51 protein-coding genes and 1 other RNA gene (2 of these 52 cut by a window edge) are annotated in these 57,671 nt (G+C 64.8%); 20 read left to right on the top strand and 32 right to left on the bottom strand.

What is annotated here, in order from left to right:
* Both XALGPE39_RS01015 and XALGPE39_RS01010 read right to left on the bottom strand, forming a co-directional pair.
* Positions 1-3, bottom strand: the 5' end (the start) of a protein-coding gene (locus tag XALGPE39_RS01015; RefSeq protein WP_045726620.1) for an organic hydroperoxide resistance protein. Its footprint begins 429 nt before the window's first position; 3 of the gene's 432 nt are visible here — the first part of the coding sequence; the start codon lies at positions 1-3; its stop codon lies beyond the left edge, outside the window.
* A 100-nt stretch (positions 4-103) separates the two neighbouring features.
* Positions 104-556 carry a MarR family transcriptional regulator gene (locus tag XALGPE39_RS01010; protein ID WP_045726619.1) on the bottom strand — a complete coding sequence of 151 codons (453 nt, stop codon included), beginning with the start codon at positions 554-556 and terminating at the stop codon, positions 104-106.
* Positions 557-705: 149 nt separating this feature from the next.
* Here XALGPE39_RS01010 and XALGPE39_RS01005 point away from each other — a divergent pair, with 149 nt between their 5' ends.
* Positions 706-1,101 carry a hypothetical protein gene (locus tag XALGPE39_RS01005; RefSeq protein WP_045726618.1) on the top strand — a complete coding sequence of 132 codons (396 nt, stop codon included), beginning with the start codon at positions 706-708 and terminating at the stop codon, positions 1,099-1,101.
* Positions 1,102-1,160: 59 nt separating this feature from the next.
* Here XALGPE39_RS01005 and zapE read toward each other — a convergent pair whose 3' ends face one another.
* The 3 genes from zapE to XALGPE39_RS00990 form a co-directional block, all read right to left on the bottom strand.
* Positions 1,161-2,258 carry a cell division protein ZapE gene (gene zapE, locus XALGPE39_RS01000; RefSeq protein ID WP_045726617.1) on the bottom strand — a complete coding sequence of 366 codons (1,098 nt, stop codon included), beginning with the start codon at positions 2,256-2,258 and terminating at the stop codon, positions 1,161-1,163.
* Complete coding sequence (locus tag XALGPE39_RS00995) at positions 2,255-2,920, bottom strand: CocE/NonD family hydrolase (RefSeq protein ID WP_045726616.1); 666 nt, start codon at positions 2,918-2,920, stop codon at positions 2,255-2,257. The genes zapE and XALGPE39_RS00995 overlap by 4 nt, the downstream gene beginning before the upstream one ends.
* A gap of 135 nt (positions 2,921-3,055) precedes the next feature.
* The gene (locus XALGPE39_RS00990; protein WP_045728859.1) at positions 3,056-4,381 is read right to left on the bottom strand and encodes a GTP-binding protein; all 1,326 of its coding nucleotides are present in this window, start codon (positions 4,379-4,381) and stop codon (positions 3,056-3,058) included.
* 80 nt (positions 4,382-4,461) lie between these two features.
* On the opposite strand from XALGPE39_RS00990, the gene XALGPE39_RS00985 reads away from it, so the two are divergent.
* The gene (locus tag XALGPE39_RS00985; RefSeq protein ID WP_045728858.1) at positions 4,462-4,845 is read left to right on the top strand and encodes a MerC domain-containing protein; all 384 of its coding nucleotides are present in this window, start codon (positions 4,462-4,464) and stop codon (positions 4,843-4,845) included.
* A gap of 42 nt (positions 4,846-4,887) precedes the next feature.
* Here XALGPE39_RS00985 and XALGPE39_RS00980 read toward each other — a convergent pair whose 3' ends face one another.
* The 3 genes from XALGPE39_RS00980 to XALGPE39_RS00970 all read right to left on the bottom strand — a co-directional run bounded on the left by XALGPE39_RS00980 (position 4,888) and on the right by XALGPE39_RS00970 (position 6,502).
* A complete protein-coding gene (locus XALGPE39_RS00980) occupies positions 4,888-5,190 on the bottom strand; it encodes a DUF6624 domain-containing protein (RefSeq protein WP_045726615.1) in 303 nt (100 codons plus the stop codon).
* A 37-nt stretch (positions 5,191-5,227) separates the two neighbouring features.
* A complete protein-coding gene (locus XALGPE39_RS00975; RefSeq protein ID WP_045726614.1) occupies positions 5,228-5,746 on the bottom strand; it encodes a c-type cytochrome in 519 nt (172 codons plus the stop codon).
* A 147-nt stretch (positions 5,747-5,893) separates the two neighbouring features.
* A complete protein-coding gene (locus tag XALGPE39_RS00970; protein WP_045726613.1) occupies positions 5,894-6,502 on the bottom strand; it encodes a TetR/AcrR family transcriptional regulator in 609 nt (202 codons plus the stop codon).
* Between the two features lie 138 nt (positions 6,503-6,640).
* On the opposite strand from XALGPE39_RS00970, the gene XALGPE39_RS00965 reads away from it, so the two are divergent.
* From XALGPE39_RS00965 to XALGPE39_RS00950, 5 genes are all read left to right on the top strand, one after another.
* Entirely contained in the window at positions 6,641-7,804 is a 1,164-nt protein-coding gene (locus tag XALGPE39_RS00965; RefSeq protein WP_045726612.1) for an isovaleryl-CoA dehydrogenase, read from the top strand.
* A gap of 56 nt (positions 7,805-7,860) precedes the next feature.
* Positions 7,861-9,471 (top strand): carboxyl transferase domain-containing protein, encoded by a 1,611-nt coding sequence (locus tag XALGPE39_RS00960; RefSeq protein WP_045726611.1) that lies wholly within the window; start codon positions 7,861-7,863, stop codon positions 9,469-9,471.
* A gap of 570 nt (positions 9,472-10,041) precedes the next feature.
* Positions 10,042-10,164, top strand: coding sequence for a hypothetical protein (locus XALGPE39_RS16550; protein WP_255352701.1), 123 nt, complete (start codon positions 10,042-10,044; stop codon positions 10,162-10,164).
* Positions 10,165-10,315: 151 nt separating this feature from the next.
* Complete coding sequence (locus XALGPE39_RS00955; protein ID WP_045726610.1) at positions 10,316-12,325, top strand: acetyl/propionyl/methylcrotonyl-CoA carboxylase subunit alpha; 2,010 nt, start codon at positions 10,316-10,318, stop codon at positions 12,323-12,325.
* An 81-nt stretch (positions 12,326-12,406) separates the two neighbouring features.
* A complete protein-coding gene (locus XALGPE39_RS00950) occupies positions 12,407-13,153 on the top strand; it encodes a DUF6065 family protein (RefSeq protein ID WP_045726609.1) in 747 nt (248 codons plus the stop codon).
* Positions 13,154-13,317: 164 nt separating this feature from the next.
* Here XALGPE39_RS00950 and XALGPE39_RS00945 read toward each other — a convergent pair whose 3' ends face one another.
* Both XALGPE39_RS00945 and XALGPE39_RS15005 read right to left on the bottom strand, forming a co-directional pair.
* The gene (locus XALGPE39_RS00945) at positions 13,318-16,002 is read right to left on the bottom strand and encodes a bifunctional acetate--CoA ligase family protein/GNAT family N-acetyltransferase (RefSeq protein ID WP_045726608.1); all 2,685 of its coding nucleotides are present in this window, start codon (positions 16,000-16,002) and stop codon (positions 13,318-13,320) included.
* A gap of 133 nt (positions 16,003-16,135) precedes the next feature.
* Positions 16,136-16,210: non-coding RNA, sX9 sRNA (locus XALGPE39_RS15005), on the bottom strand.
* Between the two features lie 128 nt (positions 16,211-16,338).
* Here XALGPE39_RS15005 and XALGPE39_RS00940 point away from each other — a divergent pair.
* Positions 16,339-18,177 (top strand): monovalent cation:proton antiporter-2 (CPA2) family protein, encoded by a 1,839-nt coding sequence (locus XALGPE39_RS00940; protein WP_045726607.1) that lies wholly within the window; start codon positions 16,339-16,341, stop codon positions 18,175-18,177.
* Positions 18,178-18,509: 332 nt separating this feature from the next.
* Here the strand turns inward: XALGPE39_RS00940 and XALGPE39_RS00935 are convergent, their stop codons facing one another.
* The gene (locus XALGPE39_RS00935) at positions 18,510-21,827 is read right to left on the bottom strand and encodes an ankyrin repeat domain-containing protein (RefSeq protein ID WP_045726606.1); all 3,318 of its coding nucleotides are present in this window, start codon (positions 21,825-21,827) and stop codon (positions 18,510-18,512) included.
* A complete protein-coding gene (locus XALGPE39_RS00930) occupies positions 21,820-22,080 on the bottom strand; it encodes a YcgL domain-containing protein (RefSeq protein WP_045726605.1) in 261 nt (86 codons plus the stop codon). Before XALGPE39_RS00930 ends, XALGPE39_RS00935 begins: the two co-directional genes overlap by 8 nt.
* A 231-nt stretch (positions 22,081-22,311) precedes the next feature.
* Between XALGPE39_RS00930 and XALGPE39_RS00925 the strand changes: the two genes are divergently transcribed.
* The 5 genes from XALGPE39_RS00925 (at position 22,312) to XALGPE39_RS00905 (ending at position 28,611) form a co-directional block, all read left to right on the top strand.
* On the top strand, positions 22,312-23,511 hold the full coding sequence (locus XALGPE39_RS00925; protein WP_045726604.1) for a beta-ketoacyl-[acyl-carrier-protein] synthase family protein: 1,200 nt from the start codon (positions 22,312-22,314) through the stop codon (positions 23,509-23,511).
* A gap of 8 nt (positions 23,512-23,519) precedes the next feature.
* Entirely contained in the window at positions 23,520-24,296 is a 777-nt protein-coding gene (locus tag XALGPE39_RS00920; protein ID WP_045728857.1) for a beta-ketoacyl synthase chain length factor, read from the top strand.
* Entirely contained in the window at positions 24,293-25,114 is an 822-nt protein-coding gene (locus tag XALGPE39_RS00915; protein WP_045726603.1) for a glycosyltransferase family 2 protein, read from the top strand. Before XALGPE39_RS00920 ends, XALGPE39_RS00915 begins: the two co-directional genes overlap by 4 nt.
* Positions 25,111-26,733, top strand: a complete 1,623-nt coding sequence (locus XALGPE39_RS00910; RefSeq protein ID WP_045726602.1) for an NAD(P)/FAD-dependent oxidoreductase — start codon at positions 25,111-25,113, stop codon at positions 26,731-26,733. The genes XALGPE39_RS00915 and XALGPE39_RS00910 overlap by 4 nt, the downstream gene beginning before the upstream one ends.
* 192 nt (positions 26,734-26,925) lie before the next feature.
* Complete coding sequence (locus XALGPE39_RS00905; protein ID WP_045726601.1) at positions 26,926-28,611, top strand: tannase/feruloyl esterase family alpha/beta hydrolase; 1,686 nt, start codon at positions 26,926-26,928, stop codon at positions 28,609-28,611.
* A gap of 142 nt (positions 28,612-28,753) precedes the next feature.
* Here XALGPE39_RS00905 and fabG read toward each other — a convergent pair whose 3' ends face one another.
* The 10 genes from fabG to XALGPE39_RS00860 form a co-directional block, all read right to left on the bottom strand.
* The gene (gene fabG, locus XALGPE39_RS00900) at positions 28,754-29,491 is read right to left on the bottom strand and encodes a 3-oxoacyl-ACP reductase FabG (RefSeq protein WP_045726600.1); all 738 of its coding nucleotides are present in this window, start codon (positions 29,489-29,491) and stop codon (positions 28,754-28,756) included.
* A gap of 140 nt (positions 29,492-29,631) precedes the next feature.
* A complete protein-coding gene (locus tag XALGPE39_RS00895) occupies positions 29,632-30,084 on the bottom strand; it encodes a phosphotransferase (RefSeq protein ID WP_045728856.1) in 453 nt (150 codons plus the stop codon).
* A gap of 4 nt (positions 30,085-30,088) precedes the next feature.
* The gene (locus XALGPE39_RS00890) at positions 30,089-32,455 is read right to left on the bottom strand and encodes an MMPL family transporter (protein ID WP_045726599.1); all 2,367 of its coding nucleotides are present in this window, start codon (positions 32,453-32,455) and stop codon (positions 30,089-30,091) included.
* A gap of 37 nt (positions 32,456-32,492) precedes the next feature.
* Positions 32,493-33,140 carry a LolA-related protein gene (locus tag XALGPE39_RS00885; protein WP_304413335.1) on the bottom strand — a complete coding sequence of 216 codons (648 nt, stop codon included), beginning with the start codon at positions 33,138-33,140 and terminating at the stop codon, positions 32,493-32,495.
* Complete coding sequence (locus tag XALGPE39_RS00880) at positions 33,064-34,038, bottom strand: acyltransferase (RefSeq protein WP_045726598.1); 975 nt, start codon at positions 34,036-34,038, stop codon at positions 33,064-33,066. Before XALGPE39_RS00880 ends, XALGPE39_RS00885 begins: the two co-directional genes overlap by 77 nt.
* Positions 34,035-34,322 (bottom strand): dehydratase, encoded by a 288-nt coding sequence (locus XALGPE39_RS00875; RefSeq protein ID WP_045726597.1) that lies wholly within the window; start codon positions 34,320-34,322, stop codon positions 34,035-34,037. Before XALGPE39_RS00875 ends, XALGPE39_RS00880 begins: the two co-directional genes overlap by 4 nt.
* Before the next feature lie 10 nt (positions 34,323-34,332).
* Entirely contained in the window at positions 34,333-35,082 is a 750-nt protein-coding gene (locus XALGPE39_RS00870; RefSeq protein ID WP_045726596.1) for a lysophospholipid acyltransferase family protein, read from the bottom strand.
* A gap of 89 nt (positions 35,083-35,171) precedes the next feature.
* Entirely contained in the window at positions 35,172-35,309 is a 138-nt protein-coding gene (locus XALGPE39_RS16310) for a hypothetical protein (protein WP_235429723.1), read from the bottom strand.
* 10 nt (positions 35,310-35,319) lie between these two features.
* On the bottom strand, positions 35,320-35,637 hold the full coding sequence (locus XALGPE39_RS16305; protein WP_052689948.1) for a hypothetical protein: 318 nt from the start codon (positions 35,635-35,637) through the stop codon (positions 35,320-35,322).
* Positions 35,638-35,653: 16 nt separating this feature from the next.
* A complete protein-coding gene (locus tag XALGPE39_RS00860; protein ID WP_045726595.1) occupies positions 35,654-35,923 on the bottom strand; it encodes a phosphopantetheine-binding protein in 270 nt (89 codons plus the stop codon).
* Positions 35,924-36,051: 128 nt separating this feature from the next.
* Here XALGPE39_RS00860 and XALGPE39_RS00855 point away from each other — a divergent pair, with 128 nt between their 5' ends.
* Together XALGPE39_RS00855 and XALGPE39_RS00850 are read left to right on the top strand one after the other, a co-directional pair.
* Positions 36,052-37,410 (top strand): NAD(P)/FAD-dependent oxidoreductase, encoded by a 1,359-nt coding sequence (locus XALGPE39_RS00855; protein ID WP_152624789.1) that lies wholly within the window; start codon positions 36,052-36,054, stop codon positions 37,408-37,410.
* The gene (locus XALGPE39_RS00850; protein ID WP_045726593.1) at positions 37,407-38,423 is read left to right on the top strand and encodes a pteridine-dependent deoxygenase; all 1,017 of its coding nucleotides are present in this window, start codon (positions 37,407-37,409) and stop codon (positions 38,421-38,423) included. Before XALGPE39_RS00855 ends, XALGPE39_RS00850 begins: the two co-directional genes overlap by 4 nt.
* Positions 38,424-38,528: 105 nt before the next feature.
* Here the strand turns inward: XALGPE39_RS00850 and XALGPE39_RS00845 are convergent, their stop codons facing one another.
* Positions 38,529-39,893, bottom strand: a complete 1,365-nt coding sequence (locus tag XALGPE39_RS00845) for an AMP-binding protein (protein ID WP_045726592.1) — start codon at positions 39,891-39,893, stop codon at positions 38,529-38,531.
* A gap of 168 nt (positions 39,894-40,061) precedes the next feature.
* On the opposite strand from XALGPE39_RS00845, the gene XALGPE39_RS00840 reads away from it, so the two are divergent.
* The 3 genes from XALGPE39_RS00840 to hemF all read left to right on the top strand — a co-directional run bounded on the left by XALGPE39_RS00840 (position 40,062) and on the right by hemF (position 44,233).
* A complete protein-coding gene (locus XALGPE39_RS00840) occupies positions 40,062-42,443 on the top strand; it encodes a S9 family peptidase (RefSeq protein WP_045726591.1) in 2,382 nt (793 codons plus the stop codon).
* A 203-nt stretch (positions 42,444-42,646) separates the two neighbouring features.
* Positions 42,647-43,198, top strand: coding sequence for a hypothetical protein (locus XALGPE39_RS00835; RefSeq protein WP_045728854.1), 552 nt, complete (start codon positions 42,647-42,649; stop codon positions 43,196-43,198).
* Positions 43,199-43,333: 135 nt separating this feature from the next.
* Positions 43,334-44,233 (top strand): oxygen-dependent coproporphyrinogen oxidase, encoded by a 900-nt coding sequence (gene hemF, locus XALGPE39_RS00830; protein WP_045726590.1) that lies wholly within the window; start codon positions 43,334-43,336, stop codon positions 44,231-44,233.
* A 629-nt stretch (positions 44,234-44,862) separates the two neighbouring features.
* Here hemF and polA read toward each other — a convergent pair.
* Complete coding sequence (gene polA / locus XALGPE39_RS00825; RefSeq protein WP_045726589.1) at positions 44,863-47,631, bottom strand: DNA polymerase I; 2,769 nt, start codon at positions 47,629-47,631, stop codon at positions 44,863-44,865.
* 93 nt (positions 47,632-47,724) lie between these two features.
* Between polA and XALGPE39_RS00820 the strand changes: the two genes are divergently transcribed.
* On the top strand, positions 47,725-48,012 hold the full coding sequence (locus XALGPE39_RS00820) for a DUF2782 domain-containing protein (RefSeq protein WP_045726588.1): 288 nt from the start codon (positions 47,725-47,727) through the stop codon (positions 48,010-48,012).
* Between the two features lie 44 nt (positions 48,013-48,056).
* Here the strand turns inward: XALGPE39_RS00820 and XALGPE39_RS00815 are convergent, their stop codons facing one another.
* Positions 48,057-48,503 carry a universal stress protein gene (locus XALGPE39_RS00815; RefSeq protein WP_045728853.1) on the bottom strand — a complete coding sequence of 149 codons (447 nt, stop codon included), beginning with the start codon at positions 48,501-48,503 and terminating at the stop codon, positions 48,057-48,059.
* A gap of 389 nt (positions 48,504-48,892) precedes the next feature.
* On the opposite strand from XALGPE39_RS00815, the gene XALGPE39_RS00810 reads away from it, so the two are divergent.
* Positions 48,893-50,830 (top strand): M61 family metallopeptidase, encoded by a 1,938-nt coding sequence (locus XALGPE39_RS00810; RefSeq protein ID WP_045726587.1) that lies wholly within the window; start codon positions 48,893-48,895, stop codon positions 50,828-50,830.
* Between the two features lie 82 nt (positions 50,831-50,912).
* On the opposite strand, the gene uvrD is transcribed toward XALGPE39_RS00810, so the two are convergent.
* The 7 genes from uvrD to XALGPE39_RS00775 all read right to left on the bottom strand — a co-directional run.
* Complete coding sequence (gene uvrD / locus XALGPE39_RS00805; RefSeq protein WP_045726586.1) at positions 50,913-53,114, bottom strand: DNA helicase II; 2,202 nt, start codon at positions 53,112-53,114, stop codon at positions 50,913-50,915.
* A 111-nt stretch (positions 53,115-53,225) separates the two neighbouring features.
* Positions 53,226-54,650 (bottom strand): FAD/NAD(P)-binding protein, encoded by a 1,425-nt coding sequence (locus tag XALGPE39_RS00800; RefSeq protein WP_045726585.1) that lies wholly within the window; start codon positions 54,648-54,650, stop codon positions 53,226-53,228.
* Between the two features lie 105 nt (positions 54,651-54,755).
* Positions 54,756-56,174, bottom strand: a complete 1,419-nt coding sequence (cls, locus tag XALGPE39_RS00795; RefSeq protein WP_045726584.1) for a cardiolipin synthase — start codon at positions 56,172-56,174, stop codon at positions 54,756-54,758.
* Positions 56,175-56,335: 161 nt separating this feature from the next.
* Entirely contained in the window at positions 56,336-56,503 is a 168-nt protein-coding gene (gene rpmG, locus XALGPE39_RS00790) for a 50S ribosomal protein L33 (RefSeq protein ID WP_169411268.1), read from the bottom strand.
* A 10-nt stretch (positions 56,504-56,513) separates the two neighbouring features.
* On the bottom strand, positions 56,514-56,750 hold the full coding sequence (gene rpmB, locus XALGPE39_RS00785; protein WP_010342733.1) for a 50S ribosomal protein L28: 237 nt from the start codon (positions 56,748-56,750) through the stop codon (positions 56,514-56,516).
* A 349-nt stretch (positions 56,751-57,099) separates the two neighbouring features.
* The gene (locus tag XALGPE39_RS00780) at positions 57,100-57,441 is read right to left on the bottom strand and encodes a lipid-A-disaccharide synthase N-terminal domain-containing protein (protein ID WP_045726583.1); all 342 of its coding nucleotides are present in this window, start codon (positions 57,439-57,441) and stop codon (positions 57,100-57,102) included.
* 1 nt (position 57,442) lies between these two features.
* Positions 57,443-57,671, bottom strand: partial view of a glycosyltransferase family 2 protein gene (locus tag XALGPE39_RS00775; RefSeq protein ID WP_045726582.1) — the 3' portion only. Its footprint extends 494 nt past the window's final position; only the last 229 of its 723 coding nucleotides appear in the window; its start codon lies off the right edge, out of view; it ends in the stop codon at positions 57,443-57,445.

Here is a 57,671-nt window from a genome sequence, read left to right as displayed (position 1 = left end):
CATGGTGATACTCCTTACGAAGGTCGACGCCGTGGCGTCGGGGATGGAGAGGGTCGAACAGAGTAGGACGCAACAAAATCGGCGAAGTGGACGCAGGCAACGCTCAAGGCGCGGCCAGTAACTTGCCGCGGATGTCCTCCAGTTCGTGTTTCAAACGGGTCAGTTGCGGCAGATCGCAGGCGACCGCGCACAGCACACGCTCCGGCAACACTTGCGCCTGCTCGCGCAAGGCGCGACCGCGTTCGGTCAGGGCGACCAGCACCCGGCGCTCGTCCTCGACGGCACGGCGACGAGTCAGCAGGCCGAGCGCCTCCAGGCGCTTGAGCAGCGGCGTCAGCGTGGCCGAATCCAGGAACAGGCGCTCGCCGATGTCCGAGACACTGCACTGATCCTGCTCCCACAGCACCAGCATCGCCAGGTACTGAGGATAAGTCAGGCCGAGCGTGCGCAACAGCCCACGATAGAGCTTGTGCATGGCCAAGTTGGCCGAATACAGGGCGAAGCACAACTGGTTGTCCAGCCGGAGCAGGTCGGTGGCAGCAGCAGGACGATTCATGACCACGATATTAAATCGCTAGCTATTAAATAGCAAGCTATATTTTTTCGAGAACCAACTCGTCACTGAAGCCGGCCGCTGGCGGCGGGTCAGATCCGCCACCGGCCAAGGCGGATTATGCTGCCAGGCAATACTCAAGGAGGTATCGCATGCTCGCCCCATTGCTGCTGCTGGCCGCGCTCAGCGGTGCGCCCACTGACACCGAGCCCAATACGCTACCCGAGGGCGACACCCTGGTCGGCCCCGGTGCCGAGGCGCTGGCCCGTGAAATACGCCGCCAATGCCCGAAGGTGCCGACCAACCGGCTCTTCCCAGCCGACCTGCTCGATGCCGAAGAAACCTTTCGCGACGCCTTGCCCGCAGCAGAGCGCCAGGCCATGGAACGGCAATTGCCACAGGAGGGCGACCTAGGGCCAGCGCGCTGCGCTGACGCTGACAGAGACGGCGCCAGCTGCCTGGCCGCCGCCTATCTGGAAGAAATCGATGGCGCGGGACTGATGCCACGCTTCGTCGCCGGGCTGTGTGCGCCCGGGGCGGTGCGCTGAGCACAGCCCAAGCAGGCAGTCCCGTCATCGCGACCGGCATGCCGCCGCGCAGCAGGCACTCAGGCGCGGTGCGCGGCGGCCAGGTACTCGGCGCTCTGCATTTCGATCAGGCGCGAGGCGGTGCGTTCAAACGCACCGGCCAGGCGCTCACCGGTGTACAGCAGCGGCGGCGGATCCTGCGCTGTGCAGACCAGATTGACATGCCGGTCGTACAACTCATCAATCAGGTTGACGAAGCGCCGTGCCGCGTCTTCGTTGGCGCGACCAAAGTGAGGAATGCCGCCAAGCAGGAGAGTGGTGAACTCGCGCGCGATTTCGATGTAGTCATTCGGACTGCGCGGCCCCTCGCACAACGCGGCGAAATCGAACCAGACGATACTCTTGCCGCGTGCGCGCACCGGAATCTTGCGCGCTTCGATCTCGATGTTGCCACATCGCGCCTCGGCATTGCCGGTCAGCTCGCTCCAGCGTTGTTCCAGCCATGCGTCGGCCTCCTCGGCCAGCGACGTGCGATATACCGGCGAGCGCGTCAACGCGCGCATGCGGTAGTCCTCGGTGCCTTCGGCGTATAACTCCACGCAGTACTTTTGCAGCAGCGCGATGACCGGCAGGAAGCTCGCCCGCTGCAAACCGTTGAGGTAGAGATTCTGCGGCGCGGTGTTGGAGGTGGTCACCAGGGTGACACCCTCGGCGAACAAGCGCTCCAGCAATCGCCCCAGCAACATCGCATCGCCGATGTCGGTCACAAAGAATTCGTCCAGCACCAGCACCCGCAAACGGGTGCGCCACTCCTGCGCGATTCTGGCCAGGGGATCGCTATGCCCGGCATGCTCGCGCAGGCGCTCGTGCACACCGCGCATGAAGCGATGGAAATGCGTGCGGTACTTACGCTCGATCGGCAAGCCGTCGTAGAACAGATCGACCAGGAAGGTCTTGCCGCGCCCCACTCCCCCCCAGAAGTACAAGCCGCGCACCGGCTCGGGCTTCTTCCAGAACGCCGCCATGCGGTCCAGCCAGCCGTCTTGCTCGCTCTCCACGATCGCCGTGTGGAGACGATCCAGTTCGGTCAGCGCAGCATGCTGTGCCGGATCGTCGAGCCAGTCCCCACGCGCCACGCCCTCGGCGTAGCGCCGCGAAGGGATTGTCTCCGCACTCACGCCTGTGCCGCCGGCAACCAGCCCTTGACCGCGTGCTGCAAGGCACCGCGCAGATCGATTAGCTTGCGATGGAAGAAATGACTGGTATCGGGCATGCGCACCAGTTGTGGCGGCGACGCCAGCGTCTCCAACCAAGCATATACCGCCTGTGGATCGACGATTTCGTCGTCATCGCCCTGGATCACCAGCCACTGCGGCGGCGGCACCACACCATCGAAATCCCAGCGCCCGACCGGCGGTGCGATCGAGATCAGCACCTGCGGCTGCAGCGCGGCGCTGGCGCACAGCGACACATAGGCACCAAAGCTGAAACCGGCCAGCCACAGCGCATCGTGCGGACGCTGCGCGCGCACCCAGGCAGCCACGGCGGCCAGATCCTGCTGCTCGCCCACGCCGTGGTCGAAACCGCCAGCGGAAGCACCCACGCTGCGGAAATTGAAACGCACCACCCGCACGCCGAGTTCGCGCAGCGCGCGCCCGACCATCGTCACCACCTTGTTGTGCATGCTGCCGCCCTCGGTGGACAGCGGGTGGCAAATGATCGCGGTGACTGGCAATGCGACGACGTCGGCATCGGGCAGATCCACGGCCGCCTCAATCGGGCCGGCCGGACCATGCAGGGTCAATACAGCAGAAACAACTGGGAAAGCAGGAGATGTCATCCTCACATCATACCGAGGTGGGATGCGAACCACATGCGCACATGACGCACGCAGCGTTCTTTTCCGAAGCGGATGTTGCGGGTGAGGGGCGCTATCTCAACGGAAAATGTGCCGTGTCAAAGCCCGACTCCGACCTCAGCGACGCCACGCCGGAAACGGATCGTCCAGCCCCTGCCATGCCACCGGACCCTGACCCAACTCCGCATCGTCGAGCAAGCAGGCATCGAGTTCGGCACGCACCCGCGCCTCGTCCAGGCCGACCCCGATCACGGCCAACTCCTGACGGCGGTCGCCCCACAACGGATGCCACATGGCGCGCAGCGCGGCATATTCGCGTGCATCGCCAACGTCCTCGGCCTGCGGTGGCGGGGCGTTCCAACATGCGGTGTGTTGCCGTTGCCAGCCCAATTCGGTGTACACCAGCGGCGACGGCGGCAGCACCAACGGGGTTTCCAACAATCCCTGGTCCACACGCTCGCGCGCGGCGTACCAGAAGCCAGCGGCCTGGGTCTGGATCGCCGGACCGACAATCGATAGTTCGCCGACCCAGTCCATGCGGCTAGCCAGCCAGAAAAAGCCCTTGCTGCGGATCACATCGTGCAAGCCGCGCTGGGTCAATTGCGCAAAGCGCAGCGGATGGAACGGACGCCGTGCGCGATACACGAAGCTGCCGATATCGAATTGCTCGGTTTCCGGCGCATGTTCGCCGCGCAGTGCCTGCATCCAGCCCGGTGCCAATTGCGCGCGCACGAAATCGAAACGGCCGGTTTCCAGCACTAAATCCAGCGGTACATCGCCACGAATGGACTCGACGATACGCGCCTGACGGTTGAGTGCGCGCAACACCGCACGGGTGCGTTCGAGCGTGACCGTATCGGCCAGATCGCTCTTGCTGATGACAATCACATCGGCGAACTCGATCTGTTCCACCAACAGGTTGACCAGACCACGATCGTCATCCTCACCGGCCTGCAGACCGCGATCAGCCAGACGCTCGGCCGAAGCGAAATCGCGCAGGAAACTCACCCCATCGACAACAGTGAGCATGGTGTCCAGCCGCGCGACATCGGCCAGACCGTGCCCATCGGCATCGCGCATGGCGAAGGTCGCCGCCACTGGCATCGGCTCGGAAATGCCGGTGGATTCGATCAGCAGGTAGTCATAACGACCGCTATCGGCCAGACGCTGCACCTCCTGACGCAAATCATCGCGCAGAGTGCAGCAGATGCAGCCGTTACTGAACTCGACCAGCGTTTCCTCGGTGCGGCTAAGCGCGGCGCCGCCCTCGCGCACCAGCGCCGCATCGATGTTGATCTCGCTCATATCGTTGACGATCACCGCCACCCGACGCCCCTCGCGGTTGCGCAGCACGTTATTGAGCAGGGTGGTCTTGCCGGCGCCAAGGAAGCCGGACAGCACGGTGACGGGAAGACGGCGGTCGGAGACGGCAGACATGGTCATGGCGGACATCGGCGTGAGACGCGCTCAGGTGCGCCTGAGAATGTTAGCCTATAACGCAATACGTGCCCGAACCGTTGACCGTGAAATCCTTGTCGCAACCCTTCCTCGATGCATCCGCAATGCTGCTGTCCGGCTTATGCCTGCTGCATTGTCTGGCGTTACCGTTGCTGGCGGCGGCCCTGCCGCTGTTCGGCACCTGGGCGCAAGCGGAGTGGGTGCATGTATTGTTTGTCAGCATCGCCGCGCCGCTGGCCGGGCTGGCGCTGTGGCGCGCGCACCGGCATGAGCCGCTGCCCTGGCCGCTATGGTCCCTGGCCGTGCTGGGGCTGGCTGGCTTACTGATCGGTGCGCTCGATCTTGCCGGCAAAGACAACGAAACCCCCATCACCGTCGCGGGCAGTCTGGCCTTGGCCGGCGCGCACCTGTGGAACTGGCGGCGGCACCGGCAACGTTGCAGTTCCTAAGCCGAACGACTGCAACGCGCACGCCAACGCAAATCAATTGTCTCAATTGCCGTTGTACGTATTCGCAGCGACCACCACGCACGCGTACAGTCGCAAGGGCATCAACCCTAGCGCTTGGCGCCGTTGATCGACATCGGCAGGATGCTCGATAGGGTAAGGCACCCACGTGTTGTCGACCCGATGAAACTGGCTACCGTAGACCTGAGGCTTCTTCAGGTTGATCCGCACACGATCCACCAGAAGCGAATACGCCTTGTGATCGATGCCATCGGGGAGATGCGACAGTTTCAGTCGTTTGAGCATCTTTTGCTGTAACGCGGGATCTGCATCTGCATGCTGAAACATGCGACACCCGACAGCGGCGCACGACACGACGCCAGATTTACTTCAAATTGGACAGCATCCAATCCACGGTGGCGTGGATCTGCGCCTCGGTTAGCCCCGGGTTGCCGCCCTTGGGCGGCATGATCCCGCCATCGGGACCGCTGTAGCCCTCGATCGCATGCTTGTAGAGCGTCGGCTTGCCCTGGGCGATGCGCGCATCCCAGTGCGCGTGATCCAGTGTCGGCGCCTTGCCTACGCCATTGGTGTGGCAGGCGGTGCATAGGTTGTTGAAGATCGTCTTGCCGTCGGTGGTGCCACCGTAGGCCGCCTGCGCCGAGGCTTTGGCCAGGGCCGCCGCCTGCGCAGCGGCCTGCGCCGCAGCGCCGGTGCTGCCAGCATAGACCGCGCCGACTGGCGCGATGCGCTCCTGGGTGCGCTTGAGCGCGACCGGCGAGACTTCCGGCGGAATCGCCCGCTGCAAGTAGAACGCCAACACCATCAGCCCCAATGTGATCAGCATCAGCAGGCCGATCACCAGTGAAAAGCGCTTGAGAAATTCGAGGTCGTAATTCCGCACATCACACCCCTTTGGCACGTGGTGATCGGACCGCCGCTACGCGCCGAGTATAGCCAGCGTTTGCCTCGCACGGCACGCGGGCAATGCCTGCAAGCGCAGACGAAACGTGCTGCATCGCAACAGCGCACCGTTGCGGGCAGCTACAGGTCAGGCGCTGCCGACCGCGCGCAGACAGAAACTGCATACCGCCTCCACCAGTCGCTCGTTGTCACGCAGGCCATCGCGGCTGGGCGCAGTCGGGCCGACCAGCGCCTCGGTGTAGGCACCGACCAGGCAAGCCGCTGCCGCATCCAAATCTTGCGCCGGAAATTCCCCAGCAGCCACACCCTCGGCTAGCAGATGCTTGAACACCTCGCCGAGCAGACGCCGGCAGCGGATGCGTTCGGCATCCACCTCCGGCTCCACCGGCTCGGCGATGAAGGCATAGGCCAGCCCGGGGCCGGCCAAGGCACGCCGCACGAACGCGGCAATGGCACGCCGCAAACGCTGCGCCGCCGGTGCCGGCTCGGCGGCGATCGCACGCAGGATGGTCAATTCGTGCTCCACCGCCGCCGTCAACACCTCCACGAACAGCTCGGCCTTAGACGGAAAGTGACGGTAGATCAGGCCAGTGGAAACACCCGCCTCGGCGGCCACCGCGATCACCGGCGCGCCACGGAACCCACCTATGGCAATCAACCGCCGCGCCGCCAACAGGATGCGCTGACGGTTGCCGGCAAGGCGTTCTTGCATCAGCGCAGAGCGTTTGTAGGCCATGACGTGATTTTATGTCCAATTAGTGAATTCGTATTCACTTCTTTGCCGTCCCCGACTACGCTGGAGCTGCCTTCACTTCGCCGATGCCGCCCGGATGCGCGGCATCGCCTGCCACCTGCCACCTCCGGAGCCTGCCGCATGTTGATGCCGTCACTGAACTTCGAGCTGGGGGAGGAGATCGATCTGCTACGCGACAGCGTCGCCGCCTTCGCCGCACGCGAGATCGCACCACTGGCCGCACAGGCCGACCGCGACAACGCCTTCCCCGTGCCGCTGTGGCGCAAACTCGGCGAACAAGGCCTGCTCGGCCTCACCGTCGAGGAGCAATACGGCGGCAGTGCGATGGGCTATCTGGCCCATGTGGTGGCGATGGAGGAGATCTCGCGTGGCTGCGGTGCCATCGGCCTGTCCTACGGCGCGCATTCGAATCTGTGCGTGAACCAGTTGCGCAAGAACGGCAACGCCGCGCAGAAGGCGCGCTACCTGCCCAAACTCTGCAGCGGCGAACATATCGGTGCGCTGGCGATGAGCGAACCCGGTGCCGGCTCGGATGTGGTGTCGATGAAACTACGCGCCGAAGCGCGCGGCGACCGCTACGTCCTCAACGGCAACAAGATGTGGATCACCAACGGTCCCGACGCCGACGTGCTGGTGGTCTACGCCAAGACCGATCCATCTGGCGGCGCGCGCGGCATCACCGCGTTTGTGGTCGAGAAGACCATGCCCGGCTTCTCCACCGCGCAGAAGTTGGACAAGCTCGGCATGCGCGGCTCCAACACCTGCGAGCTGGTGTTCCAGGACTGCGAAGTGCCTGCGGAGAACGTCCTCGGCGAGGTCGGCGGTGGCGTGCGCGTGCTGATGTCGGGCCTGGATTACGAACGCGTGGTGCTCTCCGGTGGTCCACTGGGGCTGATGGCGGCGGCGCTGGACGTGATACTGCCCTACGTGCACGAGCGCCACCAGTTCGGCGAGGCGATCGGCAACTTCCAACTGATACAGGGCAAATTGGCCGACATGTACGTGGGCCTCAATGCTTGCCGTGCCTATGTGTACGCCGTGGCCCGCGCCTGCGACGCTGGCCGTACCACGCGCCAGGATGCTGCTGGCGCAATTTTGTATGCCGCCGAGAAAGCGACCTGGCTCACCGGCCAGGCAATCCAGGTCCTTGGCGGTAATGGCTACATCAACGACTATCCCGCAGGGCGCCTGTGGCGCGACGCCAAACTGTACGAAATCGGCGCTGGCACCTCGGAGATCCGCCGCATGTTGATCGGCCGCGAGTTGTTCGAGCAGACCAAATAACACCCACTGTTTCCGCAAGACACGTTTCCCCTCCACTCTCCTCGACGGCCCCCGCGATGCCTGCGATCCAGACCCAGTTGCAAGCCGGTAGCGATACCTTCGCGGCCAATGCCGCCGCGCTAAGTGCGCTGGTGGACGATCTGCAACGCACCCAGGCACGGATCGCCCTGGGCGGCAGCGAAGCCGCGCGCGCCAAGCATCAGGCACGCGGAAAACTGCTGGCGCGCGAGCGTATCGACGCCCTGCTCGATCCAGGCAGCGCATTCCTGGAGATCGCACCGCTAGCCGCGCTGGGCCTGTACGACGATGAGGTGCCATGCGCCGGCGTGGTTGCGGGGATTGGCCGGGTCTGCGGCGTGGAATGCGTGATCGTGGCCAACGACGCCACGGTCAAGGGTGGCACCTACTACCCAATGACGGTCAAAAAACATCTGCGCGCGCAGGAGATCGCGCAGCAGAACCGGCTGCCGTGCCTGTATCTGGTCGATTCCGGCGGCGCATTCCTGCCGTTGCAGGACGAGGTGTTTCCCGACCGTGACCACTTTGGTCGCATTTTCTATAACCAGGCCAACCTGTCGGCGCAAGGCATCGCGCAGATCGCCTGCGTGATGGGCTCGTGCACTGCCGGTGGCGCCTACGTGCCGGCGATGAGCGAGGAGACGGTGATCGTGCGTGAACAAGGCACCATCTTCCTTGGTGGGCCACCGTTGGTGAAAGCCGCCACTGGCGAGGATGTCAGCGCCGAAGAACTGGGCGGTGCCGATGTGCACACGCGTATTTCCGGCGTAGCCGACCATTTTGTCGACAACGATGTGCAGGCGCTGGCGCGCGTACGCGCGATCGTGGCCCAACTCAACTGGCGCAAACCAACGCCGGCACTGGCGCTGCGCACACCGGAGCCACCGTTGTATCCAGCCGAAGAACTATATGGGGTGATTCCGGCCGATCCACGCAAACCCTTCGATGTGCGCGAGGTGATCGCGCGAGTGGTGGACGGCTCGCGCCTGGACGAGTTCAAGGCACGCTATGGCACTAGTTTGGTCACCGGCTTTGCCCATCTGCATGGCTACCCGGTGGGGATCGTCGCCAACAATGGCATCTTATTTTCAGAATCGTCACTCAAGGGCGCGCATTTCATCGAGTTATGCGCGCAGCGCGGCATTCCGTTGGTATTTCTGCAAAACATCACCGGCTTCATGGTTGGGCGCAAATACGAGCATGGTGGCATCGCCAAGGATGGCGCAAAACTGGTGATGGCGGTGGCCTGTGCGAAGGTACCTAAGTTCACTGTGGTGATTGGCGGCTCGTTCGGCGCCGGCAATTACGGCATGTGCGGGCGGGCCTACGCGCCAAATTTTTTGTGGATGTGGCCGAACGCGCGGATCGGGGTCATGGGAGGCGAACAGGCGGCCAGCGTATTGGCGACCGTACGTCGCGATGGCATCCACGCCAAGGGCGGGCAGTGGTCGGCCGAGCAGGAGCACACGTTCAAGACACCGATCCGCGAGCAGTTCGAGCGTCAATGCCATCCCTACTACGCCAGCGCGCGGCTGTGGGACGACGGCATCATCGACCCGGCGCAGACGCGGCGCGTGTTGGGGCTAGGGCTCTCGGCATCACTGAATGCGCCGGTGGAGCCGAGTCGGTTCGGAGTGTTTCGGATGTGAGCCGGCACGAGCGTTTGAATTGTCTTTCAACGTGGTTGCCGGTGACACACGGGACCATGTCCGCAAGAGCGAATGTTGCTGTTGCTTTTTTGCTTTTGATTGACCGGGCCCCCTCGACGCGGCAGCCACGATGGGCGAATACCCGAAGGGCGACGCGCACGATGCGCGTCGTTTTTCGTCGGCACATGGATGTGCCGTCGAAAAATGCTCATCGTGGCTGCGAACCTGGAGCGCATAGCGCGGAAGGCGCGTTGCGGGGGGTGTTTTCTTTTGGTTACTTTTCTTTGCACAAGCAAAGAAAAGTGACCCGCGTGAGCGGAAGCTTCTGCTCTTGCTTTGAAGCTTCAGGACACAGACAAAGCAAAAGCAAAAGCTTTCGCCTGAAGGCGAGTGGCTTTTCTTTGCTCGTGCAAAGAAAAGTCACCAAAAGAAAGCACGCCCTGCCTCGCGCCCTCCGCGCTACGCGCTCCGGGTCCGCGTCCATACCGGGGATTCGCGGAAGGGGCATCGTGCCCCTGCCGCGAACGGCGCACATCCCTGTGCGCCGCCCCTGCGGGGTTTCCCCCCGTCATGACCGCCGCTTCGGAAGGGAACCCGGCACGTCAAAAGCACAAGCAACAGCAACAGCAACAGCAACAGCAACAGCAACAGCAACAGCAACAGCAACAGCAACAGCAACAATTTTGCTCGTGAACTCTGCTCGCTCGAAATCCTTATATGCACATAGACATTTGAGGATATGCAAAGGTCGTAAACACATAAATCCACAACGCGCACACCATCGCCACGCGCAGTCTGTCGACTCCTTCGCCCATCGCACCTTTCTTGCCCCAGGCACTCAACCATGGCAACGCCCAATCTGACGGTGTTCGACAAAATCCTGATCGCCAATCGCGGCGAAATCGCCTGCCGGGTGATCGCCACATGCCGCCGACTCGGCATCGCTACCGTGGCCGTATATTCCGATGCTGATCGCAACGCTCGCCATGTCCGCATGGCCGACACCGCCGTGTACATCGGCGCCGCTCCACCAAGCGAAAGCTACCTGCACAGCGAGCGCATCCTCGATGCGGCACAGCACTGCGGAGCACAAGCAATCCACCCCGGCTACGGTTTCCTCTCCGAAAACCCAACCTTCGCCGAGGATTGCGCCAAACGCGGCATCGTCTTCATCGGTCCACCACCGGCCGCAATCCGCGCAATGGGCGATAAGAGCGCGGCCAAAGCACTGATGCAGGCCGCCGCCGTGCCGCTGACGCCGGGCTACCACGGTGAACGCCAGGAGATGGAATTCCTACGTTCGCAAGCCGATGCCATCGGCTATCCGGTGCTCATCAAGGCCAGCGCCGGTGGTGGCGGCAAGGGCATGCGCCGGGTCGACCGCAACGAGGACTTCGCCACGGCACTGCTCGCCTGCCAACGCGAAGCGCAAGCCGCATTCGGCAATGCACACGTACTCGTGGAGAAATACGTGCTACGCCCACGCCACATCGAAATCCAGGTGTTCGGCGACCAGCATGGCGAATGCGTGTACCTGTTCGAGCGCGATTGCTCGGTACAACGCCGTCACCAAAAAGTACTCGAAGAAGCGCCGGCACCGGGCATGGACGAAAAACGTCGTGCCGCGATGGGCCACGCTGCGGTGGAAGCCGCGCGTGCGGTCGGCTACGTCGGCGCCGGCACGGTGGAATTCATCGTCGCACCCGACGGCACGTTCTACTTCATGGAAATGAACACCCGGCTGCAGGTGGAACACCCGGTCACCGAGTACATCACCGGCACCGACCTAGTCGAATGGCAGTTGCGCGTGGCTGCCGGCCAACCGCTGCCGCAGCGCCAGCACGAACTGACAATCCACGGCCACGCACTGGAAGCACGGCTGTACGCGGAAGACCCGACACGCGGCTTCCTGCCCTGCATCGGCACATTGCGACACCTGCGCCTGCCCGCCGCCGACGCGTACACGCGCGTCGATGCAGGAGTCGAGCAAGGCGATGTGATCGGTCCGCATTACGACCCGATGATCGCCAAGGTGATCGTCTGGGAAACGACCCGCGCAGGCGCGCTGCGGCGCATGCAAACGGCACTGAGCGCATGCCAGGTCGTCGGCGTCGCGACCAATGTGGCGTTCCTGCAACGTCTGCTCGCGACACGCGCATTCGCCCAGGCGGACCTGGATACGGCGCTGATCGAGCGCGAGCACGCCGCGCTGTTCGACAGCACGGTGCCGACCGCAGACGCGATCTGGCACCTGGCCGCACTGGCCTGGCTAATGCACGAGCCCACGCAGGCCGCGCACCCCGACGATCCGCACTCGCCCTGGGATCTGCGCGATGGCTGGCGTTTGGGCGCGCCCGCGCCACGCCGATTGACCTTGCAGCATGGCGAACTGCGTCGTTGCCTGCGCCTGAGTGCCAATGCCAACGGCTGGCGCATGCACGATACCGATGCCAATGCAGAACTGGACGTCACCGGACAATGGCAAGATGATCGCTTGACCGCACACCTGGGCACACAGCGCGTGCAGGCCGACACCGTGTTCGTCGGCAACCAATTGCATCTGTTCGTGGACGGCCGGGGCTATCTGTTCGAACGTCACGACCCCATCGCAGAAGCGGACCAGCCGGCCATCGATAGCGGCGGACTGACCGCGCCGATGCCAGGCCGCGTGGTGGCGCTGCTGGTCGCACCCGGCACGCAAGTGACCCGCGGCACGCCGTTGCTGGTGCTGGAAGCGATGAAAATGGAGCACACACTGCAGGCACCCACCGACGGCATCGTCCACGGCTACCGCGTGCGCGAAGGCGAGCTGGTCGCCGATGGCGTCGCGCTGCTGGAATTCGAAGCAGCCTGATCCATCGCGCCACGCCGCCACAGTCGCCAGCGCGCCGGCGACGCGTCACACTCGGCATTCGCCCCTCGCCATGCCAATGCCATGAAACTCACCGCTCACGTTCTCGACGGCCACACGCTCGACGTGCGTCCAGCGCCGCGCGAGCGGCCATGGATGGACCGCACCGCCGAACGCTACGCCTACCGCTGTCTGCCGCTGGACATCGCCAACGCGCACGGTTGGGAACTGCTGTGCCAGACCGCGTTCGAGGCCGAGTGGAACGGCGGCAATGCGCTAGAGGACCTGCGCGTACATCCGTCACCGGACACGCCAGCGCCAGCGGTCAGCCACTTCGGCTATGGCGTGCTCACCTTCCACGTGCCCTGCCTGTTCCGCACCGAGCCGGGCGTGGACCTGTACGTGACCGCGCCAGTCAACCGGCCCAAGGACGGTATCGCCGGCCTCACCGGCTTGATCGAAACCGACTGGAGCCCCTACACATTCACCATGAACTGGCAGTTCACCCGGCCCGGACGCGTGCGCTTCGACGCTGGCGAACCGTTCTGTCACTTTTTCCCGGTGCAGCGCCAGCTACTGACGCAGACACAGCCGCGCTGGCAACCGTTGTCGCAGACCCCGGAACTGGAGCGTGAACATCAGACGTGGATGCGCAGCCGTGGCCAGTTTCTGCAGGACTTGGCGCAGCCGGATTCAGCGGCCAGCCGTGAAGGCTGGCAACGCAGCTATTTTCGTGGCCCCGCGCCTGGGCAATGCCCGGCCGGGGTCGAGCACCGGGTGAAACTGCGGCTGGCAGCGTTCACTCGCGAAGAAGACCGTCATGAGGATTGAGCAGCGGCGAACGGCATCGCCGTGACACGCTGCCGTTGCGGTGTGCGCAAGCCACGCGTCATCGAACGCCTGTGCCAGGCCCGTGCAGATTGAACCAGACACGCCCAATCTGCGCTGCGCCGCCAAGTTATGCGTGCATCGACGCGATCCTGCAGCGACACGCCTCAATGCTTGCCCACCGGCAACATCACATTCATCAGCATCGGATCGTCAGGATCGGCGGTGACACTGAAGTGCAGTTGCCGGCACATCGCCAACATCGTGCGGTTCTCGCGCAAGACCTGGCCCTCGATGACCTGCAAGCCCAGCCAACCGGCGTATTCGATCATGATCCGCATCAATTGCCAGCCAATGCCCTGCCCCTTGAGATCGGAGCGAATCAGAATCGCGTATTCGCCATGGCCGTAATCGGCATCGGCATGCAGACGCACCGCACCGAGCATTTCGCCCGTACTGGGTTCGATTGCCACCAACGCGATCGAGCGCGCGTAGTCGAGCTGGGTCAGGCGCGCGATGAATTCGTGGCTGAAATGCTTGAATGCCTGGAAGAAGCGCAAACGTAGATCCTCCTCGCTCACACGCGTGAAGAAGCGCCGGAACAGCGCGTCGTCTTCGGCCCGGACCGGGCGCACGAAAGCTTCGGCACCATCGTTGAGGACAATGCTTCGCTCCCATTCCTTGGGATAGGGAAGAATCGCAAAACGCGGATGGCCACGCCCCTTGTGCAAGGGCCGCGATGGTGCCACCACCACGCGCGCATCGACGGCGATCACGCCGTCGCGGTCGGCCAGCAACGGATTGATGTCCACTTCGCGGATCTCCGGCAGGTCCACGGCCAGTTGCGCCAGTTTGACCAACACCATCGCCACAGCGCGCTCGTCGGCGGCGGGTACGTCGCGGTAAGCCTTGAGGATGCGGCTGACCCGAGTGCGGCCGATCAGTTCGTGCGCCAGACGCAAGTCCAACGGTGGCAATGCCAGCGCTTTGTCGTCGATCACTTCCACCGCAGTGCCGCCACGACCGAAGACAATCACTGGACCGAAGACCGGATCGTCGGCGATCCCGACAATCAATTCGCGCGCCTTCGGTCGCAACAACGATGGTTGTACCAACACCCCATCGATGCGCGCATCCGGACGTGCGGCGCGTGCGCGGGCCAGGATGCCTTCGGCGGCATCGCGCACCGCCTCCACACTGACCAGATTCAGGCGCACGCCATCCACATCGGACTTGTGCGGAATATCGGCCGAATGAATCTTCACTGCGACCGCGACACCCTGTGCGAGCATCGGCGCGGCCAACTCCGCCGCAGCGTCGGCGCTCGCGGCATGTGCCACCGGCGCGGTGGGAATCCCGTAAGCGGCCAGTAGCTGCGTGGTCGCGAGCGGGTCCAGCCATGCCTGTCCAGCAGCCAACGCGGCATCGACAATCGCGCGCGCTGCGGCAACATCGAAGACGACATCGTCGGGCAGACTGGGCGGAGTTTCCATCAATGCCGCCTGCGCCTCGCGGTAGCGCACCAGGTGCATGAACCCACGCACCGCGTCGGCCTCGGTGGCATAGGTGGGAATGCGCACGGAGCTGGCGCTTGCGTCGTTGCCTAACCAGACCGCGAACACCGGCTTGTCGCGATGCTGACGCGGACGCTGATCGAGCGCGCGGGTCAGCGCCTGCGCCACCTCCGCAGAAGAGGTGAACGCCGTCGGCACGTTGACTACCAACACCGCGTCGTTCTGCGCATCGTCCAACAACGCCGCAATCGCGGCGGCATAACGTTCGCCGTCGGCATCCACCAGGATGTCCACCGGATTGGTGTGCGGCTCCTCTTGCGGCAACGCCTGCTGCAGCCGCTGCTGGGTCTGCGGCGACAATGCCGCCAGCGTGCCGCCAAGCTCGACCAGCGTGTCCATCGCCAGACGACCGACACCACTGCCATTGCTGAGAATGGCCAGGCGCCGGCCAGGAAAAGTGCTCAACCGACCCAGGGTCTGCGCGGCGGCGAACAACTCGTCCAGCGCGCGCACTCGCAACAACCCGGCACGGGCGAAGGCAGCAGCGTAAACCTCATCGGGACTGGCCAACGCCTGCACATGGGTATCGGCAGAAGAGCCGATGCGCAACAACCGACCGGACTTCACCACCACCACCGGTTTAGCGCGCGCCGCGGCGCGGGCGGCGGACATGAATTTGCGTGCGTCACGGATATGCTCGACGTAAAGCAAGATTGCACGGGTGCGTTCGTCGGTGGCGAAATAGTCGAGCAAATCGGCGAAATCCACGTCCAGCGCATCGCCCAGCGACACCACTGCGGAGAAGCCGACCGCGCGCGCCACGCCCCATTCCACCAGCGCCGCGGCAATGGCGCTGGATTCGGACACCAGCGCCAGGTCGCCCGGCTGCGGACAGTGTGCGGCGATGCTGGCGTTGAGCCGCGCGTGCGGCGCGATCACCCCCAAGCAATGCGGACCGAGGACACGCAACCCCTTGGCACGCGCTACGTGCTCCACCCGCGCCGCTGGCGAGCCCGGCCCGCTGCCGAGCCCAGCGGTCAGGATGATCGCCGCAGCCACGCCACGGCGTGCCGCGATCGCGACGATGCGCGGCACCATCCGCGCTGGTGCCGTGATGACCACCAGATCCGGCACCCATGGCAGATCGGCAAGGTGGCGCACCGTGGGTATGCCATCGATCTGCCGATAACGCGGACTGACCCAGCCGATCTGGCCGGGAAAACCCGACGCGTGCAACGCGCGCACCACGGCACGCCCGGCCGAGCGCTCACGCGGACTGCCACCGACGATAGCGACTGCGGCAGGACGGAACACGGACTGCAGATGATAGGTACTCATGGTGGCAGCAGACCTGCGAGCGGATGCCATCACGGTACACGCCTGACGCCGACGTGGGCAGCACCGGCAAGATGGCCTGAACACGATTGATGCAACTGTTTGCGCGCAGATGTGGATGTCGATGTCTTAGCGTGGCTAATGAAACGTCACCAGTCGCTGCCGGGTAGGCGTGGACAGCGCGCAGGAACCGCAGTGTACAGGGGTACACAAGATTCCGAGTCCTGCCAGCGCCGGTGCGGCGGCGACGCATTCGTTTGTTAGCGACGCTTAGCCGGACCGGCCAATGCTCGCATCAACAGTCGCATGAGTCGCATAATAGGACGATGGAGACAACGCGTGCATAGCAGCGGGCTGGAACTGGCGCTGGTATTGCTGCTGGCCGCCGTGATCGCGGTGCCGGTGTTCAAGCGGCTTGGCCTGGGGGCGGTGCTGGCCTATCTGGTCGCAGGTGTGGTGCTAGGCCCGGACGGGTTCGGCTTCGCGCAGGATACCCAGCGCATTTTCAACGCCGCCGAAATCGGCGTGGTCATGCTGCTGTTCCTGATCGGCCTGGAACTGTCGCCGGCACGGTTGAAGGTGATGCGGCATGCGGTATTCGGCGCAGGCGCCGCGCAAGTCGCGCTGAGCGCCTTGCCGCTGGGCGTGCTGCTGCTGTGCCTGGGTATGAACTGGAAAAGCGCGCTCGTGGTGGGCATGGCGCTGGCGCTGTCCTCCACTGCGGTAGGCCTGCAGTTGCTGGCCGAGCGCAAGGCACTCAATAGCGACTATGGCCGGCTCGGCTTCGCCATCCTACTGTTTCAGGACCTGATCGCGATCCCACTGCTGGCTGCGGTGCCATTGCTCGGCGGTGCCAAAAACGACACGCTGACCTGGACCGAAGTGGGGCAGGCGCTCGGCGCACTGGCGCTGGTGGTGCTGTGCGGCCGCTTCGTGCTGCGCCATCTGTTCCGCGTGGTGGCGCGCACGCGCATGCCCGAGGTCTTCACCGCCAGCGCGCTGCTGGTAGTCCTGGGCAATGCCTGGTTCCTGCAGAAGGCTGGACTGAGCCCAAGCCTGGGCGCGTTTTTAGCTGGTGTGTTGCTCGCCGATTCGGAATTCCGGCACGAGCTGGAAGCACAGATCGAGCCCTTCAAGGGCCTGTTATTGGGCGTGTTCTTCATCGCAGTGGGTATGGGTATCAACCTGCATCGCATCGTCGCCGAACCGTGGCTGATCATCGCCGGCGTGGCGACCCTGCTGTTGGTGAAGTTCGGCCTGCTGACTGGCATCGGCCGCATGCTGCGCTTGCCGTGGCGCAATGCGCTGCTACTGGGCAGCCTGCTGTGGCTGGGTGGAGAGTTCGCTTTCGTCGTGTTGATCGAAGCACAACGCGTGGGCTTGCTCGACGACGCCAGCCACGATCGCCTGGTCGCGATCGTCAGCGTCTCGATGGCGCTGACGCCACTGTTGCTGATCGGCATACAGCGCCTGCTCGATGGCGACACGAACGCCAAGGCCAAACGTGCACCACCGATACCAGCCACCCGCTATGACACCGTGGAGGCACAACGTGCGCAAGTGCTGATTGCCGGCATGGGCCGGTTCGGCCAGGTCGTGGCACGGCTGCTGACCGCACAACACATCCCGTTCGTGGCGCTGGAACACAACCCGGACACCGTGGAAGACTTGCGCCGGTTCGGCAACAAACTCTACTACGGCGATCCCAGCCGCCCGGATTTACTGCGTGCCGCCGGCAGCGACAGCATCCGCCTGTTCGTGGTGGCAATGGACGACCCAGAGACCAACATCAAGACCACCCGACTGATCCGCCGCCTGTATCCGAGCGCCAGGGTGTTGGCACGCGCACGCAACCGCCAGCACGCTTGGCGGCTGATGGACCTGGGAGCCGAGCCGTTCCGCGAGGTATTCGCCTCCAGCCTGGAACTGAGCGAACACGTGTTGCTTGGCCTCGGCATGGACCAGACCACTGCACGCGATCGCATCGCCCGCTTCCGCGAGCACGACGAACAATTGCTGCGCGCACAACACCTGGTCTACGACGACGACGCGGCCGTGGTACAAACCGCGCGCGCCGCGCGTGCGGACCTGATGCAGTTGTTCGAAGCGGACGTGCAGGAGACAGAAACCCTACTCGCGGACGATACAACGTCGATCACGCCGCCAACGCACATCTGATCCTGACGCGGCAACGACGCCATGCGTCGCTCGGTAAGCGCAAGCGCTGCGCGCCCAATGCTTACGCTCCCATGGCGGCGGTGTGTCTGCCGACAAAAAAGGGCGCACGACACCGACTCACCAGCCGAGTGAGCGTTACATGGCGCACGTCGTGAACGACGCTAAAGCAATGTCCTGTTTGCCAATCGGATCATGCACGCCCAGCACTGGCTGCGTCGCATCGCCATGCACGGGCTGGTCGGGCAGCACATGCGTCGGGCCAGCACCGCACAGAGCATGGCAACGGCGGTGTTCGCACCACGTCTTCGCACCGCGTCGCAGTAAGAAACGCCTCAGCGCGTTTCGCGCAGAAACCGGGCCATTGAGGACACGCCCGGTAAGGCGGGCTGGAATTGACCGGCAACATCGACGAAGCCACGCATCACCGCGATTTCGCGCGGAGTGCGATTCAAGGTGTCGCGCAGATCAGGATCGGCGCCGGCGCGCAACAGGCGCTGCACCAACAACGGCAACCCATGCAACGCCGCCAAATGCAGCGGGCCAAAGCCGTGCGCGTCCTGCACATCGAGGCTCACTTCCTCATCGAGCAGTCGCTCAACACCAGCTAACACCACCAATTCTTCGCAAGCGGTGCCAGGTTCGGCCTGCGCACCCAGCAGCGACAACAACGGCGTCACCCCGTCGGCGGAACCAAGATCGGCTTCGGCGCCGGCTAGCAGCAGGGTGTCCAGCAGGGCCAGCAGGCGCGACTTGTCACGTGCGCTGAAGCCGTACAACGTCGCGCAATGCAATGGTGTGCGTTGCTGTGCATCGCCGGCATGCACATCGGCACCAGCAGCTAACAGGCGCGCGGCGATATCCGGCAGACCCAGCGCGCAAGCCAGCATCAGCACGGTGACGCCGCCAGGCAGACGATGCTCGATCTGAGCGCCGGCTTGCAGCAATGCCGAGACGATGCCGACCTGACGCATGCTCACCGCCGCGGACAACGGGGTAACGCCACTGGCCGCAGCATGGTGCAGATTGGCACCGCGCGCCAGCAGCAGATCCACCGCTGCGGTATGGCCACCGCCGGCAGCGCGCAGCAGTGCGGTACAGCCCTGTGCATCCACTGCGTCCACCGGCAGACCCAGGTCGATCAAGCGCCGGATCGCGTCGGCATCGCCGACCATCGCCGCTGCGGGCACATCGGCTTCGCGCAGCGGGCGCAGTGGCAACGGCCAGATCCGCCAGTCCAGCCAATCGGCCAGATCGCGCCGGCCACTGGCCAGGGCCACGCCCAGGGGAGTCTGTCCATCGGCAGCACGCGCCTCCGGCCAGGCACCCTGTTGAATCAGCAATTTCAGCGAGGCCTCACGTCCCAGCGCGGCAGCCAAGTGCAGCGCGGTCATGCCATGACTATCGCGCGCCTCACGATCGGCACCGCGCTCAAGCAAGTGCAACTGCAGTCGCAACCACCCCAGACGCACGGCCAGGGACAACGGCGGATCACCGGCTGGCGACGGCGCGAATGGATCGGCGCCGCGTTCGAGCAACTCCAACGCAAACTGCTCCAACGCGCGCGAAGCGTGATCATGCTGGGCGCACGCAGCGAGAAGGCGGGTCAAGCCACCAGCACCGGCCGGCGATACGCCATGACGCAGCAACACCTGCAGACTGGGCACGGCTTCCACGCCACGCGCAAGCAACGCGAACATCGGCGTATCACCGTCGGCATCGAGCACCTCCGGCGCAGCGCCATGCGTCAGCAGCCAATCCACCGCGCGCGGTTTCAGCGCCACATCTTTATCGTGCAGCAGGGTGCCCAACTCCGCCGCCGCACACAGCCGCGCCAGCGCAGCCAGCCCGCTGGGTGGCTGGCCCAGTTGCAGGCCTTCGCGCAGCAATTCCAGCGGCGCTCGGTCGGGCAAACCGGCGCTGCCGATCTCGCCCTGACCATCGCTGACCGCAGCCGGCAATGGATAATCCGGGTCCAACGCGGAGACGATCGCCCAGCGTCCGGCCTCGGCGGCCACATCCACCGCACGACGACCAGCGTGGTCGGGCTGCGCAGCCGATACGCCCAGCTCGCGCAGGCGTCGGATCAAGTCCGGCGACACTTGGTCGGCGGTGCAAGCCAATAACAGCGCGTTGCGGCCGTCACCATCGACCGCGTGCAAATCAGGCTTGTGCGGCAGCAGTCGCTCCAGCACCGCCACGCGACCGTGACGTGCGGCTTCCAACCACGGGGTACGGGCCAGCGCATCGCGCGCTTCCAGGTTGGCCCCCGCGCCGAGCAGCGCCTGGACGATTTCCACATGCCCGGCCTGCGCCGCCTCGTGCAGTGCACTGCGGCGCTGCTGGTGGTCACGCGCGTCCACCCGTGCCTTGTGTTTGAGCAACAGTTGCACGCCGGCCGGATCGTCCTCCTCGGTTCCGGCTGCGGCCAACAACACCGGGCTGGCGTCGGGCGGCTCGGGCTTGGCGCCACGCTCAAGCAGGAATTTGCCCATCCGCCAATTGCCAACCTGACAGGCCACCGCCAGCGGGGTCAGGCCATCGCGATTGGGCACATCCAGTTCAGCGGCGGCATCGCGCAACAACGCGGCCACGCCCGGGTCGGAACTACGCGCGGCGTGATGCAACGGCGTATTGCCATCGCTGTCGCTGGCACGTGGGTCGGCACCATTGGCGAGCAGGGTCATCACCGCTTCGGGCCGACCGTGCCAGCTATCGCGGGTGGCGGCCAACAGCGGCGTCATGCCCAGGTGCGGACGATTGACGTCTACCCCGCGCACGATCAGATCCCGCAGCAGGCGCAGGTCCGGCAACACCGCGGCCAGCACCGGCAGGCTACGCTGGTCGCGCCAGTTCGACGCCGGCAGCGCATGCGGATCGGCCCCGGCCTGCAAAAGCTGCAACGCACGGTCCACCCGACCGCTGCGCGCCGCATCGTACAGCGCCATGTGCAATTCCTCCTGCGGTGGCGCTGGTTCGTCCATGCGCGGCGCGGCGGCACTGAACTCGGCGAACAGGTCGGCCGAGGACGGCACTGACACCAGCGCCTGTGGCGGCGCCACCCGCTGCAGAGCCGCGTGCAGCAGTGGCGACAACAACGCATAGGCCAGCGCCAGCGACCAACGTGGGGTGGTGGCAAGTAAGCCGGGCCACGCCAGCAGTACGCCGAGGCCGGCCAATGCCAACACCAACCCGGCCACCTCCAGACCGCGCCAGGCCTGCACATCCTGTTGCACCAGGGCATGCCAGCGAGGCCGCAGAGGGCCGTCAGCGCATTCGCTACCGTGCCACAGCGGCCAGGTGCGCCAGAGTCCGAGCAAGACCACACTGGCCGCCACGCTGAGCGCCAAGGTCGCAGTCAAACTGCCGCTATCGCGCAATGCGGCCAGTGGCCAAGCCAGCAACAACGCGGCCACGGCCAGACCGCCGGCCCATAGCACCAGCAATGGCCTCACGGTCGTGGCCAGCGCCTTCAGGCTAGTCGGGCGCGGACGGCTGCCGCGCTGCCAGGACACCGCCAGTGCGAAGGCCGGTTGCGCCAGCCATACACCCAACAAGGCGGCGAACGGGCCAACCCCGGCAGCCAGGGCCAGCAGGGCTCCCAGCGCGGCGGCAAGTATCGGCGCGCGCGTGCGGAAAAAGGATTCAGTCATCGTGTCGATCGATCAGGCCGTCGGGACGCGGCGGCAATTGCAGATGGAAGCCACAACCGGAGAGGTTCGCGCGCACCGCGACCGGATCGGCGCGGGCCAGCGTGCGCTCGGCAGTGAGTGCCACTTCGAGCACGAACGCCAGTGGATGCAGCGTGGCCAGCAGTGTCGGCGGCAGACAACCGAAGTCGTCGCGCGCGGCGAGATAAAGGTAGGTGTCTGGTTTACGTTGGCTTTTATAGACGTAGGCTTGCATGCCCGTGGCGTGCGCCCGGCGTGGAAATGCGAGTGATTGTGGAGGAAATGCGCCAGCGGCGAAAGCGCATGCCGGCACGGTACTGAACAGATTCCATGCGGGCGCCTATTCACTTTCGCCTGGACGGCGCAGTGCAACGATGGCGTCGCAAGCATCGATATAGGCCATACTTGCCTGCTTGACCTTACATTTCCGGATGATCGCGTGACTGAAGCGCATCAGTGGCCCCGCATGGCTCCCGTCGCCATCCGCGCGTACACCGCGACCACCGCGCTCGGCTGCGGAGTCCAGGCACAGGCCAGCGCCTTGCGCGAGAGTCGCAGTGGTCTGCGCCACAACGATTTCGGCACGCAGCCGCTGCCATGCTGGATTGGTCGGGTGGATGGGCTGGAATGCGCGCCCCTGCCAGCGGCCCTCGCCAACGCGGAAAGCCGCAATAACCGTCTCGCCTGGTTGGCCATGCAACAAGACGGCATGGCCGCAGCGGTGGCCGATGCCGCGCAGCGGCACGGTGCCGAGCGCGTTGCAGTGGTAATGGGCACATCCACCTCCAGCATCGGTGCCAGTGAAGAGGCCTACACCCGGCTCGAGTACGACGCGCAAGGTCCACGCTTTCCCGACGACCTGAATCAACCGATCGTGCACACGCCGCATTCACTTGGCGATTTCGTGCGTCGCGCTACCGGCCTGCGCGGCCCATGTATCACCGTGGCCACCGCCTGCTCCTCCAGCGCCAAGGTGTTCGCCCAAGCGGCGCGGCTGATCGCCAATGGCGTGGTCGATGCGGCCTTGGTCGGCGGCGTGGACACGCTATGCGGCAGCGTGCTGTTCGGCTTCAACGCACTGCAATTGGTGTCGCCGGAGCCATGTCGGCCATTCGACGTGCGTCGGACCGGTTTGTCATTGGGCGAGGCCGGCGGCTTCGCATTGCTGGAACGCCACGACGCCGTCGACGCACCGCCGGCCCTGGCGTTGTTGTGCGGCTACGGCGAATCCAGCGACGCTTACCACATGTCCACCCCGCATCCGCAAGGGCTGGGCGCATGCATCGCGATGCGCGGCGCATTGCAGCGCGCTGGCGTGGATGCGGACGAGGTCGGCTACCTCAACCTGCACGGCACCGCGACCCAGGCCAACGATAGCGTCGAGGCGATAGCCGTGGCAGCAGTGTTCCAGGCCAGCCTGCACGCCAGTTCCACCAAGGCATGGACCGGGCATACGCTGGGCGCCGCTGGCATCGTCGACTCGGTCTTTGCGCTACTGGCGCTGCGCGACGGCCTGCTTCCCGGCACCCTCAACAGCGCCATGCCCGATCCGGTATGCGGCCCGCAGATCCGCTTCGATACCGCTCACGCACAGGTCCGTTACGCGATGAACAACTCCTTCGGCTTCGGCGGCAACAACTGTTCGTTGCTGTTTGGCCGCGCATGAACATACCGATGCTGACTGCGACAATCGAGGGCATCGGCCTGTGGGCGCCCGGCTTGCCCTCGTGGGCGGCGGCACAGGCATTCGCGCGCGGCGTCGGGACACTGCTGGAGACGCCAGCAAGACCATCGCCGCAACTACTGGCGCCGAACGAGCGACGGCGCGCACCGGACACCGTGGCGGTCTCGCTGGAGGTGGCCCTGGCCGCGTGCCAGCACGCCGGTCGCGATCCGGCCACATTGCCTTCGATATTCACCTCCACACATGGCGACATGATCATCACCGACTACATGTGCACCACCTTGGCCAGCGACCCACTCTCGGTCTCGCCGACCAAATTCCATAACTCGGTACACAATGCCGCCGCCGGCTACTGGACCATCGGCGCTGGCGCCACCACGACGACCACCGCGCTCAGCGCGCACCACGGCAGCTTCGCCCAGGGCTTGCTGGAGGCGCTGTCGCAACTGGCTGCGGGGGATGAAGCCGTCCTGCTGGTCGGCTACGACAGCCGCTCGGTCGGCGCGCTCGGGAGCATCTCGCACAGCGAGCAACTGCTCGGCGGTGCGCTGGTGCTCAGTAACGCGCGCGGCTCGGATCTACCGCGATTACAGGCGCACCTGCGCGACGGCGTCGCCGTGCCCGGTGACGGCGCGCTGGCACGGCATGCTGCGGCCAACGCCATGGCACCGATGCTGCCGCTGTTCGACGCGTTGGCCGTTGGTGGCGCTGGCTGCATGCTCGACGCGGGCGGCGGTCGCTGCCTGCAAGTGGATCTATCCGCATGAGCAGGACGCCATTGAGCGCAGTGGATGCCGCAATCCTGATCCCGGCACTGAACGAAGCATTGCGCATCCGCGAGGTGGTCAGCGACGCACTGGCGCATTGCCCGCGCGTGATCGTGGTCGACGACGGCTCCGACGACGGCACCAGCGACTGCCTCGCCGGCCTGCCGGTGACGTTGATCCGCCATCCGCAGCGGCTCGGCAAGGGCGCGGCCCTGCGCAGCGGTTTCGCCGAGGCGCAGCGTCAGGGCGCGCGCGCGGTGATGACCATGGACGGCGATGGTCAGCACAGCGCCAGCGACTTCCCTCGCCTACTGGCCGCGGCCAACCGCCATCCCGGCTGCGTGATCGTCGGCGCACGTCTGCGCAAACGCGCCAGCCAACCGACCATTCGCCGCATCGGCAACGATTTCGGCGACTGGGGCATCGCCTGGGGCTGCGGCTTCCGCCTGGTCGACAGCCAGAGCGGGCAGCGTCTCTACCCGCAGTCGGTCTACACCCTGCCCGATGTGCCCGGCGAGGGGTTCGTGTTCGAGGCGCAACTGTTGATCTCCGCCGCACGCCAAACCGGCGCGCGGGTGGTGGCGGTGCCGATCGAAACGCGCTACGCCAAGCAAACTCCAGGCACCTTCCGTAAGAGCCATTTCCGCCTGGTACGCGATCTGTGGAAGATCACCTCGCACGTGGTCGTGCAGGTGTGGAACTACGGCCACGTGGTGCGCGAATACCGGCGCGTCCGCGCCAACCCGGTGATCATCGACGACGCGGATGGCAGCGGTGCCGGTCTATCCATGGCTTGCGCAAAGGAATCGACGACATGAACGAACAGCGCGCGGACGTGGTGATCGTCGGTGGCGGACTGGCCGGACTGACCCTGGCCTTGCAACTACGCCAGCGCTTACCGGAGCTGCGCATCACGGTGCTGGAACGGCGCGCGCATCCGGTGCGCGAAGCCGCGTTCAAGGTCGGCGAGTCCTCGGTGGAAATCGGCGCGCACTACTTCGCCGAGGTACTGGGCCTGCGCGAACACCTCGATGTCGAGCAGATCCGTAAGTTCGGCTTCCGCTTCTTTTTTTCCGACCGGCGCGAGGATCTGGACCGCTGCACCGAACTGGGCGTGAGCAAGTTGCTGCCGACGCCATCGTGGCAGATCGACCGCGGCCGCTTCGAAAACTTCCTCGGTACGCGCGCACGCGCGCTGGGCGTGGAGTTCCTCGACGCCAGCACGGTGCGCGGGATCGCGCTGGCCGACGACGACGGCAATCACTGCGTGGACTACGCGCGCGAGGGTGTCCAAACCACGCTGCACGCACGCTGGGTGGTGGACGCCAGCGGTCGTGCCGGCCTGCTCAAACGCAAACTGGGTCTGGCGCAGGACAACGCACACCGCGCCAATGCCGTGTGGTGGCGGGTGGACGGACACATCGACCCCAATGGCTGGTCGCAGGACAACGCCTGGCTGCAACGCTGTACGCCACCGGACCGCTGGCGCTCGACCAACCACATGTGCGGCCCAGGCTACTGGCTGTGGCTGATCCCGCTGTCTTCCGGCGCGCATTCGCTGGGTATCGTCTGCGACGCCACCCTGCATCCGCTGGAAACGATGAACACTCACGACAAGGCCATGGCCTGGCTGCGCACGCACCAACCGCAGATCGCGCGCACGCTGGAACACAGCGCATACGCGGTGCAGGATTTCATGTTCCTGCGCGACTTTTCCTACGGCTGCAAACAGGTATTTTCGGCCCAGCGTTGGGCGCTGACCGGCGAGGCCGGTGTGTTCCTGGATCCGTTCTACTCGCCGGGCAACGACTTCATCGCCATCTCCAACACCTACATCTGCGAACTGATCGCACTGGAACGCGGCGGGGTCAACATCGCGCCCTATGCCGCGCTGTATCAGCAACTGTATTCTTCGTTTTACGAAAACACACTGACCCTATACCAAGACCAGTACCCGCTGTTCGGCGACGCGCAGGTCATGCCGGTCAAGGTGATCTGGGACTACACCTACTACTGGTCGCTGCTGGCCCCGTTGTACTGCTCAGGACGCACCACCAACGTGGCCGTGTTGGGGCAACTGCGCCCGGTGTTCGAGCACGCCAACGCGCTCAATCTTGGCGTGCAGGCATTGCTGCGCGATTGGGGCGCGGCCAACCGCGCGCAAGACGCCACGGTGATCGACGGACGCTTGCTGGACCAATACCTGATCGACTGGTTCCATGAACTCAACCGCGCTCTGCACGATCAGGTGGACGATGCGACCTTCGTCGCGCGCCTTCGCGGTCATGTCGCACACATGGCAACGCTGGCAAGCGAGATTCTCGAGCGCGCACAGCAGTGGCATCCCGCACTTGCCGACCATGGGCTGGCCGGGTGCAACAGCGTGTCGGCGGCGACACCGGTACTGTCGGCAGACTGGTACGCCAACGCCGCTTGAGTCGGCGCGAAAGCCTAACGCAGCGCAGCAATACCCGCATCGTGAACGAGCCGCAATCAAGCCTGAACATTCTGCAAATACAAATTAAGTCACACTATTTGGATTGCCACGCATCGCAATCTTGACCTGGCACCGGGGAGCATTAAGACGTACTGCAGTTGCGTCATCTCAGCGCCAAAACAGGAGGATTACATGTCGCCCACGTTCTCCGCCTTAACCCTTGCATTAGCAGGTCTTGCCGTATCGTCCGCCGCAATCGGACAGAACACCGGCAAGGGTGCGGCGGTGCCAGCGCAACTACAACAATCCTGCGAAGCATTAGCCACCAATCCCAACCTCAGCTATCCGGGCACAACGTTCACCGCCGTGAGGACCGTTCCGGCAGGCGCACTGAGCGTGGCGGGAAAACCCATCGACGCGCATTGCCAAATCACCGGCACGATGCACACCCGGGTCAGCGCGGTGGATGGCCAGACCTATGCCATTGGCTTCGAGATGCGGCTGCCCACCCAATGGAACGGTCGTTTCTTCTACCAGGCAAACGGCGGATTGGACGGCTACGTCGGCACGGCCGTCGGCGACATCGGCGGCAGCGCGCAGGTGGACAATCCCCTGCACATGGGTTTTGCCGTGATCGATTCCGATACCGGACACAACGGCAACCAGAACCCGTTGTTCGGGCTGGACCCGCAGGCCCGCCTGGACTATGGCTACCAAGCGGTGCAGGCGCTGACTCCGATGGCCAAGCACACCATCCAGACCGCCTACGGCAAACCACCGGATGTGAGCTATTTCGGCGGTTGTTCCAACGGTGGCCGCCACGCCATGGTGGCCGCCGCGCGTGACGCGCAGGACTACGATGGCATCCTGGCCGGCGACCCTGGATTCCACCTGCCCAAGGCCGCGATCGCGGACATGGCTGCCGCACAGCAATTGGCTGCGCTCACCGACGGCAATGATGTACAAAGCGGGCTCACCCGCGCCGAACGTGCGTTCGTCGCCAGCCGCATCGTCGCCACCTGCGATGCGCTGGACGGCGTCAGCGATGGCATGGTGCAGAATGTCAGCGCCTGCCAAACCCGGTTCAGCCTGGCACGCAACGTTCCCACCTGCGGTAGTGCCGGGCGCACCGGCCAGTGCCTGACTCAGGCGCAGAAGCAGGCGCTCGACGCGATCCACGCCGGACCGCAGAACAGCGCCGGCACCGCACTGTACGCGCCCTTTTTCTACGACCCTGGCATCGGCAGCGGCGACTGGGCCAACTGGCGACAGAATGCCTCGATGAACCTGGTGCCAGCCTCGGTAGCCTTCTTGTTCGAGACACCGCCGGAAAACACCTCGGTGAACCAGAATCTGGCCCAGTTCACCCTGCACTTCAATCTGGACCGCGACGCGCCCAAGATCTTCGCCACGTCTGGTCAGTACACCGAGTCGGCTTGGTCTTTCATGGGTCCACCAGACGAAACCCACTTGACGACGCTCAAGTCACGCGGCGGCAAGCTGCTGATCTACCACGGCACCGGCGACGGCATCTTCTCCTTCGCCGATACCGTGGACTGGTACCAGCGCTTGACCACGGCCGACCCCAATGCCGGAAGCTTCGCACGCCTGTTCCCGGTGCCAGGCATGGGCCATTGTGGCGGCGGCCCGTCCACCGACCAATTCGATGCACTGACGCCATTGATCGCCTGGGTCGAACAAGGTCAGGCGCCGACGGCGATTACCGCGACCGCACGCGGTGCCGGCAGCGGCTCCCCCAACGGCGAGGTACCGAGCAACTGGAGCAGTCAACGCAGCCGGCCACTGTGCCCCTATCCGCAAGTGGCCCAGTACGTCGCGGGCAATGTGGAGTCGGCCAGCAGCTTCACCTGCCAGTGAGCGCACGCTGGGCGGGAATTGGCACGCGGCGAGCTGCGGCCAGCCCTATGCAGCGTTCGCGGCTCGCCACGGCAGCCAGCGGACGTTGCACGGTGTTGCCGGATGCCATCGCGCGCATCCGGCGTCGCGCCCGCAATCGGGCTCAGCCCATCCCGCCGTTGATACCGATGACCTGCGCGTTGATATAGCCCGCCGCATCCGTGCAGAGAAAACCCACCAACGCGGCTACTTCCTCGGGCCGACCAGCGCGGCGAGCAGGGACCATTTGTTTGATCATTTCCGGCGCGAACGCCGCGCCGGCCATCGCGCTGTCGATGATCCCAGGCGCGACCACGTTGACGCTGATGCCACGGCTGGCCATTTCCAGCGCCAGCGACTTACTGGCGCTATGCAGCGCGCCCTTGGCAGCAGCATAGTTGGCCTGACCGCGATTGCCGATTACCGCCGACACCGAGGACACACTGACGATGCGTCCCCAGCGCGTGCGCGCCATCGGCAGTAACAGCGGCTGGGTGACGTGAAAGAACCCGTGCAACGAAACATCGATGACGCGATGCCATTGCGCCGCGCTCATCCCCGCCAGTGGGGCGTCGTCGTGAATGCCTGCGTTATTGACCAGCACTTGGATCGGTCCGGCCTCCAGCAACGCCGCCAGCGCATCGGCACTGGCCTGGGCATCGGTCACGTCGAACGCAACCGCTTCGGCACTGCCACCGGCCGCAATAATCGCCTCCACCACTGCCGCAGCACGCACAAGACCAGCGTTGGCATGCACGATGACATGTAGACCCTGCGCGGCAAGGGTGCGGCAGATCGCGCCACCAAGATCGCCGCTGCCGCCGGTGACCAGCGCGCGACGCGAAACAGCAGATGGGGACATCGAAGCTCCTCGGTGAAATGCAGACAAGGCCGCCATCCTAACGACCGACTGACATGCCGGTGTTGCCGGAACAGCACTTGTCCAATTTTTTTATAGGCAGCCGCGACCGATCATGCGCAGTCGCGGCGCGGCGACGCACGCTATGCGCTACCCAGCATAACCGTGGCGCGGCCTTCGGCCAGCGGTTGCCCAGCGTGGACGATGCGGAAGGCGTATTGCTGACTGTTCTCCATCTGCAGCAACACCTCGGCCTCGCACTCGATGGCCTGCGGCAGATCGTGCAGATCGGTGACATGCAACTGCACACCCCGCAACGCGACCAACATGCCTAGCCGCACCGCAATAGCGGGCGATATCGGCATGCTTGCGGCGGCGCGAGCGAGCAGGCCACCATGCACCGCCATCGCCTGCGCACCGTATTCGCACAGATGCAGCGCGCGCAACCGCTGACCGCAGCGCAACGGATGCTCGACACTGCGATGTGCCTGACTGCGTAGCACGATGCGCTGTGCATCCCAGCTCACTACCTGCTCCCACAGGCACATCAGGCCCTGATGCGGAATCAACGCCGCGATTGCATCGCGTCCGTCCAACCCGTCAGTGTGCGTGTGCATGCCCCGTCTCCTGCGTCGCTTCGCTGGCGGTCTCACGCGACACCAGCAGGGCCAATACAAAATTGAACAACACGCCCAGCGCCACGGTACTGCCGATCGCGCGCAACACAGGAATACTGGAGGCAGCCAACAACGCGAACACCAGCAGTGTCATCAAGCTGCACACGATCAAGGCATGCAGGGTACGTAGCTGATCGGCGCGGTCATCGCCGGCGTGATCGAAGAACAGCGCGTAATCCAGCCCCAAGCCAGCGGCCAGAATCAACGCGATGAGATGGAACAGATTCAATTCGACCCCGCAGCCGCGCAAAATCGCCAGGATCAGCAACGTGGTCAGTGCCATCGGCAACAGCACCCGCGCGATGCGACGTGGCGTGCGCAGCGCGATCGCCACAGTCAGTACCAGCAACACCGCCGCTACCCCCAACGCCCCCAGCACACGCCCACGGTAAGCGGCCACCAGCGATTCGGAAGCATCCTTGAGGTCCAGCAACTGTGCGCCGCTGCCCTGCACCACACTGGCCAGCCGCGCCGGATCGCGCAGCCCGGTCAGCGAAACCAGCGCGGTCGCGTGGTCGGAACGCTCCAGCAACAGACCGCCGACACTGGTCGCCAGCGGGGTACCACGCAAATCGTGCGGGGTGAGCGGCGGTGCGCTGCGCACGTACTGTAGGTCAGCCAAAAATGGCGCGAAGGCATCGACCCGGAATGGCGTGGCGGCGACCGCTGTGGCGGTAAGCGCCTGCGCCTGTGTCGGATCGGGCAAGGCAGCTTGGCGACGGCGCTGCGTCGCCACGCTCGGCAGGTAGCGGGCCGCCATGTCGTAGCCGGCGAGTTCACCCTGCGCAACCAGCGCATCCAAGCGTGGCCGCAGTCGCTCGGATGCCGCCAACGCCGCGTCCACGGACACCGCCGACAATGCCAGCACGTAGCGCACGTCGGGCGCCCCCAATTCCTGGCGCAGATGCGCGTCGCGGGCCAGGTCCGCAGCCGGCACCGGGGTCAGCTTGGACAGATCGTTCTGCCAGAACCGCCCGGGCGCGAAGACGATGATCGCCACTGCGGCCAGCGCCAGCGGCAGCAACGACCAACGCGGCCGCGGCAATCGTGCAATGCCGTGCCACAGCCGTGCCAGCGCCGGCGAGTCGGCGTGGTCGCGCGGCGATGGATCGATCAACGCCGGCAACAACAGGCGCGTGGTCAATGCCGCCACCAGCAACCCGGCGATCGTGAACACGGCCAGTTGACGCAGCCCGTCCACGCCGGAAAACAAAAAGGTGACGTAGGCGATACAGGTGGAAACCACGCCGGTGGCCAGCGTCGGCCACAAATGGCGCGCATTCTCTCGCGGATCCAGGCCCGGACGCTGATGGCTGAACAAGTGGATCGGATAGTCCTGCACCACACCGATCAAGGTGAAGCCGAACGCCACGGTGATGCCATGCACGCCATCGAACAGCAACGCCACCGCAGCCAACCCGGCCAACCCGGCACTGGCCAACGGCAGCACACCCAACACCGGAATCTTCCAACTGCGGTAGGCGACCAGCAACAGCACGATCAAGCCCACGGTATCCAGGGTACCGATCCACTGTGCCTCGGTCTGAGTACGCCCGCCGATCTCCACCGAAAATGCACCGGGGCCGGTGAGGGTCAAACGACTGCTACTGCCTGCGGCGACCTTGGCGAACGCGCGATGGATCGCATCCACCGCCTGCTGCTGGCCGGTGGGATCGAAACCGGCGGCGTGGGTTTGCGCCACTAGCAACGCTTGCTTGCCGGTGCGATCGAACCACACGCCGGCGCGTGGTTGCGGAGCGCCGGCCGGCTGCAACGACTCGGCCAGATGCAGCACTTCCATCGTCGGGTCACGCGGCAGCAGCGGCTCGACCATGCTCGCCGCTGGCGAGCCCAAATCTTGCAGCCGCGCCTGCAGCGCATCGGCTAGGGTCGCCGTATCCAGCGGCTTGGCATCGAAGCTGTCGCTGAGCAGATAGCGGTACGGCAGCAGGCGCTCGGGGATCGCGTCCAGACCGGCGTCGGCGCCGTTGGCGACCAATTCGAACACGTCGCGCTGCGCGGCCAATTGCGCACGCAATGCCTGCGACTGCCGTGCCAATGTGGCCGGCGCATCCCCCGACAACGACATCAGCAATAACCGCGAACCGGGACCTTCGCCAAGTTCGTCCAGCAGGAGTTTCTGTGCGGGGGTACGGGCTTGCGGCATGAATTTGCGCAGATCTCCCGACAGCTGCAAGGCATTGCCCAGCCACACGCCCGCCACGGTCAGCAACGCCAGCCACAGCAGCGCCAGCGCGATCCGCATCTTCGAACTCAGCCCACGCATCATCGCCGCTGCCCCATTGTCGCTCCGCGCAGAGGCGGCATCAGCTCGCGTCGCCGTGGCATAGCGCGGTCAGCGCAGTGGTGTCGGCGATGTCGGCGGCGGCGTGGGCAGCGCCGGCCAGCAGGGTGCGCTGCACCTCGCCGCTAGCCGGGGTCGTCTCGATGCAGCGCAACTCCGCGCCGCGCCCGTACAAGCGCAGGCTGCGCACGCGCGCGGCCAGTGCCGCTTGCTTGGGTTGCAACTGCAGTTGCCAGTGCTCGCGTGTGCCGGCGCTGCTCAAGGTGTACTGCTGCTGCAATTGTGCGCGATCACCCGATAGCAACGCACCGAAGCCACTCTGCAGCCCGGCCAGTTCGGGAACCCGTGCCAGCGAAAAACGCTTAGGCGGTTTGCCGTCGCGCTCCAGCATGGCCTCGTCACCACGCAAGGTGGTGGTCTCGTGATAAGGCGCGGTGACCTCGCGCACCAGCGTCTGCGCGTCCGGACGGCGGTATTCGCCCTGCACGCGCAACGTCGCCTTCAGCAGCGCCGAGCGGCGCAATTCGACGAACGCTGTGCTGACCGGTACCGGTCGCACCAGTTGCTGCAGAATCCAATCCGGGTCCAGCGGCTCAGGCGACGCGACGCATAGCGGTGCGGCGCTGCACAGCAGTATCAGCATCGATAACAAGGTGCGACGCATCGGCATGGGGGTCGTTCCAGAAATCGTAGAAGTTGAACCAGTTGTAGGGCGCCGAGCGGGTGTAATGCTCCAGCCTGACGGCGTAATCGCGGATGAGCCCGGCCAGCGCCGGCGCGCGTTGTCGGCGCGGCAGGTCCAGGCACTCGCTGAAGGTCTCGAACACCAACTCGTAGCGGTTGCCGCCACGGTACAAACCGAAGGCCAACACCACCGGCACCTTCAGCGCGGCGGCGATCAGCCACGGCGAGGTTGGGAACCGCGCCTGCTCGCCGAGGAAGGCAACCGGCAGGGCGGGGTCCTGCGGCTGCGGGCGATCCACCAGCAATGCAATCAGCGCTCCCTCGTCGGCCGCCTGCTTGATCGCCATGACCACCGCGGTACTGTCCATGCCGGCATCGATGATATTGGCCGCCAGTGACGGATTCAGCGCGGCCAGCAACCCCGTCAGCGCCGGATTGTGCGCTTTGTCCAACACCACCTTGACCTGCACGTCCGGACGCCGCGTGGCCAGCACCCGCAACGCGTCGAAGCTGCCCAGGTGCGAGCCGAAGATCAGCACACCGCGACCGCGGTCGGTCTGCGCACGCAGTTGGTCCAGGCCATGGATCTGGATCCGGAAACGGTGCATCTGCCCGCACAGCATAAACACGCGGTCGAGGATGGTGGAAGCGAAGGTATGAATGTGCCGGGCCACCTCCAACAAGGTCGCTGGACGGCCGAAAACGCGGCTCAGGTAACGCCGCGAATCGCCCCGTTCGTCGCGGCGCACCAGCAGGAAATACAGGGTGATCGGATACAGCAGCACACGCCCGATGGTGCGACCGCCGTAACGGGCGATGCTACGGATCAGCCACAACGCGAAGTGGCCCCCGCCTTCCGGACGCTGTTTCCAGACGACGCTCATGCCAGCGCCTCCGCGCTCAATTCACCGCTGACCAGCAGATCATCGCCACGCAGCACGCGGAAACGCCAACGCGGTGCCACACCATCCAGTTCCACCCGCGCCGGCTGGCCTGGCAACAGCGGCAGCAGAAACTTCACTTGCGGCAAGCGCAGCGGCGCACGGACGCCGTGCGCGGCCTCGACGGCCTGCAGCACGTGATCCAAGACCACAACGCCGGGCACGATCGGACGACCGGGGAAATGCCCCGGAAGACTGGGATGATCATGCGGGACGACAAAATCCATACAAACGACTCTATATTCTGGGTTCAAGCATGGCGCGCACGGCCTGGTGAGCACGCTCGGTCAACATCTTTCGGGTCAACGGACCATTATCGCCCTGGACCCGGATCGGTGCGCCGATCCGCACCCGGATTATCCCGGAGCGGACACGAAACAGACTGTCTGGCGGCAAGACCTTGCCAGCCCCATCCAATGCCACCGGGATCACGTCCACCCCGGCATCGATGGCGGCCTGCAGCAACCCGGCTTTGAACTCGGCCAGTTCTCCGCTGCGGCTACGGGTACCCTCCGGGAACAGACACAAGTCTTCGCCACGACGCAGCAATGCCGCAGCCTCGCGGCGCACGATCGCCCCGGCCTGGCGGCTGTTACGGTCCAGGAACAACATACCGGTGTAACGCGCATACCAATTCACGAACGGCACCTTGAGCATCTCGTCCTTGAGCAGGAAGCGCAACGGGACCGGCAACGCCATGAACAACGCGCAGATGTCGATAATCGACTGATGGTTGCTGACGAACAGGTGATTGCGCGACCAGTCCACCCGCTCCCGGCCCTCCACCTGCAGGCGCACCCCGGCACCGAACAACAGCCCGGGCGCCCAGATCCGCGCGGCCATGCGTAGCGGCAGGCGTGGCCCGGTAAACGCTCGCAGTGCCAACGCAAGCAGGATTCCCAGCGCCGTATAGACCATGGTGAATAGCAATTGCAGCGCGTTCCACACCACGCAGGCCATGCGCAACGGCATCCTTGTATGGGGCATCTTCCGTTGTTCCTTGATAATCCGACACCTCTGGCATCCACGGTGATGCGTGCCTCGGCGCAACAGGTCGCGCCAAAAACCGGCCCCCATCACGCCAACCGGTGTAGGAGAGCGGACAGGTTACGGTAGGGACGCTGCGGAAACCAGCGTCCACGCAACAGGGACTCCTCGACCCGGACCACGGTCAGCCGGCGCGTGTAGCGCCGCTGTTCGGGGCTGATGGGCATGGTCGTACCGTTACAGCACCTCAACCATGCAGGTAATCAACGGTGCGCACCCGCGCCGCCGGCTGCGACCGAAGAACCCGACGACCCAGGCGGCCGGCAACACCAGCAATATGCTGAGCAACAAAAACGCATTGGGCGAGCGCCACAGCGGCACCAACGCCGCGATCAAACCATCCCCAGCCACCACCGCCAAAACCGACACCGCCGCATCGGCTGCAACAGCCGCAATCAATCGCAGGACCACGTCGGCAGGCAGCGCCCAATGCGTGTGGCAATGGGCCAGCGCGCGGTACAGCCGCGCCGATAACACGCCTAACGCAGCACCCAAGACCTAACGGGTTGGATCAGTTGATCTTGTTCGCTTGGACATGCTCCGACAGGGCGCGCAACGAGGCAAAAATGCGGCGGTTCTCGTCGTTATCCGAGCGTAACTGGAAGCCATAGTGCTTGCTGATCGCCAACGCCAACTCCAGGGCGTCGATCGAGTCCAGCCCCAAACCGGTGTTGAACAGTGCCGCCTCCGGGTCGATATCGCCGGGCTGCACGTCCTCCAGGTTCAGGCTCTCGACCAGCAGCTCGGCCAGTTCACGTTCGGCGGGGGTTTGCGAAGACATCCTAGGCTTCCGGACTTTAAAGAGGGTGGCACAAGATGGTGCATCGGACGCGATGACGCAACCATGCGAACGCAAGCGACGCGCTATTATGCACGTCGCTTCACTGCTCCGCTGGAGATTCTTTCAGGATGGAACCCCGCATTTCTTCACACATAAGCGCCGCAGCACCACCGACTATCGTCGACACGCCCGACGTGTTGGTCATCGGAGGCGGGCCGGCAGGCTGCGCCGTGGCCATCGCGCTGGCACAACAGGGTTGGCAGGTGACGGTGCTGGAAAAAGACCGTCATCCACGTTTCCACATCGGCGAATCGCTACTGCCAATGAACATGCCGATCCTGCAGCGGCTGGGAGTACTGGAGCAGGTCCGCGCCATCGGTGTGCTCAAACTCGGCGCGGATTTTCCGAACGATGCGGGCGGCTACAACACCTTTCGCTTTGCCCATGCGCTCAACGCTCAATTCGACTATGCCTTCCAGGTACCGCGCGCCGATTTCGACCGGGTCCTGGCCGAGCGGGTCCGCGCCGTCGGCGCGACCCTGCACGAGGGTACCCGGGTCGAGACAGTGCAACTGGACGGCGACAGGCCGGTGGTACAGGCGCGCAGCGCCGAGGAGGGCCTGCGCCACTACCGCCCACGCTACCTGATCGACGCCAGCGGTCGCGATACCTTCCTGGGCAACAAGCTCAAACTCAAACGCGCCAATGCGCGGCACGCCTCGGCGGCGCTGTTCAGCCATTTCCGCGGGGTCACGCGGCGTCCGGGCGAGGATGCCGGCAACATCAGCATTTACCGCCACGCCCACGGTTGGATGTGGCTGATCCCACTGCCCGACGGCGTGATGAGCGTCGGCGCAGTCTGCGATCCGTCGTACATGAAGACCCGCCAGGGCGACAGCGAGAGTTTGTTGATGCGAACCCTGGCATTGAACCCGGACGTCGCCGCCCGCATGACCGACGCGCAACGCATCGCGCCGGTACATGCCACCGGCAACTATGCCTACGAATGCACGCGGATGAGCGGGCCGCGCTGGCTGATGCTGGGCGACGCCTATACGTTCGTGGATCCGATGTTCTCCTCCGGCGTCTACCTGGCGATGCACAGCGCCGAACGCGGCGCGGCAATGGTCGATGCAGCGCTGCGCGACCCAGCCAGCGAGGCACGGCTGCAGCGACGCCTGGAAAAACACCTGCGCGGCGGCCTGGATCAGTTCAAGTGGTTCATCTACCGCTTCACCTCGCCCACTATGCGCGAGCTATTCGCACAGCCACGCAACGTGCTGCAAGTCGAGCAGGCGGTCTTGGCGATGTTGGCCGGCGACGTGTTCGACAACCACGCGGCGCTGCGGCGCCTGCGCGTGTTCCGCATCATCTACGCCATTTCCGCCCTGGCGATGTTGCCACGGGCCTGGAGCGCCTGGCGGCATCGCCGCCGTCAGGCGCGCGAAGAGTTTCATGGCGACACGTTACATCGAGAACCATCATGAACCCGCCATATCCGCAATTCCAAGAGCACGCACACCACCACCCGCAACTGCAGGTGGAATACGTCGCTGAAACCGATCCAAGCCAAATACTGGCCGAGGACAACGTGTTGGCCGTGTTCGGCTTCGGCGAGACAGCGCCGCATCACGACGATCCGCGCTACTTACGGGTGCCGTTGCAGCCGTACGGCCCGCGCATGCTCGAAATCTGGCGCACGGACGCACCGGTGCGCAGCGGCCGCGATGGTGCCATTGCCTGGGCCAGCGATGGCCGGCTGCAGTTCGCCGCCATCGAGATCGACGAGCGCACACTGGATATGGAGATCGAAGAAGCAGCAACCCAAGCCTATGCCCAGATCAGCGCCTTCGTTGCCAACAGCGCCACGCCCTGTCTGCTGCGCATCTGGAACCATCTGGACGCGATCACCCTGGGGAGCGGCGATCGTGAGCGTTACCGCCGTTTCTGTGTCGGCCGTGCCCGTGGTCTAGGCGACTTCGACGCCAGCCGGCTGCCAGCGGCGACCGCCGTCGGTCGCTGCGACGACGCTCCCGTAATGCAGATCTATTGGCTGGCGGCGGCACGGGCGGGCACGCCGCTGGAAAATCCGCGCCAGGTCAGTGCCTACCATTACCCGCGACAGTACGGCCCACAGTCACCGAGCTTCGCCCGTGCGATGCTGCCACCGGCCGGGAGCGATATGCCGCTGTTGCTGTCAGGCACCGCCAGCGTGGTCGGCCACGCGTCGATGCACCGCGGACAATTGCTAGCGCAATTGGAAGAAACCTTCGCCAATTTCGACGCCTTGCTGGGCGCCGCACGCACCCACGTGCCGGAGCTGCCGGCGCAGTTCGGCGACGGTACCCGGTTGAAGGTCTACGTCCGCGAAAAAGCCGACCTGCCGCTGGTCGCCGAGGCGCTCGATGCCCGTTTCGGCGAGCGGATCCCGCGCCTGTTGCTCCATGCGGTGATCTGCCGCGACGAACTGGCGGTGGAGATCGACGGCGTGCATGGCTGATCCTGGCGCGGTAACGCGCCGGATGTCCATTGGCGGAAGTGCGGCATCGCTATCTCACTGCACGCCACGTCAGCAGCGCGTCGAAGCGCTGCTGACCTGATCCGCTCAACCATCGCGCACGCCCGCCAGCAATGCCAGCATGCGCTCGCGCGGCAGCTTGCCAGTCTCGTTGCGCGGCAACGCGTCGAGCAGGCGCAGGCGGCGCGGCAGGAACAGCGGATCCAGTTCGCGGCGTAATGCGTCCAGGATCGCGTCTTCATTCAATGTGGGGGCGACCACCACCGCCGCGATGCGGCCCACCGCCTGTCCCGGCTCCGGGTCCAGTTGCAGCATCGCACCGTCCAGCACGCCAGGCAGGGCGAGCAGGCGGCGAGTCAGGTCGGCCAAGGACGCGCGCTTGCCCCCAATCTCCAGCAGATCGGCCTGGCGTCCGCGCACTTGGAAACGCCCGTCGGCATCGACCTCCATCAAGTCGGCCAGCAGCACCGGCTGGGCCAGATGCGGTGCATGAACCAGGGTGCCGTCCGGCTGTGGCAACACCCGCACGCCCGGTAACGGCGTCCATGACACCTCTTGCGCAGTACGCCGGCTGGCGAAGATGCAGGTTTCGGTGGAGCCGAACATCTCGCGCACTTCGCCACCGAAACGCGCCTGCGCCGCCGCCGCCAACTCCTGCGCCAGCGGCGCGGTCGCCGAGACGATGCCGGCCAACGGCGGCAGCGCGACACCGGATTCGACCAGGGCACGCAGATGCACCGGCGTGGTCACCAGCAAACGTGGCACCGGCAACTGAGCCAAGGCACGGGCCACGTCCTCGGGAAAGAATGGCCGGGCGGCATGCACCGCCAGCGGCGTCACCAGCGGCAGCAGCACCGACAGCTCCATGCCATACATGTGCTGCGGCGGCACCGTCGCCACCACCTGCGGCACCGCGTCGGCGGGCCACAAGCCCGCCAATGCCAGTAGATCCTGGCGGGTGCTGGTCAGAAAGCTACCCCAGGTCTTGGGATTGGGTTTGGGCGCGCCGGTGCTGCCGGAAGTGAAGCCGATCGCGACCAGCGCATCCTCGGCCAATTGCGGCATCGGTCCATCCAGCGTTGGCAGCGGCACCGGCAACCGCCAATAGCCCGGCGGCGCGTCGAGCATGGCCAGATCGCCCAGGCAATAACAATCGGGATGGCTACGATGTACTTCGGCGACCACCGCCGGAGCGCGCGAAGACGGTAGCAGCGAGATCTGTCCACGTAACGCCACGGCACAGAACGCCACCATGAACTGGTAACGGTCCTCGCACAGATTCAGCGCATAGCGACCGTCCGGCAACAGCGCGGCCAGACCGCGCACATGACCGAGAAAGGTCGCCAGATCGATCTGTTCGCCATGGGTATAGGCCAGCGGGCGCTGCGCATCGCCGACGGCGAGGGGATGCAGCGGGGCGGCAACGGGGTGGATGGAGGAAACAGCAGACATGCGTGGGGCGGCTCGGGCAGGACAATCTCCCGCAACGCACGCGGGGACTCCTAGCTTGGCCGGCGACGCTGGACCTGGCAAGCCAGTCGGCGCGGCAGCGAGCGGCGCCCACCCCAGTGTCATTCAGCGACTGCTACGCTTACCGTTTGCTGTTTGTTCGGAACCCCGATGCGCCATCTGGCCCTGAGTGCTGTTGTATTGCTATCCCTGTCCTGCTCACCGCCATTGGTTGCGGCTCAGGATGTGACCACGCTGACCATCGAACAAACGATGGCGGATCCGGACTGGATCGGGCCATCTGTCGAGGACGCCTGGTGGGCCTGGGACGGGCGCCAAGTGCAATACAAACTCAAGCGCAACGGCAGCCCAGTGCGCGACACCTACCGCCAGGGGATCGACGGCAGTCCCGCGCAGCGGATCGAGGATACGCAACGCAGCACACTGGATGCGGCCAACCCAGTCTACGACACAGCCCGCCAACGCATGCTGTTCGTGCGCAATGGCGATGTCTTCCTGCGCGATCTGCGCAGCGGCGCGCTGACCCAGCTGACCCGCAGCAATCAAGCGGCCGCACGGCCGCAGTTCACCAGCGACGGCGGCGCACTGTGGCGGGTCGGCAACGACTGGTACCGCTGGAATCCCGGCAGCGGCATCGCGCAGGCGGCACTACTCAAGGCCGAGCGCGATCCCGATAGCGCACCCAAATTAGACACGCTGCGTGCGCAGCAACTGCGTACATTGGAGACACTGGCTCGCGATCGCGCGCAGCGCGAGTTGCTGCGTCAACAAGAGCAGGCTTGGCGGCGTGCCGATGGCAGCCGCGCGCCGGCACCGGTGTATCTGGGCGAGGACGTCGTCATCGACGACAGCGCGCTATCGCCGGACGGTCGCCATCTACTGGCCGTGACCCACGCCAGAGGTGCCGACGAAGGTCGCGAAGGCAAGATGCCCAGGTACGTGACCGAATCCGGTTACGAAGAATTCCAGGAAGTGCGCACGCGCGTCGGTCGCAACCCACCGCTGGCGCAGAGTCTGTGGCTGGTCGATATCGCTGCCGGCAGCGCACGCAAACTCGACTTCGCCATCCTGCCCGGCATCCACAACGATCCACTGGCTGCACTACGCAAGGCGGCCAAGCAGGAACCGCTGCATGGGCCACGCGCGGTCCGGGTGGAGACCGACGGTGATGGCAGCGGCGCGGCGATGCACTGGAGCGATGACGGCCGCAACGTCGCGGTGATGTTGCGCGCGGTGGACAACAAGGACCGTTGGATCGCCAGCGTCGACCTGGACAAAGCCGTGCTGCAGCCACGCCACCGGCTCACTGACCCGGCCTGGATCAACTGGAACTTCAACGATTTCGGCTGGATGCCAGACAACCAAACGCTGTGGCTGCTATCGGAACAATCCGGTCATGCGCACCTGTACACCCAGCGTGGCGCCGATAAACCGCGCCAACGCACCTCCGGCAAATGGGAAGTGTCCGCGCCGATGGTCAGCGCCGATGGCCAGGGCTTCTTGTTCCTGTGCAACCGCAAGTGGCCAGGCGGCTACGAGGTATGCAAGCTGGATCTGCGCGACGATAGCGTTGTTGAACTGACCTCACTGGAAGGTGTCGAGGACTTCGCACTATCGCCAGACGGCCACCAGCTACTGGTGCACTACTCCGGCCCCTACCTGCCGCCGCAACTGGCGGTGCTGCCCGTCAGCGGCGGCAACGCGCGCGTGCTGACCGATACCCGCAGCGCCGCATTCAAGGCACGTGCGTGGATCCAGCCGCAATTCGTGCAGATACCGTCCACGCATGGCGCCGGCACGATCTGGGGCAAGTACTACGGCCCGCCGCATCCCGAACCCGGCAAGCATTATCCGGTGGTGATGTTCGTGCACGGCGCCGGCTACCTGCAGAATGTCTCGGCACACTACACCTCGTATTTTCGCGAGCAGATGTTCCACAACCTGCTGGTGCACAAGGGCTACATCGTGCTCGACCTGGATTACCGCGCCAGCGCCGGCTACGGCCGCGACTGGCGCACCGCGATCTACCGCAACATGGGTCATCCGGAACTAGAGGACTATCTGGACGGCCTGGATTGGCTGGTCGCCACCAAGCAAGGCGACCGTCACCACGCCGGCATTTACGGCGGCTCCTACGGCGGCTTCATGACCTACATGGCGCTGTTCCGTCGCCCCGGCACGTTCAAGGCCGGCGCCGCGCTGCGCCCGGTGGCCGACTGGAGCCAGTACAACCACGAATACAGCGCCGACATCCTCAACACGCCCGATCTGGATCCACAGGCCTACCGCACCTCTTCGGCGATCGAGTACGCAAGTGGACTACACGATCACCTGTTGATCGGCCACGGCATGGTCGATGACAACGTGTTTTTCAAGGACTCGATCGACATGACCCAGAAGCTGATCGAACTGCATAAGGACAATTGGGAGATCGCACCGTATCCGCTGGAGCGACATGGCTTTACCCGCGCCGATTCCTGGCTGGACGAATACAAGCGGATCCTGAAATTGTTCGAGCAGGAACTGAAGTAGGCGATGCCTCTGTCGCGGTCGCGGCGTGGTGACGCCGATGACCGCGCCGCCCGTCGGCGATGACCAGCGATGACGACCATCGGACAATGTGCCGTGTTTGCGCATGACGCATGCCCGCACGCCACTTGCACCTGTGCAAGCAGACTCTATCTTTGCCGATGCGTGGCAGCACGCCAGACCTGCACCCAACCGAGGGATCGCCCATGTCACCACCACCGCTGCCCGCCGCAGAACACCAGATGATCGATGCGATGGGCAAGTTCGCACTCTTGCTTGGCGTGCTGTCGCTGCTGTTGGCACTGGTACCGGCACTGACGCTGATGGTGCTACCCGAAGGCAACATCGAAACAATACTGCAGCCATTTGGACTACCGTTGCCGCCGTGGCTGCACTGGTGCATGGCCCATGCGAGCGCACTGTCCTGGCTAACGGCAGCGCTAGCGCTGGGGTTATGTGCGACCTCATGGGCCTTGTTACAACGGCGCGAATGGGCCCGGCGCGTATTCGTGGCATTCCTGGTCCTCACCGCCGTGGCTAATTTCGCGGTATTGCCGCTGCTGTGGCAGTTGTTCGACATGCTGCAAGCATGGGCGCCGCAACACGGCTTGGATGCGCAAATGCAGCAGCAGTTGCACTCCGGCGGCATCACCATCATCTTCGGCGCACTGCTCACCGCGCTGGTTTTCGCCGTTCTGCATGGCTGGCTGGCGTACCAGCTCTCGCGCCCAGCGCTGCGCAGCAGCTTCCGCCGCTGAGCAGCACCACGCGCAACACGGACAGCGTTCACCCGGATTGGCGCGACGCAGCGCCGGCTGAATCCAATGCGTCCTCGGCAACGGACCGCGCATCATCACGCACACGCCCAGGCGGCAAACTTCTAGAATAGGGGTATGCAAACCTTCGACCGTGTCCGCGACTATCTCACTGGTCTGCAAGACCGCATCTGTGCCGCCGTCGAGGCTGCCGACGGCCAGGCCCGTTTCGCCGAAGACGTGTGGCAACGCGCCGAGGGCGGTGGCGGCCGCACCCGCATTTTGCGCGATGGCGCGGTCTTCGAGCAGGCCGGGGTCGGCTTCTCCGACGTGTCCGGCACGCGCCTGCCCCCCTCGGCCAGCGCCAACCGCCCGGAACTGGCCGGCGCGTCCTGGCGCGCGGTCGGGGTGTCGCTGGTGTTCCATCCACTCAGTCCATATATCCCCACCACCCACACCAACGTGCGTTATTTCGAGGCCGAGCGCGAGGGGACGACCGTCGCCTGGTGGTTCGGTGGCGGTTTCGACCTGACGCCTTACTACCCGTTCGACGAAGACGCGCGCCACTGGCACCAGACCGCGCACGATTTATGTGCGCCATTCGGCGCCGAGCGGTACCCCGCGCATAAGCGCTGGTGCGACGAGTATTTTTATCTCAAACACCGCAACGAGACGCGCGGCGTGGGTGGTCTGTTCTTCGACGATCTGCATGCCGATTTCGAACGCGATTTCGCCTACCAACGCGCGGTGGGCGATGGTTTTCTGGATGCCTATCTGCCGATTGTGGCGCGCCGCCGCGCCCTGCCCTGGGGCGAGCGCGAGCGCGAGTTTCAGCTCTATCGGCGCGGGCGCTACGTGGAATTCAATCTGGTCTACGACCGCGGCACCCTATTCGGCCTGCAAAGTGGCGGCCGCAGCGAGAGCATCTTGATGAGCCTGCCGCCACGAGTGCGCTGGGAATACGGCTTCCAGCCGGAACCAGGCAGCCCCGAAGCGCGTCTGGCTGAGTATCTGGTGCCACGGGACTGGCTGGCCTGAGCACGCCACGGCGCGCCAAAGCGCGCATGGTGCACTCGGCGGTGGGACACACGCGCATTTAGGCGTTTTTCGCTGAGCATCGACCGCATAGCGATGCGAAAAGTTGCGGCCGCGACTTAGCGCATTTCAGTCCGAATGGCTGCTCGCTTTCATCGCCGGAGGCATCGCTGCGCATGACCACAGCAGGCTGCACGCATCGTCGCAGCTCGCAGGCATCGTCGCTGAACGATGGATCTATCCACTCGAACACAGCGACACGGTAGTCCCTGTCCCCTCACTTGCTGGCGGTCGCGGGAGCATGGAGGACGTTAAGGCCTAAATAGAAAGGCCCCGCAGACCAAGGGGCGGGTCGGCGGGGCCAGGGAAAGGAGACTTGGGGAGGAGTCTCCGTTCCTAGATCTGCTCCAGGGGATGGGAGGAGATCCGCGACAAGCGTTGCGCTTGTCGAGGGTTATGAAACCACTTTCTACCTTTCTCATTCGTGAAAATTCTGGTTAAAATTTCGTCATGTTTAGGACGGATTCATTCCAAAATATTCACGCGGAAAACAGCATAAATTCCGCATTCTCTGCACACAGCAGTTGACTGCAGGACGTCGTCACACGCCACCGCATTGCGGGTTCCGTAGCTTAATGCGCCTCGTCCCAGTTATCGCCCACACCGCTGTCCACGACCAGTGGCACTTTCAACTCTGCCGCTGCGGCCATGCGCCGAGTCACCTCGGGCAACATTATCTCGATAAAGTCAGCGTCGACTTCGAATACCAGTTCGTCGTGCACCTGCAAAATCATCAGCGCGCGCGTGCGGTGATCCTGCAACCACGTGTCCACACTGACCATGGCGCGCTTGATGATGTCCGCAGCGGTGCCCTGCATCGGCGCGTTGATCGCGGCGCGCTCGGCACCGGCACGCAAGCCTTGCTGTTTGGCGTTGATGTCGTTCAGGTACAGACGGCGACCGAACAGGGTCTCCACGTAACCCTGCGTGCGCGCCTGCTCGCGCATGCGCTCCATGAAGTCGCGCACCGCCGGGTAGCGGCTGAAGTACAGCGCCACGTAGTCTTGCGCATCGCCACGGCCGATGCCGAGGTTGCGCGCCAGGCCGAACGCGCTCATGCCGTACATCAGGCCGAAATTGATCGCCTTGGCGGCGCGGCGCTCGTTGGCGCTGACCTGCTCCACCGTGCGCCCGAATACCTCGGCAGCGGTGGCGCGATGCACGTCCACACCTTGACTGAAAGCGCGTAACAGGCCCGGATCCTCGGACAGATGCGCCATGATCCGCAACTCGATCTGCGAGTAATCGCAGGCAATCAGCTTACGGCCAGGCGGAGCGACGAAGGCGCGACGGATGCGGCGGCCATCCTCCGTGCGGATCGGGATGTTCTGTAGATTCGGATCGGAAGAGGACAGCCGCCCGGTCGCGGCACCAGCTTGGTGGTAGCTGGTGTGGACGCGCCCGGTCTCAGGGTTGACCATCTCCGGCAGCTTATCGGTGTAGGTGCTGCGCAGCTTGGCCAAGCCACGATATTCCAGGATCACCCGCGGCAGTTCGTGCTGGTCGGCGATGGCCTCCAGCGCTTCTTCGTTTGTGCTGGGCTGGCCCTTGGGGGTTTTCAACAGGGCGGGCAGCTTCAGCTCGTCGAACAGTACCGCCTGTAACTGTTTGGGCGAATCCAGATTGAAACTGCGCCCAGCCAACCCGGTGGCTTTCTGCTGCGCGGTCAGCATGCGCTGGCTCAACACCTGGCTCTGCTTGCGCAGCTCGGCGATATCCACGCACACGCCATTGGCCTCGATACGCGCCAACACCGGTACCAGTGGCATTTCGATCTCGCGGTACACCCGCGCCAGTGCCGGCTCGGCCTCCAATTGCGCAGACAGCGCACGGTGCAGGCGCAAGGTGATATCGGCGTCTTCGGCGGCATAGCCCGTGGCATCGTCGATGGCCACCTGCGAGAACGCGATCTGCTTTGCGCCCTTGCCGGCCACGTCCTCGTATTTGATCGTGTCGTAACCCAGGTAGCGCTTGGCCAGCGAGTCCATGTCGTGGCGGCTGGCGGTGGAGTTGAGCACGAAACTCTCCAGCATGGTGTCGTCGGCATACCCGCGCACCTGCACGCCGTGGCGACGCAGCACATGCAGGTCGTACTTACCGTGCTGGCCGACCTTGCGCTTGGCCGGATCTTCCAACAGCGGTGCGAGCGCCGTGAGTGCCTGCGCGCGGTCCAACTGCGCCGACACACCTGGATAGTCGTGACCCAAGGGCAGGTAGTGGGCATGGCCGGGTTCGATGGCGAAACTGAGTCCGACCAAATTGGCGCGCATTGCGTCCAAGGCATCGGTTTCGGTGTCGAAGGCGAAGCTGTCGGCGGCGCGCAAGCGCGCCAGCAACGCATCGAACTGCTCGGCCGTCGTGATTGCAGCGTAGTGGCCCTTCGCGGCCAACGCCGGATCCAGCGCAGCATCGGGCGCAGCGGCAGCACGGGCATAACCAGCGGCAGTACCGCGCAGGCTAGGGCTGGTCTGGCTGGCGACGTGCGGGGCAGTCACACCACCGTCCAGGTCGCGCAACGCCTGGGTGAAACCGTAGCGCTGGTACAAGCCGCGCAACTGCTCCGGCTCCGGCTCGCGCAGGCCCAGCGTGCGCGGGCCGCCGGACAGCACGACATCGGTCTTGATCGTGACCAGATCGCGGTTCAGCGGCAGCCGCCCCAGCGCCGCGCGCAGGTTATCGCCGATCTTGCCTTTGATGGCATCGGCATTGGCGATCACTGCATCCAGCGACCCGTAGTCGGCCAGCCATTTGGCGGCGGTCTTGGGTCCGCACTTCTCCACTCCGGGTACGTTGTCGATGGTGTCGCCCATCAGCGCCAACAGATCGACGATCTGGCACGGCAACACACCGAACTTTTCCATCACCGCCGCATCCGAATCCATGCGGCTGCCGCTCATGGTGTTGACCAACTGCACCCCGGGACGCACCAACTGGGCGAAATCCTTATCGCCAGTGGAGATGGTCACGTCCAGGCCATCGCCCACGCCTTGCAGGGCCAAGGTGCCGATCACATCGTCGGCCTCCACTCCGCTCTCGCGCAAAATGGTGATGCCGAGTGCGTGCACGATCTGACACATCGGCTCGACCTGCGCACGCAGCTCCTCGGGCATCGGCGGGCGGTTGGCCTTGTACTGCGGGTACAACGCGTCGCGGAAGGTCTTGCCCGGAGCATCCACCACGAAGGCGACGTACTCGGGACGTTCCTTCAGCGTGGCGCGCAGCATGTTGACCACACCGAACAATGCGCCGGTGGGTTCACCGGCGGCATTGGTCAGCGGCGGGAGCGCGTGGAACGCGCGATACAGGTAGCTGGACCCGTCGATCAGGACTAATCGGCTCATCGGCCAATTCTACGCTGCCGCCCTGCGCGCACCGAATACGGCCGCACAGCGCATAATCGGCCACCATTCCCCTGCCCGTGGAGAAACGCTGCGATGAAAGCCCTGATCCTGATCCCGCTATTGCTACTGGCGGGCTGCGCCTCCACCGGCACTGGCCCGGACGGCGCGCCGGCGGACATGCGCGGCGCGCAAGTGACCCAACACAAGATGGAAAACGGCGACACCGTGGACGAGTACCGCATGGGCGGCCAGTTGCGCATGGTCAAGGTGACCCCGGCGCGTGGCCCGGCCTACTACCTGTACGACCGCAACGGCGACGGCCACATGGACGGCAACAAGGAGAACGTCTCGCCGGTGTACTGGAAGCTGTACAGCTGGTGACGCGTTGACGCCCCGCTGCGCCGATTGGCGCAGCGCACGGCGACTCAGCGAATCACCAGCACCGGCACCTTGCTATTGGCCAACACTTCCGCCGTCTGGCTGCCAAGCAGTATTCGACTCATGCCGCGACGGCCATGCGAGGTCATCACAATCAGGTCGCTGGCACAGGTGATCGCCATGTCGATGATCCCCTCGGCCGCATAACGGTCGAGCAGGTGGCGGCCATGTGCGCTCACCCCGGCGAGCGCAGCCGCGGCCAGCGCTGGTGCCAGAATCGTCTGCGCGCCGGCCTCGCGGTCGCGACGGTATTCGGGGCTGGCCTCATAGCCCACGCCCCAGCCCATGGCATCGTACATGCCCATGGCCCATGGTTCGGAAACCGTGAGAATGTCCACCTGCGCACCGAGCTTGGCGGCCAGCGCCAGCCCATGCTGCAAGCCTTTGGCGGACAACTCGGAACCATCGATGGCAATCAGGATGCGCTGGTACATGGTGTGCTCCGGTGGCGCCATCAACGGCGACAACAGCAGCATTGCACACACACTGTGGACTGCACGCATGGAGCGAGATCGAATTCAGTCGCGAGCGGGTTCAGCCGATGCAGCGGCGTGCCAAGTCCGTGCATCACGGGCGATATGCAGCGCACACCGGCACCATCGGCCCAATCGCGACACCCGCGTCACGGCCCACTCAGCGCAGATGACCAGCACACCATCGCCTTTGAGAAGCACATCTTCCAGGCAGAACGTGAGCGGCCGGACCGATACATCCGAGACGCCCATGCCTGCCCCAGCCGCATCATCCGTGCATATGAATCGCGCCGACACCGAGCGTAGATGCTAACGTCCTGCAGCGCATTTTCCCGATCCCGGAGCCGTTCATGCCCGCCCCCTTCCGTTCTCCCTTTCCTCGCCTCACCCTGGCGTTGTCGCTGAGCCTCGCCCTGGCGCTGAGCGGCGCCGCGCATGCGCAGGCCGCCCGCAGCGCCGACGTGCCCGCACCGCAGAACACCCCCTACCCCGGCACCCTGGCGTTGCAGGTGGATGTCGGCGACGTGCGCCAGGGCATCTACCGGGTTCACGAGACCATCCCGGTCAACGCCGGGCGGCTGACCCTGCAATATCCGCAATGGATCCCCGGCGATCATTCGCCGAGCGGGCCGGTGGCGATGCTCGCCGGTCTCACCCTGACCGGCAACGGCGTGCCGCTGCCATGGCGTCGCGACACATTCGACGTCTACAGCTTTCATGTGGATGTGCCCGAGGGCGTGCGCGCGATCGAAGCCAGTTTCCAGTACCTGTCGCCCCGCGACGACGGCTTCGAAATGACCGACAAGATGCTGCAGTTGGAATGGAACAAGGTCGCGCTGTATCCGGCCGGCCACGACACAAGCCAGATCACGGTGACGCCAAGCGTGATCCTGCCGGCCGGATGGGAATTCGGCACGGCGCTGGAAACCGCCAGTCACAGCGGCACCACGACTATCTTCAAACCGGTGGACTTCACCACATTGGTCGACTCGCCGATCTACGCCGGACGCTACTTCAAGCGCCTGGACCTGACGCCCCCCGGTAGCGCGCCGGTCCACCTGGACGTGGTCGCCGATGCACCCAGATTCCTGGAAATCAGCCCAGAACAACTGCAAGCACATCGCAACCTGCCAGTGCAGGCGATCAAGCTGTTCGGATCGCACCACTATGACCACTACGACTTCCTGTTCTCGCTGTCGGACGTGCTCGGCGGCAACGGACTGGAACACCACCAGTCCAGCGAAAATGGACTGAGTGCCGACTATTTCACTGGTTGGACCGACAGCCCGTCGGACCGCGACCTGCTGCCACACGAATACACCCACTCGTGGAATGGCAAGTTCCGGCGTCCGGCCGATCTGTGGACACCGACCTTCAACGTGCCGATGGGCGACTCGCTGCTGTGGGTCTACGAAGGCCAGACCCAATACTGGGGCTACGTGCTGGCCGCGCGCGCCGGCCTGTGGACACCGCAACAGTTCCGCGACGCGCTGGCGATGACTGCGGCCAACTATGATCGCAACCGTTCCGGATTCCGTTGGCGCTCCCTACAGGACACCACCAACGACCCCACCGCCGCACATCGCGCGCCGCTGCCGTATCGCAGCTGGCAGATGAGCGAGGACTACTACAGCGGCGGGCAGATGGTCTGGCTGGCGGTGGACGCCAAGCTGCGTGCGCTCAGCGGTGGACGCAAGTCGCTGGACGATGTGGCCAAAGCGTTCTTCGGCGTGGACGACGGCAGCCATGCGGTCAAGACCTACACCTTCGAGGACGTCATCACCGCGCTCGATGGCGTCGCCCACTTCGACTGGACCACGTACCTCCAGCGCCGCATCTACGCGGTCGATCCACCGCTGTTGGAAGGCTTACAAGCCAGCGGCTGGAAACTGGTGTACACCGACCAACCCAGCGAATTCGAGAAGCAATACGACGGCAGCCACCCATCGGCGCGACACCGCTACAACTTCGCCTGGTCGATCGGCCTGGTGATGAACGATGACGCCAGCATCAACGACGTGCTCTGGGATGGTCCGGCGTTCAAGGCCGGGATCAGCACCGGTGCCACGCTGCTGGCGGTCAACGGCCAGGATTACTCGCGCGATACGCTCAAGCAGGCCATCGCCGAGGCCAAGGGCGGCAGCGCACCGATCGTGCTGACACTGAAATACCAAGGCAACGTCCGCGACGTCGCGGTGCATTACCACGACGGCTTGCAGTACCCACACTTGGTGCGAGTGAATGGCACACCGGATTACCTGAGCCAGATCATCGCGGCGCGGCACTGAGCATGAATCGTCCAAGGCATCCTGCATCGCTCACACGCGCATGCGCTGAATACCGCGAGGTGCAGACCGGCTAACGGCTCCGTCAACGCACCGTCAGATTCGCGTAGGCCATCACCAGCCACTTGGCGCCGGCCTCGTCGAACTGCACTTGTACACGCGCGTGCGCGCCGCTGCCTTCGTAGTCGATGACCACGCCACCACCGAACTTGGGATGCTGCACATTGGCGCCGAGCTTGATCGCCGGCGCCTCGATCCGCGAATGCCCTGGGTTGCGCGGCGCACCCAACGAAGCGCTGCGCGAGACCTGCACTTTTGGCCGCACCTCGTGCAATAGCTCGCGTGGGATCTCGCGCAGGAAGCGCGAGGGGACGTTGTAATTATCCTGCCCGTGGATGCGCCGCGACTCCGCATAGCTGAGCACCAATGTGTGGCGAGCACGGGTGATACCGACATAGGCAAGGCGCCGCTCCTCCTCCAGGCGTCCGCTTTCCTCCAGCGAACGCGCGCTGGGAAACAAGCCGTCTTCCATGCCGGCCAGAAACACCAGCGGGAATTCCAAGCCTTTGGCCGAATGCAGCGTCATCAATTGCACGCCGTCCTCGCCGGCCTGGGCCTGACCCTCGCCAGCCTCCAGCGCGGCATAGGCCAGGAACGCGACCAATTCGCTCATCGTCTGGCGCGCTTCGTCAGCATCATCCTCCGCGTCGGCACGGACGAAGCGCGAGGCCACTGACACCAGTTCGTCGAGGTTGTCGGTGCGCGACTCCGAATCCAGCCCACTGCGGCTTTCCTTGCCCCAGTGCTCGCGCAGCGCTGAGCGCGCCAGCACATGATCGATCTGTTCGGGCAGCGATAAGTCGGCCACTTCCACGGCCACTTGTTCGATCAAGCCGAGGAACTGACCCAGCGCATTGCGCGCGCGCGCGGCCAGTTCGCCACCCTGCTGCGCGGCGTGTTGCGCGGCGGTCCATAGCGACAGCGATTGCGCACGCGCCAGCCGTCGCACTTCGTCCAGGGTCCGGTCGCCGATGCCGCGCGGCGGCGTATTCACCGCACGCTCGAACGCCGCATCGTCGGCACGGTTGGCGACCAGACGCAGATAGGCCAGGGTATCTTTGATTTCGGCCCGCTCGAAGAAGCGCATGCCGCCGTACACGCGGTACGGCACCTGCTCGGCGAGCAACGCCTCTTCGAACGCACGCGACTGCGCGTTGCTGCGATAGAGCACGGCGGCTTCGCTATAACTGCCACCATCGCGCACCCATTGGCGCGCGCGCTCGACCACGTAGCGCGCTTCGTCCACTTCGTTGTACGCCGCATACAGGTCGATCGGTTCGCCATCGCCCGAATCGGTCCACAATTGCTTGCCGATGCGGTCGGGATTGTGCGCGATCACCGCGTTGGCGGCGTTGAGAATGTTGGCACTGGAACGGTAGTTCTGCTCCAGGCGGATGGTCTGTGCACCAGGAAAATCCTTGAGGAAACGCTGCACATTCTCGACCTTGGCGCCGCGCCAGCCGTAAATAGCTTGATCGTCGTCGCCGACCACGAACACACGGCCGGTGTCGCCGGCGAGCACGCGCACGAACGCGTACTGGATGGCGTTGGTGTCCTGAAACTCATCGACCAGGATCTCAGCAAAGCGAGCGCGGTAGTGCGCCAGCAGCGCAGGCGTGTCGCGCAGCAGTTCGTGCGCACGCAGCAGCAACTCGGCAAAATCGACCAGTCCGGCGCGGTCGCAGCGCTCCTGGTACAGCGCATAGGCGTTGCGCAGGGTACTGATCCAGACATCGTGCGGCTCGGGTTGGATGTGCTGCGCGCGGCGGCCTTCGTCCTTCTGCTGGTTGATCCACCACACGATCTGCTTGGGCGGGAACTTGGCCTCGTCCAGCTCCAGTTGCTGCACCACGCGCTTGACCAGCCGCAGTTGGTCGTCCGCATCCAACACTTGGAAGCTCTCCGGCAACCGCGCGTCCTGCCAGTGCAGGCGCAACAGACGGTGAGCCAGGCCATGGAACGTACCGATCCACATGCCACGGCTGCCGTTGCGCAACTGCAGGTCGGCGCGATGGCGCATCTCGCCAGCGGCCTTGTTGGTGAAGGTGACCGCGAACATGCCATGCACCGGCACCCCATGCACCTCGTGCAGCCAGGCGATGCGATGGATGAGCACACGCGTCTTGCCGGACCCGGCACCGGCCAGGACCAGATAATGGCCGGGCGGTGCGGAGACGGCCTCGCGCTGGGCGGGGTTCAGATCATCGAGCAAATGAGAGACATCCACCCGGGTATTTTAGCCGGTGCCGCCGTGCATGGGCGGCGATAGATGCCGCGCGATTGGCGACAGCTTTGCGTCACAGCCCTAGCGCTGCCATCGTCGGCAAGCAGGATTGCCTCAGCGCGCGAGTGCCAGCGGCGGTTCCAGGCTCAGCAACGCCTGCGCGGTCGCCTGCGCCTGCATCCGTAGTTCGGGGATCGCCAAACTTTCCCACAGGTCACCGATACGCAAGCTGCCGAGGACGCGGATCCGTGGATCGGCGCGAGCATGCGCATCGAGCAGCGCACCATCGGCACCGGTCGCCAGGCCGATCCCATGCGGACCCTGCTGCGCGTGACCACTGGCCAGTAACTGGTGTAGCAGTGGATTGCGAATGGTCTGCACACGCAACTCCACGCCGGTCGCATTGATCACGCAATCCGCCTGCAATTGCAACGCAACCCCATCGGCCCCCATTCCGTTGACCTGCACGCAGGTGTCGAGCGCAGACACGCTCTCCAACCGCGCGCGGTGCACGCGCAACTGGCCGCTACGGCACATCGCCTGCAACTGCGCGTATACCGGCTCGGCGACGCGATGCCGGTGCACGTCCCAGTAACGTACCGTATGCCGTAGAAAACGGCGTTGCTCGGTCGTCGACAACGATTGCCACAGCGCCTGGCCGAATGGTCGCACCCGATCCATCACGCTCTGCCAGGGGTGTCCGTGCGCCTGCGCGGCGGCGGCGTATCCACGCAGCGCGCGCAGCCGCTGACGCAGCGAGAGGGGCAACAGCGCTTGCGGATCGAAGTCGGCCGGGGTGCCGTGCGCGGCATGCGGCAACGGCAACAACGCATGCCGCGAGACCACATGCACCGGACCGCAATGGGCGTTGGTCAGCAGGGTCAGCACGCTGTCGGCCATACTCAGGCCGGAACCGACGATGCACACCGTCGCCTCGCGCGGGATCTCGCATAGCTGCGGGTAATTCCAGGCTTCCACACGCACCGACTCGGGCAGACTGGCGGCACCGCGTGCCGGCAACGGACGCAGGCTGTTGCCCAGCGCCAGCACCGTGGCAGCGGTGCGCAGTCGACGACCATCGTGCAAATGCAGCACGTGGCCGTCGGCCGCATCCGGCTGGATGGCCAACACCCGCGCCTGACGCCACTGCAAGCGCGCCGGGCGCGTCGCCTGCGCCTGCGCTAGACGCGCGCGCAGGTAGACGGCGTAATGGCGACGCTGCACGTAGGCTTGCGCCAATGCATCACGCGTCAATTGCGGATACAGCGCTTGCTGCTGCAACCAATCGAGAAAATCCTCCGGCGCGTTGGCGAAGGCACTCATCCGCCCGACCGGCACGTTCAGTAGATGCTCCGCGCGGGGTGTCGCATAGGCCACGCCCTGCGCCAGCGCTGGCTGCGACTCGATCAACTGCAAGCGCAACGGCCCGTCAGCCTGGTGCAGCAGATGCAATGCAGCCAGGACACCGGCCGCGCCGCCGCCGATAATGGCGACATCGCAATCGTCCTCGACCAGTTTGCTGGGCAGAAACTCGCTCATATTGGCAATTGTAAGCGAAGGCCTGGTATGCCAGGCCGATGAGAACCCAGGCAATCACGACCGCTGGCGCATCCGCGCAGCATCATGCGCGCGCGCGCGTGCATTTCACATCAGCGCATCGGCCAAGCGCGCGATCCCCTCGCGACTGCGCCGCCACGCCGGCCGCTTGCGCCATGTCTCCAGCGACAGCACCCGCGCATCGGCCAAATACTCCGCCTCCACCACCCGCAGCCGCTGCAGCACATCGGCGCTATAGCAGAGCATGCCAATCTCCGCGTTGAGTGCGAACGAGCGGATGTCCAGATTGATCGAACCCACCAGAACGATGCCCTCGTCCACGCTCAGGTGCTTGGCATGCAGGAAGTGCGGCCGATACAACGCGATCTTGACCCCGCTGCGCAGCAGTTCGTCGTAGCACGCCTCCTGCGCCCAGGCACTGAGCGGTTGATTGTTGCTCTCGGACAGAATCAGTTGCACCTCCACGCCAGACAGCGCGGCGATGCGCAACGCGCTGAGCGTGGCCTCGTCCGGCACGAAGTACGGCGTCACCATCACGATCCGCCGCCGCGCCTGATGGATCAACGCATTGACCGCATCGCGCGCGTTCTCGAACGGATAAGCCGGACCGCTCGGCAACAGTTGCGCCGGGACACCGGTATCGCACGCCGGGGTGGCGGCCGCCACACTCAAACGTTGCCCGGTCTCGATGAACCAATCGCTGGCGAACACCGCTTCCAGATGCGCGACCACCGGCCCCTGCACCCGCGCCACCAGTTCGCGGTTGGGATGGCCTGGCACGAAATCCGGTGCGGCCAGATTCTGCGAACCGATATAACCGACACGGTTGTCGATCACCGCGATCTTGCGGTGGTTGCGCAGGTCCATACGCCCGCTGCGGCGCCAACGCAGTCCGCCCGGCAACAACGCTTGTACCTCGACCCCGCCGGCATGCAGCGCGGCGCGGTAGCGGCGCAGCGCACGACGGCCACCACGCGCATCCAGCAATAGACGACAACGCACACCGCGCGCGGCGGCACGCAGCAGGGCCGCGACCACCGCATCACCGACCGCATCGTCGAACATCAGGTAGTACAGCAGATGCACACGTTCGAGCGCCTTATCGATGTCCTCGATCAACGCCTGCAACGATGCCGCGTAACGGTCGAGCAACTCCACGGTGTTGCCGTGGGTGGGCATGAAATCGCCCTGACGCTCGACCAACGGCACCACTTCGGCCACCACGGTATCGGCCGGCGGTGTCCAGCGCAGCGCGGTCAGCGGCCCCTGCTGCTCGCGGATCACATGCGAGGCCAGCGCCTGACGGCGGATGCGTTCGCGCGACAACCAGGGATGGCCGAACAACAGGTACAACGGCAACCCCAACAGCGGCACAAAACCCACCAGCAACAACCAACTGCGCGCGGCGCCTGGGGTGGTGCGGGTGGGGATCCACAGCAACGCCACCAGCCGGATCAGCCAGTCCAGCGCCAACAGCCATGTGCCTTCCAACCAGACCGGCAGCATCGCAATGCTCGTCACCCAGGTCGCCCGATTCTGCGGACTATACGGGCAAACGCAAGCCTCCCCGCCAGACCCTGTGGGCCGTAGGCCGGGCCCAAAAGCACACAACCCGCCAGATGGCGGGTTGTGTGTCGAGCAGCAATGGCGATCCTGCGATCAGCCGATTACTTGATCTTGCCTTCCTTGTACAGGACGTGCTTGCGCACGACCGGATCGTACTTGAGGAATTCCATCTTCCCCGGGGTGTTCTTCTTGTTCTTGTCCGTGGTGTAGAAGTGACCGGTACCGGCCGAGGAAATCATACGGACTTTATCGCGCTTGCCTGCCATGATGGGTTACTCCTCAAACCTTTTCGCCGCGCGCACGCAGCTCAGCCAGAACGGTGTCGATGCCGTTCTTATCGATGGTGCGCAGCGCGTGCGCGGAAACCTTCAGCTTGACCCAGCGGTTCTCGCTGGCAACCCAGAAGCGACGCTCATGCAGGTTAGGCAGGAAGCGACGACGGGTCTTGTTGTTGGCGTGGGAGACGTTGTTACCCGTCTGCACACGCTTGCCGGATACTTGGCATACGCGGGACATTACGCACCTCGATCGTGTTGGAAGTCCGGCCATGGAGCGCCGGGCTCTTGCGGAAGGATCCGCAGGTTGGGTCACCCATAGCCTGGGAGACGGCGGCCCCGGTCGCCTTGCGGCCACCACGCGACGTGGGAAATCAAGCGGTTACGCTGGAAAAGGCCGGCCGGAGATCGCGCTTCCAGCCGCCAGCCCGACCAGAACCGGGCACAGCGAGCCGCGTATTATGCAGGGGATCAATGGCTTGCGCAAATTGTCCACACACCGGCCGGTTTGATCGGCTGTGCGGGCGATGATGGCAAGCCGACCCGACGCGGGATCTGGGCGCTATTCCTCGCCACCGCGACGCCAGCATTCAGTGCGAGGCGCGGTCACGACGCCAACCCCGGTGCCGGATATCCAGATACAGGCTGTAGAAGGCGGTGAAGGCGGGGAACAGATTCTGCAAGACGCCGACCGAATCCTGCTTGGCCGAGAACAGGAAGTAACTCAGCGTCATCAGGCTGCCGATCACGCTCATGTACCAGAACATGCGCGGGATCACCGGCTTGCCGGCACGTTTGGAGGCGATGAATTGCAACAGCCAGCGACCGCCGAACATCAGCGCGCCGATGTAGCCGATCAACTTCCAGCCGGTGACGTGGACGCCAGTCCAATACAGCGACTGGATCGGCTGGTCGAGTAGGTGCGGTTGCATCTCAGCGCTCCTGCACAACGGTGCGGCGGCTACGCGCGATCAACCAGGCCACGCCGCGCAGATCGCGAATGCCGACCAGGGCGCGGTTGAGATTGTTGTACTTGGACACGCCAGCGGTACGGTGGCGGTGGTTCACCGGCACGCTCAGGGTCTGCCAGCCGGCCCGCTGCATCAGCGCCGGCAAATAGCGGTGCATGTGATCGAAGTACGGCAGATCCAGGAACGCTTCG

Source organism: Xanthomonas sp. GPE 39, from assembly GCF_000963005.1.
In the GTDB taxonomy this organism is placed as follows: domain Bacteria; phylum Pseudomonadota; class Gammaproteobacteria; order Xanthomonadales; family Xanthomonadaceae; genus Xanthomonas_A.
Note: the sequence above shows the minus strand (reverse complement) of the source record. Positions and strands in the feature narration are given on the sequence as shown.

Bases quoted from the DNA above. Each gene is read 5' to 3' on its own strand.
- XALGPE39_RS01010 (WP_045726619.1), bottom strand. From the start codon at position 556: ATGAATCGTCCTGCTGCTGCCACCGACCTGCTCCGGCTGGACAACCAG.
- XALGPE39_RS01005 (WP_045726618.1), top strand. From the start codon at position 706: ATGCTCGCCCCATTGCTGCTGCTGGCCGCGCTCAGCGGTGCGCCCACT.
- XALGPE39_RS00995 (WP_045726616.1), bottom strand. From the start codon at position 2,920: ATGACATCTCCTGCTTTCCCAGTTGTTTCTGCTGTATTGACCCTGCAT.
- XALGPE39_RS00990 (WP_045728859.1), bottom strand. From the start codon at position 4,381: ATGACCATGTCTGCCGTCTCCGACCGCCGTCTTCCCGTCACCGTGCTG.
- XALGPE39_RS00980 (WP_045726615.1), bottom strand. From the start codon at position 5,190: ATGTTTCAGCATGCAGATGCAGATCCCGCGTTACAGCAAAAGATGCTC.
- XALGPE39_RS00970 (WP_045726613.1), bottom strand. From the start codon at position 6,502: ATGGCCTACAAACGCTCTGCGCTGATGCAAGAACGCCTTGCCGGCAAC.
- XALGPE39_RS00965 (WP_045726612.1), top strand. From the start codon at position 6,641: ATGTTGATGCCGTCACTGAACTTCGAGCTGGGGGAGGAGATCGATCTG.
- XALGPE39_RS00960 (WP_045726611.1), top strand. From the start codon at position 7,861: ATGCCTGCGATCCAGACCCAGTTGCAAGCCGGTAGCGATACCTTCGCG.
- XALGPE39_RS16550 (WP_255352701.1), top strand. From the start codon at position 10,042: ATGACCGCCGCTTCGGAAGGGAACCCGGCACGTCAAAAGCACAAGCAA.
- XALGPE39_RS00955 (WP_045726610.1), top strand. From the start codon at position 10,316: ATGGCAACGCCCAATCTGACGGTGTTCGACAAAATCCTGATCGCCAAT.
- XALGPE39_RS00950 (WP_045726609.1), top strand. From the start codon at position 12,407: ATGAAACTCACCGCTCACGTTCTCGACGGCCACACGCTCGACGTGCGT.
- XALGPE39_RS00945 (WP_045726608.1), bottom strand. From the start codon at position 16,002: ATGAGTACCTATCATCTGCAGTCCGTGTTCCGTCCTGCCGCAGTCGCT.
- XALGPE39_RS00935 (WP_045726606.1), bottom strand. From the start codon at position 21,827: ATGACTGAATCCTTTTTCCGCACGCGCGCGCCGATACTTGCCGCCGCG.
- XALGPE39_RS00930 (WP_045726605.1), bottom strand. From the start codon at position 22,080: ATGCAAGCCTACGTCTATAAAAGCCAACGTAAACCAGACACCTACCTT.
- XALGPE39_RS00925 (WP_045726604.1), top strand. From the start codon at position 22,312: ATGGCTCCCGTCGCCATCCGCGCGTACACCGCGACCACCGCGCTCGGC.
- XALGPE39_RS00920 (WP_045728857.1), top strand. From the start codon at position 23,520: ATGCTGACTGCGACAATCGAGGGCATCGGCCTGTGGGCGCCCGGCTTG.
- XALGPE39_RS00915 (WP_045726603.1), top strand. From the start codon at position 24,293: ATGAGCAGGACGCCATTGAGCGCAGTGGATGCCGCAATCCTGATCCCG.
- XALGPE39_RS00910 (WP_045726602.1), top strand. From the start codon at position 25,111: ATGAACGAACAGCGCGCGGACGTGGTGATCGTCGGTGGCGGACTGGCC.
- XALGPE39_RS00905 (WP_045726601.1), top strand. From the start codon at position 26,926: ATGTCGCCCACGTTCTCCGCCTTAACCCTTGCATTAGCAGGTCTTGCC.
- fabG (WP_045726600.1), bottom strand. From the start codon at position 29,491: ATGTCCCCATCTGCTGTTTCGCGTCGCGCGCTGGTCACCGGCGGCAGC.
- XALGPE39_RS00890 (WP_045726599.1), bottom strand. From the start codon at position 32,455: ATGATGCGTGGGCTGAGTTCGAAGATGCGGATCGCGCTGGCGCTGCTG.
- XALGPE39_RS00885 (WP_304413335.1), bottom strand. From the start codon at position 33,140: ATGCCGATGCGTCGCACCTTGTTATCGATGCTGATACTGCTGTGCAGC.
- XALGPE39_RS00880 (WP_045726598.1), bottom strand. From the start codon at position 34,038: ATGAGCGTCGTCTGGAAACAGCGTCCGGAAGGCGGGGGCCACTTCGCG.
- XALGPE39_RS00875 (WP_045726597.1), bottom strand. From the start codon at position 34,322: ATGGATTTTGTCGTCCCGCATGATCATCCCAGTCTTCCGGGGCATTTC.
- XALGPE39_RS00870 (WP_045726596.1), bottom strand. From the start codon at position 35,082: ATGCCCCATACAAGGATGCCGTTGCGCATGGCCTGCGTGGTGTGGAAC.
- XALGPE39_RS16310 (WP_235429723.1), bottom strand. From the start codon at position 35,309: ATGCCCATCAGCCCCGAACAGCGGCGCTACACGCGCCGGCTGACCGTG.
- XALGPE39_RS00860 (WP_045726595.1), bottom strand. From the start codon at position 35,923: ATGTCTTCGCAAACCCCCGCCGAACGTGAACTGGCCGAGCTGCTGGTC.
- XALGPE39_RS00855 (WP_152624789.1), top strand. From the start codon at position 36,052: ATGGAACCCCGCATTTCTTCACACATAAGCGCCGCAGCACCACCGACT.
- XALGPE39_RS00850 (WP_045726593.1), top strand. From the start codon at position 37,407: ATGAACCCGCCATATCCGCAATTCCAAGAGCACGCACACCACCACCCG.
- XALGPE39_RS00845 (WP_045726592.1), bottom strand. From the start codon at position 39,893: ATGTCTGCTGTTTCCTCCATCCACCCCGTTGCCGCCCCGCTGCATCCC.
- XALGPE39_RS00840 (WP_045726591.1), top strand. From the start codon at position 40,062: ATGCGCCATCTGGCCCTGAGTGCTGTTGTATTGCTATCCCTGTCCTGC.
- XALGPE39_RS00835 (WP_045728854.1), top strand. From the start codon at position 42,647: ATGTCACCACCACCGCTGCCCGCCGCAGAACACCAGATGATCGATGCG.
- hemF (WP_045726590.1), top strand. From the start codon at position 43,334: ATGCAAACCTTCGACCGTGTCCGCGACTATCTCACTGGTCTGCAAGAC.
- polA (WP_045726589.1), bottom strand. From the start codon at position 47,631: ATGAGCCGATTAGTCCTGATCGACGGGTCCAGCTACCTGTATCGCGCG.
- XALGPE39_RS00820 (WP_045726588.1), top strand. From the start codon at position 47,725: ATGAAAGCCCTGATCCTGATCCCGCTATTGCTACTGGCGGGCTGCGCC.
- XALGPE39_RS00815 (WP_045728853.1), bottom strand. From the start codon at position 48,503: ATGTACCAGCGCATCCTGATTGCCATCGATGGTTCCGAGTTGTCCGCC.
- XALGPE39_RS00810 (WP_045726587.1), top strand. From the start codon at position 48,893: ATGCCCGCCCCCTTCCGTTCTCCCTTTCCTCGCCTCACCCTGGCGTTG.
- XALGPE39_RS00800 (WP_045726585.1), bottom strand. From the start codon at position 54,650: ATGAGCGAGTTTCTGCCCAGCAAACTGGTCGAGGACGATTGCGATGTC.
- cls (WP_045726584.1), bottom strand. From the start codon at position 56,174: ATGCTGCCGGTCTGGTTGGAAGGCACATGGCTGTTGGCGCTGGACTGG.
- rpmB (WP_010342733.1), bottom strand. From the start codon at position 56,750: ATGTCCCGCGTATGCCAAGTATCCGGCAAGCGTGTGCAGACGGGTAAC.
- XALGPE39_RS00780 (WP_045726583.1), bottom strand. From the start codon at position 57,441: ATGCAACCGCACCTACTCGACCAGCCGATCCAGTCGCTGTATTGGACT.